This window comes from Rheinheimera sp. 4Y26 (genome assembly GCF_025245835.1).
Lineage (GTDB): Bacteria > Pseudomonadota > Gammaproteobacteria > Enterobacterales > Alteromonadaceae > Pararheinheimera.
Genome location: NZ_JAOBWS010000004.1, coordinates 57,672 through 114,742 on the forward strand (window position 1 = coordinate 57,672; position 57,071 = coordinate 114,742).

At 47.9% G+C, this 57,071-nt stretch carries 56 protein-coding genes and 1 tRNA gene (2 of these 57 cut by a window edge); 28 read left to right on the plus strand and 29 right to left on the minus strand.

Translation table 11 applies throughout. The annotated features are described in order from the left end of the window. Window positions 1-157: the start of a methyl-accepting chemotaxis protein gene (locus tag N3Z11_RS07020; RefSeq protein WP_260656453.1), read on the minus strand. The gene continues 2,174 nt to the left of window position 1, outside the view; 157 of the gene's 2,331 nt are visible here — the first part of the coding sequence; its start codon is at window positions 155-157; the stop codon falls past the left edge of the window. Window positions 158-566: 409 nt separating this feature from the next. On the opposite strand from N3Z11_RS07020, the gene N3Z11_RS07025 reads away from it, so the two are divergent. The 3 genes from N3Z11_RS07025 to N3Z11_RS07035 all read left to right on the plus strand — a co-directional run bounded on the left by N3Z11_RS07025 (window position 567) and on the right by N3Z11_RS07035 (window position 3,038). Further along, window positions 567-1,430, plus strand: coding sequence for an MBL fold metallo-hydrolase (locus N3Z11_RS07025; RefSeq protein ID WP_260656454.1), 864 nt, complete (start codon window positions 567-569; stop codon window positions 1,428-1,430). 135 nt (window positions 1,431-1,565) lie between these two features. Then, the gene (locus tag N3Z11_RS07030) at window positions 1,566-2,162 is read left to right on the plus strand and encodes a hypothetical protein (RefSeq protein WP_260656455.1); all 597 of its coding nucleotides are present in this window, start codon (window positions 1,566-1,568) and stop codon (window positions 2,160-2,162) included. A gap of 357 nt (window positions 2,163-2,519) precedes the next feature. Continuing rightward, window positions 2,520-3,038 carry a M23 family metallopeptidase gene (locus N3Z11_RS07035; protein ID WP_260656456.1) on the plus strand — a complete coding sequence of 173 codons (519 nt, stop codon included), beginning with the start codon at window positions 2,520-2,522 and terminating at the stop codon, window positions 3,036-3,038. A 67-nt stretch (window positions 3,039-3,105) separates the two neighbouring features. Here N3Z11_RS07035 and N3Z11_RS07040 read toward each other — a convergent pair whose 3' ends face one another. The 4 genes from N3Z11_RS07040 to N3Z11_RS07055 all read right to left on the minus strand — a co-directional run bounded on the left by N3Z11_RS07040 (window position 3,106) and on the right by N3Z11_RS07055 (window position 7,966). Next, window positions 3,106-3,909 carry a DUF1338 domain-containing protein gene (locus N3Z11_RS07040; RefSeq protein ID WP_260656457.1) on the minus strand — a complete coding sequence of 268 codons (804 nt, stop codon included), beginning with the start codon at window positions 3,907-3,909 and terminating at the stop codon, window positions 3,106-3,108. Window positions 3,910-4,068: 159 nt separating this feature from the next. Beyond that, window positions 4,069-5,571: a succinylglutamate-semialdehyde dehydrogenase gene (astD, locus tag N3Z11_RS07045; RefSeq protein ID WP_260656458.1), complete on the minus strand. Its 1,503-nt coding sequence runs from the start codon at window positions 5,569-5,571 to the stop codon at window positions 4,069-4,071. Next, window positions 5,568-6,614 (minus strand): arginine N-succinyltransferase, encoded by a 1,047-nt coding sequence (gene astA, locus N3Z11_RS07050; RefSeq protein WP_260656459.1) that lies wholly within the window; start codon window positions 6,612-6,614, stop codon window positions 5,568-5,570. The genes astD and astA overlap by 4 nt, the downstream gene beginning before the upstream one ends. Window positions 6,615-6,748: 134 nt before the next feature. Beyond that, window positions 6,749-7,966: an aspartate aminotransferase family protein gene (locus tag N3Z11_RS07055; RefSeq protein WP_260656460.1), complete on the minus strand. Its 1,218-nt coding sequence runs from the start codon at window positions 7,964-7,966 to the stop codon at window positions 6,749-6,751. A 147-nt stretch (window positions 7,967-8,113) separates the two neighbouring features. Between N3Z11_RS07055 and N3Z11_RS07060 the strand changes: the two genes are divergently transcribed. The 3 genes from N3Z11_RS07060 (at window position 8,114) to N3Z11_RS07070 (ending at window position 11,380) form a co-directional block, all read left to right on the plus strand. Next, window positions 8,114-8,542: an Lrp/AsnC family transcriptional regulator gene (locus tag N3Z11_RS07060; RefSeq protein WP_260656461.1), complete on the plus strand. Its 429-nt coding sequence runs from the start codon at window positions 8,114-8,116 to the stop codon at window positions 8,540-8,542. 141 nt (window positions 8,543-8,683) lie between these two features. Next, window positions 8,684-10,378: an NAD-dependent malic enzyme gene (locus tag N3Z11_RS07065; protein WP_260656462.1), complete on the plus strand. Its 1,695-nt coding sequence runs from the start codon at window positions 8,684-8,686 to the stop codon at window positions 10,376-10,378. Window positions 10,379-10,753: 375 nt separating this feature from the next. Then, on the plus strand, window positions 10,754-11,380 hold the full coding sequence (locus N3Z11_RS07070; RefSeq protein WP_260656463.1) for a hypothetical protein: 627 nt from the start codon (window positions 10,754-10,756) through the stop codon (window positions 11,378-11,380). Window positions 11,381-11,510: 130 nt separating this feature from the next. Here the strand turns inward: N3Z11_RS07070 and N3Z11_RS07075 are convergent, their stop codons facing one another. Both N3Z11_RS07075 and N3Z11_RS07080 read right to left on the minus strand, forming a co-directional pair. Then, complete coding sequence (locus tag N3Z11_RS07075) at window positions 11,511-12,134, minus strand: hypothetical protein (RefSeq protein ID WP_260656464.1); 624 nt, start codon at window positions 12,132-12,134, stop codon at window positions 11,511-11,513. A 24-nt stretch (window positions 12,135-12,158) separates the two neighbouring features. Continuing rightward, window positions 12,159-14,543, minus strand: a complete 2,385-nt coding sequence (locus tag N3Z11_RS07080; protein WP_260656465.1) for a collagenase — start codon at window positions 14,541-14,543, stop codon at window positions 12,159-12,161. Between the two features lie 312 nt (window positions 14,544-14,855). Here N3Z11_RS07080 and N3Z11_RS07085 point away from each other — a divergent pair, with 312 nt between their 5' ends. Beyond that, the gene (locus N3Z11_RS07085) at window positions 14,856-15,347 is read left to right on the plus strand and encodes a DUF1543 domain-containing protein (RefSeq protein WP_260656466.1); all 492 of its coding nucleotides are present in this window, start codon (window positions 14,856-14,858) and stop codon (window positions 15,345-15,347) included. 347 nt (window positions 15,348-15,694) lie between these two features. Beyond that, window positions 15,695-16,201, plus strand: a complete 507-nt coding sequence (locus N3Z11_RS07090) for a hypothetical protein (protein ID WP_260656467.1) — start codon at window positions 15,695-15,697, stop codon at window positions 16,199-16,201. Between the two features lie 80 nt (window positions 16,202-16,281). Here N3Z11_RS07090 and N3Z11_RS07095 read toward each other — a convergent pair whose 3' ends face one another. From N3Z11_RS07095 to gyrA, 10 genes are all read right to left on the minus strand, one after another. Continuing rightward, window positions 16,282-17,991 (minus strand): potassium/proton antiporter, encoded by a 1,710-nt coding sequence (locus N3Z11_RS07095; RefSeq protein ID WP_260656642.1) that lies wholly within the window; start codon window positions 17,989-17,991, stop codon window positions 16,282-16,284. Between the two features lie 20 nt (window positions 17,992-18,011). After that, window positions 18,012-18,716, minus strand: a complete 705-nt coding sequence (gene pyrF / locus N3Z11_RS07100; protein WP_260656468.1) for an orotidine-5'-phosphate decarboxylase — start codon at window positions 18,714-18,716, stop codon at window positions 18,012-18,014. 18 nt (window positions 18,717-18,734) lie between these two features. Continuing rightward, window positions 18,735-19,865, minus strand: a complete 1,131-nt coding sequence (locus N3Z11_RS07105) for an N-acetylglucosaminyl transferase (protein WP_260656469.1) — start codon at window positions 19,863-19,865, stop codon at window positions 18,735-18,737. A 5-nt stretch (window positions 19,866-19,870) separates the two neighbouring features. After that, window positions 19,871-20,113 (minus strand): lipopolysaccharide assembly protein LapA domain-containing protein, encoded by a 243-nt coding sequence (locus N3Z11_RS07110; RefSeq protein WP_260656470.1) that lies wholly within the window; start codon window positions 20,111-20,113, stop codon window positions 19,871-19,873. A 49-nt stretch (window positions 20,114-20,162) separates the two neighbouring features. Beyond that, complete coding sequence (ihfB, locus tag N3Z11_RS07115; protein WP_260656471.1) at window positions 20,163-20,447, minus strand: integration host factor subunit beta; 285 nt, start codon at window positions 20,445-20,447, stop codon at window positions 20,163-20,165. Window positions 20,448-20,520: 73 nt separating this feature from the next. Next, window positions 20,521-22,197: a 30S ribosomal protein S1 gene (rpsA, locus tag N3Z11_RS07120; protein WP_260656472.1), complete on the minus strand. Its 1,677-nt coding sequence runs from the start codon at window positions 22,195-22,197 to the stop codon at window positions 20,521-20,523. Between the two features lie 102 nt (window positions 22,198-22,299). Then, a complete protein-coding gene (cmk, locus tag N3Z11_RS07125; protein WP_260656473.1) occupies window positions 22,300-22,983 on the minus strand; it encodes a (d)CMP kinase in 684 nt (227 codons plus the stop codon). A 115-nt stretch (window positions 22,984-23,098) separates the two neighbouring features. Continuing rightward, window positions 23,099-24,388, minus strand: a complete 1,290-nt coding sequence (gene aroA, locus N3Z11_RS07130) for a 3-phosphoshikimate 1-carboxyvinyltransferase (RefSeq protein ID WP_260656474.1) — start codon at window positions 24,386-24,388, stop codon at window positions 23,099-23,101. After that, the gene (gene serC / locus N3Z11_RS07135; protein WP_409566858.1) at window positions 24,388-25,470 is read right to left on the minus strand and encodes a 3-phosphoserine/phosphohydroxythreonine transaminase; all 1,083 of its coding nucleotides are present in this window, start codon (window positions 25,468-25,470) and stop codon (window positions 24,388-24,390) included. The genes aroA and serC overlap by 1 nt, the downstream gene beginning before the upstream one ends. 233 nt (window positions 25,471-25,703) lie before the next feature. Continuing rightward, window positions 25,704-28,331: a DNA topoisomerase (ATP-hydrolyzing) subunit A gene (gyrA, locus tag N3Z11_RS07140; protein ID WP_260656476.1), complete on the minus strand. Its 2,628-nt coding sequence runs from the start codon at window positions 28,329-28,331 to the stop codon at window positions 25,704-25,706. 216 nt (window positions 28,332-28,547) lie between these two features. Here gyrA and ubiG point away from each other — a divergent pair, with 216 nt between their 5' ends. The 5 genes from ubiG (at window position 28,548) to yfaE (ending at window position 34,145) form a co-directional block, all read left to right on the plus strand. After that, the gene (ubiG, locus tag N3Z11_RS07145; RefSeq protein WP_260656643.1) at window positions 28,548-29,258 is read left to right on the plus strand and encodes a bifunctional 2-polyprenyl-6-hydroxyphenol methylase/3-demethylubiquinol 3-O-methyltransferase UbiG; all 711 of its coding nucleotides are present in this window, start codon (window positions 28,548-28,550) and stop codon (window positions 29,256-29,258) included. Window positions 29,259-29,269: 11 nt separating this feature from the next. Further along, window positions 29,270-29,944: an HAD family hydrolase gene (locus tag N3Z11_RS07150; RefSeq protein WP_260656477.1), complete on the plus strand. Its 675-nt coding sequence runs from the start codon at window positions 29,270-29,272 to the stop codon at window positions 29,942-29,944. A gap of 451 nt (window positions 29,945-30,395) precedes the next feature. Next, on the plus strand, window positions 30,396-32,681 hold the full coding sequence (nrdA, locus tag N3Z11_RS07155; RefSeq protein WP_260656478.1) for a class 1a ribonucleoside-diphosphate reductase subunit alpha: 2,286 nt from the start codon (window positions 30,396-30,398) through the stop codon (window positions 32,679-32,681). Window positions 32,682-32,751: 70 nt separating this feature from the next. Beyond that, entirely contained in the window at window positions 32,752-33,882 is a 1,131-nt protein-coding gene (nrdB, locus tag N3Z11_RS07160) for a class Ia ribonucleoside-diphosphate reductase subunit beta (RefSeq protein WP_260656479.1), read from the plus strand. A 5-nt stretch (window positions 33,883-33,887) separates the two neighbouring features. Then, window positions 33,888-34,145, plus strand: a complete 258-nt coding sequence (gene yfaE / locus N3Z11_RS07165) for a class I ribonucleotide reductase maintenance protein YfaE (RefSeq protein WP_260656480.1) — start codon at window positions 33,888-33,890, stop codon at window positions 34,143-34,145. A 113-nt stretch (window positions 34,146-34,258) separates the two neighbouring features. Here the strand turns inward: yfaE and N3Z11_RS07170 are convergent, their stop codons facing one another. Then, window positions 34,259-34,831 (minus strand): YceI family protein, encoded by a 573-nt coding sequence (locus tag N3Z11_RS07170; RefSeq protein ID WP_260656481.1) that lies wholly within the window; start codon window positions 34,829-34,831, stop codon window positions 34,259-34,261. Between the two features lie 19 nt (window positions 34,832-34,850). Then, window positions 34,851-35,423 carry a cytochrome b gene (locus N3Z11_RS07175; protein WP_260656482.1) on the minus strand — a complete coding sequence of 191 codons (573 nt, stop codon included), beginning with the start codon at window positions 35,421-35,423 and terminating at the stop codon, window positions 34,851-34,853. A 421-nt stretch (window positions 35,424-35,844) separates the two neighbouring features. Here N3Z11_RS07175 and N3Z11_RS18045 point away from each other — a divergent pair, with 421 nt between their 5' ends. Genes N3Z11_RS18045 through N3Z11_RS07220 form a run of 9 tightly spaced genes read left to right on the plus strand, consistent with a single transcriptional unit; the run spans window position 35,845 to window position 45,146 of the window. Continuing rightward, the gene (locus N3Z11_RS18045) at window positions 35,845-37,005 is read left to right on the plus strand and encodes a methyl-accepting chemotaxis protein (protein WP_313771342.1); all 1,161 of its coding nucleotides are present in this window, start codon (window positions 35,845-35,847) and stop codon (window positions 37,003-37,005) included. Between the two features lie 12 nt (window positions 37,006-37,017). Then, window positions 37,018-37,383 (plus strand): response regulator, encoded by a 366-nt coding sequence (locus N3Z11_RS07185; RefSeq protein ID WP_260656483.1) that lies wholly within the window; start codon window positions 37,018-37,020, stop codon window positions 37,381-37,383. A gap of 25 nt (window positions 37,384-37,408) precedes the next feature. Next, the gene (locus N3Z11_RS07190) at window positions 37,409-37,714 is read left to right on the plus strand and encodes an STAS domain-containing protein (protein ID WP_260656484.1); all 306 of its coding nucleotides are present in this window, start codon (window positions 37,409-37,411) and stop codon (window positions 37,712-37,714) included. Between the two features lie 12 nt (window positions 37,715-37,726). Next, window positions 37,727-39,838, plus strand: coding sequence for a chemotaxis protein CheA (locus tag N3Z11_RS07195; protein ID WP_260656485.1), 2,112 nt, complete (start codon window positions 37,727-37,729; stop codon window positions 39,836-39,838). Window positions 39,839-39,852: 14 nt separating this feature from the next. After that, complete coding sequence (locus tag N3Z11_RS07200) at window positions 39,853-40,353, plus strand: chemotaxis protein CheW (protein WP_260656486.1); 501 nt, start codon at window positions 39,853-39,855, stop codon at window positions 40,351-40,353. Between the two features lie 15 nt (window positions 40,354-40,368). Beyond that, window positions 40,369-42,009 carry a methyl-accepting chemotaxis protein gene (locus N3Z11_RS07205; RefSeq protein ID WP_260656487.1) on the plus strand — a complete coding sequence of 547 codons (1,641 nt, stop codon included), beginning with the start codon at window positions 40,369-40,371 and terminating at the stop codon, window positions 42,007-42,009. After that, a complete protein-coding gene (locus N3Z11_RS07210; protein ID WP_260656488.1) occupies window positions 41,984-42,874 on the plus strand; it encodes a CheR family methyltransferase in 891 nt (296 codons plus the stop codon). Before N3Z11_RS07205 ends, N3Z11_RS07210 begins: the two co-directional genes overlap by 26 nt. Continuing rightward, on the plus strand, window positions 42,871-43,935 hold the full coding sequence (locus tag N3Z11_RS07215; protein WP_260656489.1) for a chemotaxis response regulator protein-glutamate methylesterase: 1,065 nt from the start codon (window positions 42,871-42,873) through the stop codon (window positions 43,933-43,935). The genes N3Z11_RS07210 and N3Z11_RS07215 overlap by 4 nt, the downstream gene beginning before the upstream one ends. 8 nt (window positions 43,936-43,943) lie before the next feature. Then, the gene (locus tag N3Z11_RS07220) at window positions 43,944-45,146 is read left to right on the plus strand and encodes an EAL domain-containing protein (RefSeq protein ID WP_260656490.1); all 1,203 of its coding nucleotides are present in this window, start codon (window positions 43,944-43,946) and stop codon (window positions 45,144-45,146) included. A 111-nt stretch (window positions 45,147-45,257) separates the two neighbouring features. Here N3Z11_RS07220 and N3Z11_RS07225 read toward each other — a convergent pair whose 3' ends face one another. The 5 genes from N3Z11_RS07225 to N3Z11_RS07245 form a co-directional block, all read right to left on the minus strand. Beyond that, a complete protein-coding gene (locus N3Z11_RS07225; RefSeq protein WP_260656491.1) occupies window positions 45,258-45,755 on the minus strand; it encodes a chemotaxis protein CheD in 498 nt (165 codons plus the stop codon). A 102-nt stretch (window positions 45,756-45,857) separates the two neighbouring features. Next, entirely contained in the window at window positions 45,858-46,226 is a 369-nt protein-coding gene (locus N3Z11_RS07230) for a response regulator (RefSeq protein WP_260656492.1), read from the minus strand. Between the two features lie 122 nt (window positions 46,227-46,348). Beyond that, a complete protein-coding gene (locus N3Z11_RS07235) occupies window positions 46,349-47,266 on the minus strand; it encodes a rhodanese-related sulfurtransferase (RefSeq protein ID WP_260656493.1) in 918 nt (305 codons plus the stop codon). A gap of 109 nt (window positions 47,267-47,375) precedes the next feature. Continuing rightward, the gene (locus tag N3Z11_RS07240) at window positions 47,376-47,912 is read right to left on the minus strand and encodes a YaeQ family protein (RefSeq protein ID WP_260656494.1); all 537 of its coding nucleotides are present in this window, start codon (window positions 47,910-47,912) and stop codon (window positions 47,376-47,378) included. A gap of 43 nt (window positions 47,913-47,955) precedes the next feature. Next, complete coding sequence (locus N3Z11_RS07245; protein WP_260656495.1) at window positions 47,956-48,594, minus strand: LysE family translocator; 639 nt, start codon at window positions 48,592-48,594, stop codon at window positions 47,956-47,958. 231 nt (window positions 48,595-48,825) lie between these two features. Between N3Z11_RS07245 and N3Z11_RS07250 the strand changes: the two genes are divergently transcribed. Beyond that, entirely contained in the window at window positions 48,826-51,234 is a 2,409-nt protein-coding gene (locus N3Z11_RS07250) for a TonB-dependent receptor domain-containing protein (RefSeq protein WP_260656496.1), read from the plus strand. Between the two features lie 161 nt (window positions 51,235-51,395). Here the strand turns inward: N3Z11_RS07250 and N3Z11_RS07255 are convergent. Next, a tRNA-Ser gene (locus N3Z11_RS07255) sits at window positions 51,396-51,486 on the minus strand. Between the two features lie 223 nt (window positions 51,487-51,709). On the opposite strand from N3Z11_RS07255, the gene N3Z11_RS07260 reads away from it, so the two are divergent. The 5 genes from N3Z11_RS07260 (at window position 51,710) to N3Z11_RS07280 (ending at window position 53,761) form a co-directional block, all read left to right on the plus strand. Then, window positions 51,710-52,375, plus strand: a complete 666-nt coding sequence (locus N3Z11_RS07260) for a Bax inhibitor-1/YccA family protein (RefSeq protein WP_260656497.1) — start codon at window positions 51,710-51,712, stop codon at window positions 52,373-52,375. A gap of 82 nt (window positions 52,376-52,457) precedes the next feature. Next, window positions 52,458-52,820, plus strand: coding sequence for a sulfurtransferase complex subunit TusD (gene tusD / locus N3Z11_RS07265; protein ID WP_260656498.1), 363 nt, complete (start codon window positions 52,458-52,460; stop codon window positions 52,818-52,820). Then, a complete protein-coding gene (locus tag N3Z11_RS07270; RefSeq protein WP_260656499.1) occupies window positions 52,820-53,176 on the plus strand; it encodes a DsrE family protein in 357 nt (118 codons plus the stop codon). The genes tusD and N3Z11_RS07270 overlap by 1 nt, the downstream gene beginning before the upstream one ends. 1 nt (window position 53,177) lies before the next feature. Further along, the gene (locus tag N3Z11_RS07275) at window positions 53,178-53,432 is read left to right on the plus strand and encodes a DsrH/TusB family sulfur relay protein (RefSeq protein WP_260656500.1); all 255 of its coding nucleotides are present in this window, start codon (window positions 53,178-53,180) and stop codon (window positions 53,430-53,432) included. A 2-nt stretch (window positions 53,433-53,434) separates the two neighbouring features. Then, window positions 53,435-53,761 (plus strand): TusE/DsrC/DsvC family sulfur relay protein, encoded by a 327-nt coding sequence (locus N3Z11_RS07280; protein WP_260656645.1) that lies wholly within the window; start codon window positions 53,435-53,437, stop codon window positions 53,759-53,761. 82 nt (window positions 53,762-53,843) lie between these two features. On the opposite strand, the gene N3Z11_RS07285 is transcribed toward N3Z11_RS07280, so the two are convergent. The 4 genes from N3Z11_RS07285 to N3Z11_RS07300 all read right to left on the minus strand — a co-directional run. Further along, on the minus strand, window positions 53,844-54,029 hold the full coding sequence (locus tag N3Z11_RS07285) for a hypothetical protein (protein ID WP_260656501.1): 186 nt from the start codon (window positions 54,027-54,029) through the stop codon (window positions 53,844-53,846). Between the two features lie 106 nt (window positions 54,030-54,135). After that, window positions 54,136-55,428: a serine--tRNA ligase gene (gene serS, locus N3Z11_RS07290; protein WP_260656502.1), complete on the minus strand. Its 1,293-nt coding sequence runs from the start codon at window positions 55,426-55,428 to the stop codon at window positions 54,136-54,138. Between the two features lie 6 nt (window positions 55,429-55,434). Beyond that, entirely contained in the window at window positions 55,435-55,821 is a 387-nt protein-coding gene (gene crcB / locus N3Z11_RS07295; RefSeq protein ID WP_260656503.1) for a fluoride efflux transporter CrcB, read from the minus strand. Then, a protein-coding gene (locus N3Z11_RS07300; RefSeq protein WP_260656504.1) for a replication-associated recombination protein A crosses the window boundary here: on the minus strand, window positions 55,814-57,071 show its 3' portion. 86 nt of this gene lie beyond the right edge of the window; 1,258 of the gene's 1,344 nt are visible here — the last part of the coding sequence; the start codon falls outside the window, past its right edge — the gene reads right to left on this strand; its stop codon occupies window positions 55,814-55,816. Before N3Z11_RS07300 ends, crcB begins: the two co-directional genes overlap by 8 nt.

Here is a 57,071-nt window from a genome sequence, read left to right on the forward strand (position 1 = left end):
GGCCTCGTGCCACAGCGGTAAACTGTTCGCTGACACTGCCGGTCAGCGCCTGCTGCGCTTTATGCTGCGACAATGCCGTGGTGGCCAACACCGCCAGTACCACCGCTGACACTGTGGCCGCAGCCATCACTGACATAAACTTTATTGCAATCTTCATACAACCCCGGATTAACTATCGCAACAGATGCGGGGCAGCTTAAGAGCTTGGTATGACAACTTTATGACAAAAGCCATTTGGATGGCTGTGAGTTTTAAAGATTGGCGTGCTAAAGCGCGGTCAGGGAAGGTTTGCCGCGAGCGGCAGCCTTGGGACTTTATCTTGAGGCGTAGGGATAGTTTTATATTGGGGCTGTGCTGTACAACCTGGCTGTTGTCAGACAGGGGGCTCAGCAATAGCGATTGTTATGCAATATGGGTATATCCTTAGCTCTTTTTGTTATAAATTAACTTTGTTATAGTTGCGCCAGCATCAGCACAGCCGCAGGCGCGGCAAACAACATCTGGCTGCAGACATTATCAAAACGCCGCGCTATCAAATCAGACAGCGCCGGCACAGGAGAGCGACAATGGCGTTGAGCGTAAAAGAGTTTTTTGACAATGATTCAAACACTTATAGTTATGTTGTTTGGTGTGATCAGCGTCTGCAAGCCGCTATTATCGACCCTGTGCTGAATTTTGATGCTGCTTCCGGCCGCACCAGTGTTCAGGCGGCCGATGCGCTCATCGCATTGGTGAAGGAGCTGGGACTGACGCTTTGTTATGTGCTGGAAACCCATGTGCATGCCGACCATTTATCGGCAGCACCTTATATCCGTCAGCAACTCGGCGGACAAACCGGCATTGGCAGCCGCATTGATAAAGTGCAGCAGGTATTTGCCGGTATTTTTCATACTGAAGAAGGCTTTAAAACTGACGGCAGTCAGTTTGATTTATTACTGGACGACGGTGCTGTATTGCCGCTTGGCGAGTTGCAGATCCGGGTGATCCATACCCCCGGCCATACACCAGCCTGCGTTTGTTATCAGATAGCGGATGCGGTTTTTGTTGGTGATACCTTATTTATGCCGGATTATGGCAGTGCCCGTTGTGATTTCCCGGGCGGCGACGCTGCGACTTTGTTCCGGTCAGTACAAAAATTATTTGCTTTACCGGATGATACCCGGATGTTTTTATGTCACGACTATAAAGCCACCGGGCGCAATGAATTTAGTTTTCAAACCACAGTAGGCGCGCAAAAACAGCAGAATATTCATTTGCGCCAGGGTGTCAGTCAGCAGGAATTTGTGGCACTTCGCACAGCGCGCGATGCCACCCTCAGCATGCCAAAACTGTTGTTGCCCTCGGTGCAGGTGAATATGAGAGCAGGGCAGTTACCTCCTGCTGAAGACAATGGTGTGGTGTATTTAAAACTGCCGCTGAATTTATTCTGAGTACAAAAGCGAAGTAAATCAACACGACAGTCGGATACCGAACTCAAGACAGTCATATCAAGACGGTATTCGCAAAACAGTATTAGTAGGGCAAAATCAGCAAGACAAAATCACAGCAGTAAAGAAGGTGTAAGGATGCGCAACAATCATCGTCAGCAGCTGCCACTGCTGGTGTGCAGTGATATTTTTGGCCTCACGCCGGCGTTACAGGCAATGTTTCGCCTCTGGCGCGGGCCTTTGTTGTGGTTATCGCCTTACCAGCAAAGCCATCAGTTTCAACATGACGAGCAGGCTTACCGCTATTTTCTGCAGCAAGGCGGGCTGGACAGCTACCGACAGAAGTTACAACAACTATTACAGAGCCATGCACAAAGCTCCTCAGCGCCCTTGCTGGCGGTTGGTTTTAGTGCAGGTGCTGCCGCGCTCTGGTGTGAGGCCGCTGATATTGAGCCAGGCCTGATTAAGCAGGCGTTTTGTTTTTATGGTGGGCAAATCCGTTTTTACCCAGAGCTGCAACCCAAGTGCCCAACGTCGATGATGTGGGCTAAAGAAAGCCATTTTGATGTGAAGGCGCTGGCACAAACTGTCGCCGCTACTGCCAATGTCAGCAGCAGCTTTTGCCAATATGGTCATGGTTTTATTAATCCAGCTTCAGCGCAGTATCACAAACAAGGCGCGGCTTTTTATCAGCGCTGGTTGCTGCAGCAGTTAACTTTGGCCTGCAATAGCTAAAGCTGCGCATTAAAGGCAGGCCTTTGTTGTTATCTTTCAAATGTCGCTTTTGTCGGAGCGGGCATTTTTTCGGCAAATAGCCACAAAGCAAAGCCGTGGGACTTGTCGGCGTTAAAATTACAGGTAACACTGGTTATCAGATTGTTTTCACTTAGTATTCAGGCTGCTTTGAAAGGTGTTGTGTTGATGCAGACAGAGTTACAGTTCCCGCAGCGTGGCGTTTTTGTAAGGCATTTTGCCCGCTATAAAAAGTCTAAAAACAACATCTGTACTGGCAGATGGTCCGGATGGCCCGCATGGCTAAGAGGGGCAAGAGGGCCAAGAGCGTCAAGTTGGCCTGGATGGATGAGCGCAGCAATGCTCGTGCTGCTCAGCGCCTGTAGTAGTGCACCAGCGCCGGTAGCCAAAGCGTCGCTGCCAGCAGAACCCTCTTTTCGAACTGCACCGGGGCCGGCGCCTTTTGTACACCCGGTGCCGGGCGCCCGTATCAGCTCTGCTTTTGCCAAATATATCGTCAAAAGTCGCAACAGACGCCATCACGGTGTTGATTTTGCCGCACCTAAAGGTACGCCTGTATATGCGGCAAGCTCAGGTGTGGTGCTCAACGCCGATATGGGCAGTATGAGTGATGCTTTTGGTATGGCGGTGCTGATTGAGCATGGTGATAAATTACAAAGCTTGTCGGCGCATTTATCCAGAATTGATGTTGAAATTGGCGACTTTGTGATGGCCGGTCAGCAAATTGGGCTGGTGGGCGCAACAGGCCGAGCCACAGGGCCACATTTACATTTTGAACTCTGGCGCAACGGCCATCCGCAGGACCCACTGCAGTATTTGCCGGCGGAGGCGCAGCGCCAGCGAATTAGTGCACCCTAATGTCGCTATTCAAATACAACAAAAAAAGCGCCCAAAGGCGCTTTTTTACTTTTAATCTAAAACACTGTTAACGGGCGTTAGTGCTTTCAAAAATCTTGTCGGCAGAAGCTGCCACAAAACCTGAGTATAAGCTACCGTCTGAAGTCGGGAAACGACGGGCAAATTCATAAAAACAGCTTGGGATCATGGCGTTGCCGTCAGTAAATTCCACCAGCGCTTCATCGGCCAGCGTTGATGATTGTTTTAACAATACATCTTTGCTGCCTTTAATTTCGCCACCTGAGGTATTCAGCGCAAAACCGGCGTTCTTCAGCGCCTGATTCACAGAATCCAAAGTTTCAAAGTTTTGTAACGCGTTCACCGACACTGTGAAGTGGTTGGCACGGAAGCCCCACACACTCATCCAGGCAGCGTATTCGCTTTCGGCCAGCAGAGTTTTGTAAGTGGTCTGATCAATAGCCCAGTGGCGGCCTGAATACAGGAAGTTATCTGCGGTTACAGCGGCCGGATCCATTTGAGCGACCAAGTCTTTGACGATTTTCTGTAACTGTTCCGAGCATTTTTCCAATAACAACTCAGAGATAAACACTTTCGGCTGGTTAGCGTCCGGGTGTTCATAGTGTTTGGCGTACAGTTTCTTCGACTCGAAGTGGTATTCACCTTTTTCAACATAACCCAGCGCCAGAAAGTGCGCTGCCAGTTTGTCCAGACCAATTTGTGGCAGGTTAAAGGTGCGCAGCGCGATATGATCGTTAATCACGTCGTTTTGCTGTGAAGAGCCGAGCAGAGCATGAATTTTCTGCGCTGAAGGCGTGACCGTCAGATAGTTTTCCCACAGTTTGGCAAATAATTCATTCACATTGGTATGCATGATAAATCCTATATTAAACAGCAATATGGCTACAATTTTTAAAAAGCGGGGCAGTGTAGCTGCCCCGCCTGGGTTTTGCTTTGATCCAGTTAAACTTTTGCGGTGGTTACTGGTTCAGTTGTTTGTTAAATCGCGTCGTTTACTCAATATAGTAATTTACTAAATACTGAGTCCGGGGCTTAAACTCGCTGGTAAAGTCACTGCCTGCGCTTCCACCGACGACACCGGATAAGCACAATAATCTGCCGCATAATAAGCCGATGCTCTGTGATTGCCGCTGGCACCTATACCCCCAAAAGGGGCTGCGCTGGAGGCGCCGGTAATAGGTTTGTTCCAGTTAACAATACCGGCACGGATGCGGGCAAAAAAGTGCTGATAATCGGCTTCATTGTCGGCCAGTAAACCGGCAGACAAACCAAAGGAGGTGTTATTGGCCTCAGCTATGGCAGCGTCGAAGTTGTCATAACGGTACACTTTAAGAAGTGGGCCAAAATGTTCTTCATCCGGCAATGCTTTGGCTTTAGTCACATCAATAATGCCCGGGCTTACAAAAGCAGCACCAGCCGGTAATTGTTTCAGTTCCAGCAAAGACACGCCACCAAGCGCCTGAATATCGGCCTGGGCTTTGACCATACCTGCTGCTGCTTTGGCGCTAATCATGGCGCCATAAAACGGCTGATTGTCAGCAAAAGGATCGGCGACCTGAATATTGGCGGCAGCGTTTAACAGTTTGGCCAGAATGGCATCACCATTGGCTGAGCGTTCAATAAACAAACGACGGGCACAGGTACAACGCTGACCGCTGCTGATAAAAGCTGACTGAATAATGTCATGCACTGCAGCGTCGATATTGGCCACATCTTTGACAATGAGCGGGTTATTGCCGCCCATTTCCAGCGCCAGAATTTTGCCCGGCTGACCGGCGTATTGCTGATGCAAATAATGACCTGTGCCTGAGCTGCCGGTAAAAAATAAACCGTCAATGCCAGGATGGCCTGCCAGCGCTTTGCCTGTGGCTACTTCACCTTGCACCAGGTTAATCACACCGGCTGGTAAACCGGCTTGTTGCCACAGTTGCACTGTGTATTCAGCGACTTTTGGTGTCAGCTCCGAAGGTTTAAACACCACAGTGTTACCGGCAATCAGTGCCGGCACTATATGGCCGTTCGGTAAGTGGCCAGGGAAGTTGTAAGGGCCAAATACCGCCACCACACCATGGGGTTTATGGCGGATAAAAGCACGGGCGCCAGGCATGGGGTTTTCTACTGTGCCGGTGCGCTCGTGGTAGGCTTTAATCGAAATGGCAATTTTGCCGGTCATGGCAGCCACTTCAGTGCGGCTTTCCCATAAGGCTTTACCGGTTTCGGTGGCAATCACGCGGGCCATTTGTTCGGTATTGGCTTTAAGCTGATCAGCAAAAGCTTCCACCACCGTAAGGCGTGCTTCCAGGCTTAACTGTGACCAGCGGTAAAATGCGTCGCGCGCGCTTTGAATAGCAGCATCAACCTGAGCGGCATCTGCACTCTGGCCTTGCCAAATCACGCTGTTATTGGCCGGATTGACTGAGCTGAATAAAGCGCCGGCACCTTGTTGCCACTCACCATTGATAAACTGTACAGCTGTATTCAACGCTGTTGCTTGAGATTGGGTAGGCTGGTTCATTTGGCACCTTTTTCCAGATTTAAATAACGAACAAAATCACCGTTTTGCACTTTCAGTACATCGGCCACTTCGCTGCTCACCAGCAGTACATTCTGCTCGGTGCAAAGTTTTACATCGTCACTGAAGGTGGCACGGAAATTTGCGCTTGAGGTGTTGCAAAGTGCCAGCACCACACCGCCATGGCGTTTTTCGGCATTTTCTTCAATCCGTACTTCAATTTTATGGCTTTGCCGTACCGATTTAATTTGCTTCAGCTGCGCTTCCACTGTCGGGCCAGCGTCAAATAAATCGACATAACCACGGTGGATAAAACCTTCATTTTCCAAAAGTTTTAACGCAGGTTTAGTGTTTTCATGCACTTCACCTATCACCTTTTGCGCCGATTCGGGCAGTAAGCTGACATAAATAGGATGGCGCGGCATTAAATCGGCAATAAAACCTTTATTACCAATACCAATTAAATGGTCGGCTGTTGGGAAGTCGATGCTGAAAAAATAGGTTTGTAACCATTGCCAGAACGGTGGCAGCGCGTTGTCGTCGGCTACTCCGCGCATTTCAGCAATCACCAGCTTGGCAAAACGTTTTGGCTGCTCGGCCATAAACAAAAAACGCACCTTAGATAAAAAGCGGCCATTCAGACCTGCGCGGTAAGGCTCACGCAAAAACAATGTACAAATTTCAGATACACCTGTGTAGTCGTTACACATGGTCAGAACTTCCACCGGATTAAACACATTCAGCTCGTTCGAGTGGTGGATGACGGTACTTTTATGAAAATGGTACAGCGGATTGGTTAAACCGACAGAAGCTTCAATACCTGAGGTGCCGAGAATTTCACCTGTGGTGGTGTCTTCCAGCACAAACAAATAACCCTGATTGCCGGGTTTATCGGTGTCGATGGCAAAACTATGTTCTGAGTGAGCGATTTTTTGTTTGAGTTTCTGCTCATTCACCGGCAGCGATGTAAAGCCAGCGCCTGATTCAATGGCAATTTGCATCAGTGCCGGGTAGTCCGATTGTTGGATCGGGCGGATCAATAACATCTTATGTTGTCCTCAACAGAGCCTGTGTTGCTCATTACAAAGATTTAAAGATAAAAATAAGGGCCGGCGGCTATACAATAAAGCCAAGGCATCAAACCCTGGCTTTAAACCCGATATCTCTGGCCCTTTTCGGATCAACCGGCGTTTTTCGCAGCAACCAGTTTGGCAATGGCCGCTTCAAATTTGGCCATACCTGCTTTGATGTCCGCTTCCGGAATAATTAACGAAGGCGCAAAACGCACCACGTTATAACCGGCCATCAGCACCAATAAGCCTTCTTCGGCAGCAGCCAGCATAAAGTCACGTGATTTGCCGGCGTAATCCGCATTTAATGCTGCACCCACCAATAAACCTTTACCGCGGATGTCGCTGAACACATGGTATTTTTCGTTGATGGCGTGCAGCGCATCTTTAAACAGTTTTTCGCGTGTTTTTACGCCGTTTAAAACTTCCGGAGTGTTCACTGTGTCAAAAGCCGCTAAACCAACAGCACAAGCCAGCGGGTTACCGCCATAAGTACTGCCGTGGGTACCAACTACCAAGTGTTTGGCAATTTCAGTGGTTGTCAGCATAGCGCCAATCGGGAAACCGCCGCCAAGGGCTTTGGCTGTGGTTAATACATCCGGCGTCACGCCTAAACCCATATAGGCATACAGCTCGCCGGTACGGCCCACACCAGATTGCACTTCATCAAATACCAACAGCGCATTGTGCTGGTTACAGAGCTCACGCACACCTTTGATAAATTCAACGGTCGGGCTGATGATACCGCCTTCACCTTGCAGCGGCTCTAATACCACGGCACAGGTTTTGTCTGAAATCAGCGCTTTAAGGCTGTCGAGGTTGTTGTATTCAGCATGATCAATATCAGCCGGCTTTGGACCAAAACCATCTGAATAAGCAGGTTGGCCACCTACAGATACGGTAAACAGCGTGCGGCCGTGGAAACCCTGTTTAAAAGCGATGATCTGGGTTTTTTCCGGGCCATAATTATTCAGTGCAACACGACGCACCAGCTTTAACGCTGCTTCGTTGGCTTCTGCACCGGAGTTGGCAAAATACACTTTTTCAGCAAAAGTGTTATCAACCAGACGTTTAGCCAGCAATAAGGCTGGTTCGTTGGTCATAGTGTTTGATAAGTGCCACAGTTTATTGGCTTGTTCGGTTAAGGCTTTCACTAACGCCGGGTGGCAGTGACCTAAACAGTTCACGGCGATACCACCGGCAAAATCGATAAATTCGCGGCCTTGCTGATCCCAGAGTTTAGAACCTTCACCACGCACCGGAATAATAGGTGACGGCGCATAGTTAGGAACCATTACTTCATCAAATAAACTTCTTGTGACCTGCATTTTTAACCTCTGGATTCAGTTGTAAACCGGTTGTGCCGGTATTCTTTGGGGTATCCCTTATTATATTGAGCAGAACCACCAAAATGCAGTAGCATTATTGACATATTTCATGTTTATTTAGTCAATTTAACGGCGGTGGTAATCAAAATGCTAAGCAAAGAAGACGAGCGGTTACTTTCTATTCTGCGTACCAACGCCAGAACCAGCGTGTCGGATTTAGCCAGATTGTTAAATTTGTCGCGTTCTACAGTGCAAACCCGCATTGCCAGACTGGAACAAACCGGCGTCATTAAAGGTTATGTGGTGGAATATGGTGACAAGTTTGTCAGCACTTTAGTGTCGGCTCATGTGTCTATTAAGGTAAAACAAAAACTCACCACTAAAACCAATGTGGAATTAAAACAAATTCCACAAATTTCAGAACTTTATGCCATCAGTGGTGAATACGATCTCATTGCTGTGGTGCAGGCACAAAGCACAGAGCAGCTGAGTCATTTATTAGATGATATTGGTAACCTGGATGGGGTAGAGCGCACCAATTCTGCGGTGGTACTGGAAACCAAATTTAAGCGTTAGACGTAATAAAACAACAATGTGAAGCAATTGTAGCGCTTTCAGGCAAAAGTCCGACCAGTTCAGTGAAATTTTACTACGAGGCGCTACAACAGGTAAACTCTCTACAATTTTCCGCCAGATGGCCACCAGATCAGGATTTTTATGCGTCAGTCAGAGCAAAATACCCCTTTGTATATTCATTACGCCGGACCGGCATTATTAGAAACACCTTTATTAAATAAAGGCAGTGCTTTTAGCCGTGAAGAGCGTGCTGCTTTTAACCTGACAGGTTTATTGCCACCGCGCTACGAAACTATCGAAGAGCAGGCGGCCCGCGCTTATATGCAATATTCATCTTTTGAAGAGCCGATTAATAAACATATTTATCTGCGCGTGGTGCAGGACAACAACGAAACGCTGTTTCACCGGTTATTGCAAAACCATTTAGAAGAAATGTTGCCCATTATCTATACGCCAACAGTGGGTGATGCCTGTGAGCGTTTTTCTGATATTTACCGCAGCGCCCGTGGTTTGTTTATTTCGTACAGCGACCGCGATCAACTCGATGATGTGCTCAGAAGCGCCACCAAGAAAAAAGTCAAAGTGATAGTGGTTACTGACGGCGAGCGGGTGCTGGGCCTTGGTGATCAGGGCATCGGTGGTATGGGCATTTCGATTGGTAAGTTGTCGCTGTACACAGCCTGTGGTGGCATCAGCCCGGCTTATACCTTACCAGTGTGCCTCGATGTAGGCACCAACAACGAAAAACTGCTGAACGACCCTTATTACATGGGCAACCGTCACCGCCGTATTACAGGTGACGAATACTATGAATTTGTTGATAAATTTATTAAAGCAGTGAAACGCCGCTGGCCCGAGGCTATGGTGCAGTTTGAAGATTTTGCTCAGCCCAATGCCATGCCGCTGTTAAAACGCTACCGCGACCAGATTTGCTGTTTTAACGATGATATTCAGGGCACCGCTGCTGTGACTGTGGGGACTCTACTGGCCGCCTGCCGCTCAAAAGGTCAGAAATTATCCAGCCAGAAAGTGGTCTTTGTCGGCGCAGGCTCTGCAGGTTGTGGTATTGCCGAGCAAGTCATCAGCCAAATGGTGTCTGAAGGCTTAACAGATCCCCAGGCGCGCAGTCAGGTCTATATGGTGGACCGTTTTGGTTTACTCACTGAAGGCATGAGCGATTTACGTGATTTTCAGCAAGCACTGGTGCAACAAAAAGACGCCATCGCTGATTGGTCTTTTAGTGGTGACTATGCCTCGTTGCGCGACGTGATGAACTGCGCCAAACCCGATATCTTGATTGGGGTGTCCGGTGTGGCAGGTTTGTTTACCGAAGCTGTGGTCAAAGCAATGAAAAAGCACTGTGAGCTGCCGATCATTATGCCACTCAGTAACCCTATTAAGCAGATTGAAGCCAGGCCGGAAAAAATTATTGAATGGACAGACGGTAAGGTGATTATCGCGACCGGTAGCCCGTTTAAACCTATTGAATATCAAGGCAAAATTTACCCGATAGCCCAGTGCAATAACAGCTACATCTTCCCTGGTATTGGTCTTGGTGTATTGGCGGTTAAAGCCAAACGCATCAGCGATGAAATGCTCAGAACGGCCAGTGAAACCCTGGCGGCAGCATCACCACTTGCCAACACTGGCGAGGGCGGTTTATTGCCACCACTGACCCAACTTGCTGAACTTTCTAAAAAAATTGCTTTTGAAGTAGCCAAGATTGCGATGCAGCAAGGTCATGCGCTGGAGTTGGATGATGAAAGTTTGCAGAAGAAAATAGACGCCAATTTCTGGAAACCAGAGTACCGCCAGTATAAAAGGGTCAGTAGTTAAGCAGTTATTGGCGATAAGCCGCTGCTTGGCAAAAGCTAAAACAAACTCATCATAGCCGGGTTCAGCCCGGCTCTTTTTTTTGTCAATCTGAACCAGCTGTCATATCGCTGTTTTTTTTTATTAGTGCAGCAGCGGAGCGATTCTCTTTACAAAATAAAGGCTTGTACACAGTACCTTCTAAATAAGGCTTTCTAACTAACGTCTTTTAAACAAAGCTTTTTCACCTGATTTTGACCTTGTTTCATTTGCTGATCGCAATGTGGTTGTGCGGTTTTATCAGTTTATAAAGAAAAAAAACAAACTTTTTCGCTGCGCTCTTCGACTATGTCGTTATGCAAACTTTTTGCAGATTTTTAGCCCAATGCGGAGCCTGTTATGAACAATTTACCCAAACATCTGAAATTTTTTGGTCCTTTGTTGGTTTTGACCATGCTGCAGCTAAGCGCCTGTAGTAACGCCACTGCTACTGCTGTGGCGGACCAATCAGGAATGGACAGTGCCGGAGCGAAGCCACAAAACTCAGGCCGCAGCGGCTATCAGTTGCAGGTTCTCAAAAACTGCAAAGTGTTGTCGGAGCGGGCTCTGAATGCACAGGAGCTGAAGTTATATCAGGAGCTGCAACTTGCCGAGCAGCGTATGAAACAGCTGGAAGCACCACTCAAACAAATGGAAGCGGAACTGGCAACACAAAGCAAAGCGCTTGAGCATGTGAGCCGCCAGATTGAACAGCAGGCCGGGCAGCGTCAGGGACCGGATCCAACACTTCTGCAGGCGCAGGCTGAATTTAGTAACAAAATCAGCGCTGTGGTAGACAGTCATCAGGCTGATATCGACGCACTGAGCTCACAAGGTCAGTACATTGCAACAGTGGCCACAGAATTTGAACAGCTGGTGATAAAACCCTTAGACAAAGGCAGTTATGACCAAATCAGGTTATACCCACAAAACGGTCAGGCGCCGGAGGATTGTCAGCAGGGTATGTTTTTTTCGGCCTCACGCTGATAAAAAACCACCTCCTCTGGAGGTGGTTTTGTTAAAACGAGGGTTCAATCGTCAAAGGTTTTATAACTCAACAGCTAAGTCGCAAAGCCTGCTCTGCAGCAGACTTTACGCACGGCTTAGCTGCAGCTTATCAAGCGACAACTGACGCGCCGGTACGTTTTTTACCTGATACCCGGCGCAGACTCAGCCATAACAGCGGGCAAAGCATTAACAGTGCTGATGGTGGTGCAGGGACTGCCGTTGGATCTGTCACCTGTATATTGATGCCGGCCCAGTTTGGGACCAGCATATTGCCACTTTGACCGAGCAGGCCAAGGTAGCTGTTATCAAGTTCCAGCACAAAATTGCCGGCTTTTTTCACGGTAAATTTAAAGGCGGCTAACACAAATCCTTGTTGCTGCTGCGCCATTAAAAGGTCCAAATCGGCCGCCCAGTCGGCATACTCTTCCAGCGATAACTTGCCGTTGATTAAATCGTGGGCGGAATAAGCATATGAGCCAAAACCATCGTCAAAGCCAGTGCCAAAAGTCCAGCTTTCTAACCAAAGCTGCGCCGGTTGATACTGCAGCGCCAGGAAAAAGCCTGTCAGGGTTTCAGTGGCGTTTTCAACACTAAGCCAGGCGGTTACTGTATCGCCGGTTTGATATTGCTGCTGATCGGTTTCAATACGGATCAGCGCAGCGTTGGACGAGGTGCTCAGAAACAGCAAACAAGCCGTGATGAGCTGACAAAATGTGGTTTTTAATACATTCATTTTTTAAGTTCCTGTTCTAAGTTCTTACACTGCAATAGCGCAGCGAGGTAAATCACAAAGTTTGCTCATGGCCGGCATATCACGCTGGTCCACAACCTTGTCGAGGTTAAAATCAAGATCGATGGTTAAATTGGTTTTACTGCGTAACCGCTGGTTAAACAGTTCAATATCGCGTTTATCAACGGCGCCGTTTTTATCCAGATCGGCAGGGCGGAACGAAACGCTCTGACAAATGCCCTGACCCGCAACAACACAGTCCAGCCATTGATGAAACTCAAGGTCAAAATTGCTGCCCCAGGTTTTCAGAATGTCCTGATAGGGCGTGTAAGGCGGTAGTTCAGGTAAATCAACTTTTTGCTGGCCACAGGTCCAGACCCAGTTACCTGAGCCCCAGGCGCTGTCGTCATATAACCAGCTCCAGTTATTGGCGATAGCGTCAGGTTTGTAACGCCAGCCCCATTCAAAGCTGCAGGCTTCGGTGGAAATCGCGTATTTGGCGGCGCGTAAAGTAGGCAGCAGCGGCTGGTCGATATCAGCGCGATGTTTTTCAAACATAAAACGTACTGCAAGGTAACCCCAGTGGTAAGTGCGGGCTGTATTGCTGTTGGCGTAAGTGGTTTGGAACAACTCACTGAGCTGATAGGTTTTATTCGGTGCAACAGCCAGAGCTTTGGCATTATTGGCCGGCTGCGACAGATATTCAGCTAAGCCTTCACCCCACCAGACTGAATTTTGGGGTTGGTCGCTAAAGCTGCCCCATTGGTTAAAACGACCGTCCAGATAATGGATGTACTCGTGCTCTAAGTTCCACACTACAAAAGAAGGCGCCAGCCAGGTGGCCTGATAGGCAATAAAGCGCGCCTGGTTAGCCGGATCTGACGGAGTTCCTTCCAGATACATTCCACCGTTGTTGGTGTCGATGCCAAAAAACTGACCGGCATAGTTCTGATAATCGCTGGAGGATTTAAAAATCACCATCTCAAGCGCAGTGTTGTTGTCGTTAGCCACCGGGCTGCTGGCATTGGTGTTAAAGGTTTGGTGGAACAGGTTTTCCTCAGCGGCCAGTTTGGTACAGATACCGGCCAGATTTTCATTGCTGATTTGCCCCTGGTACCTGAGTTTAAGGGTAGGGCCACAAGCGTGGCTGCCGGATAACACTGTGGACTCAAGATCAAACTGACAGGCATTGCCGTACATACTGCAATTGGCACTGTCGTAGGCTTTTACCATCCCTTGTGCATTCACCCAGGCTTGCGAGCCGGTGCCGCCATAGCTGTAGGTTGACAGCACATGCTGCAGCGCCGGACGCACTGTGTCGGCAACAGCACCACCCAGTTTGAGCATACGGCCAAGCTCAGACACCGCATCATTAAACTGATACTCGCGGGTATGACCCACCAGCCATAAGCCATCGTTTAATACAAAATCACGAAGCCTGGTGACAATTTGCGGATGGGCAGCCAGAGTTTGGTCGAGCTCAGCGCCGCCGATATTCACCGCATTAAAATAATGGGTCAGAATTTGGGTCATACCGTTTTCTTCATAGGCCACACCCCAGTCATTACTGCGGCTGACACTCTGCGCATAACCCTGCAGCGCTTCGCTGATCCTCGGCAAAAACTGCAAGGCTTCAGTGCCTGAACTTCGCACTAAAATCAGCATTTCGTAACGCAGGAAATAATTACGTGAACTGGTGCCGTTAAACTCGACAAAATGGTCGCCGGCAAAATACTGGCTCAGGGCTTGTTGCAGGGCAGCTTTATAATTGCTGGCAAAGCTTCGGCCGGTGGAGGATTCAGCCCAGTGCATGGCCCTTAAATAAGTCACCAGTTTTTCCAGTACCACAGCACCTGAAGCGTCCGAGCCATCAAAGCCCTGCAGTTGCTCGTTAATTGCATTGGCAATCGTCAAAATTTTGCTATCTGAAAAATGTGCGGTGCCTACCAGACCAACATCATAAAGTTTGTATAAACAACCGGTTAAACTGGCATTACTAACAGCGGCAACCAAATCGTTGCCATATAAATTCAGCAGATCGGCAGGGCTGCTACAACTGATGACTGCTGTTGTAGCATTGTCGTTTTGGGCAATTTTGTGTTGCGCTGTACTTGGCAGGTTTTGCCGGAAAAACTCCTGATCGGCCGCAGGACGCCAACGATTGCTAAGCTCAAGACCATGTTTTTCCGCGTAAATTTTGGCCTGAACTTTTTCAAATTCAGCTGGCGACATTAAACGGGGTGGTGCAACTGTGTTGCTTTGTGTGTGCTGCTGTTTTGCAGCAAGTTCAGACAGATGCTGGCGCTGTAAATCGACGCTGATTTGGCCTGGGTGTGTTAATTGCACCTGCTCCTGCGCCATAACCAAACAGCTGCTGAGTAAAAGCGGCAGCAGCTTCAGATGGGTTTTCATAAAGGCATGTTCCTTCCGGTGAGTGATCGTTATAATTGTGTTACCTGCGCAGGTGGGAATAAGTTAACACAATATATATTGTATACAATATATTCAACTTGGTTTATTTAGTTTTACCAGGTTGGTGTTTTTACTTCATTTGGTTATAAAAGCACCTGAAATAGGCAAATTAGTGCGATTACGGAAACAAAATTGCAAAACCAGCAACTCCCGGCTGTTGCTGTCATGTGTTCCGGTTGCTGTCTGCACAGCAGCAAAATGGGCACAGGCGGCGCACGGTAATACAATGCGGTAGCAAAAAAGGAAGAAAAAGTGCTTTATATTGTGATGTTAGGTGGCCGTCACGCGGCGGCAAAAATTGAAGTGCATGATGTTGTTTTTGCCTGTGGTGATAATTTGCAACAGATTTATCCACAATTGCGTGAGCAGTGGTTTGGCAGTGCCGAAGGTTTACATATAGATTCCTGGATGGCGGTAGACGGTGTTGGACAATACAAAGTGAGCTTCAGCCAACAAGCGCCAGCAGCAGGCGAACTCAGATTATTTTTTATTAATCTGGGCGGTTATCAGCCCGGACAGTTTGGTGAAGAACATCGCTATTTACTGGTGGTTGCCAAAGACAAAAGCAGCGCCAAACAAGAAGGCAAAACCATGCTGGCGGTACATTGGGAAAAGCCACATACGGACAATCTGTGGGATTTAGATGATTGTATTGCAATCGACAATATTGCCGGGCGTTATATCAAACTGACAGTGGAACCACACCTGGGTATCCAACAGCAAAACGATTATATTTTGCTGTGACAGAATAAAATCAGCCAATTGCAACGCGATATTTAAAACCAAGCAGCAACGCAGTTGGCCGCTGTGGCGGAGCATTCCTGAAAGACGAGGTGACTGATAATGCGTATGACGCATTTAAATATTAAAATACTGAATTTAACATAATATACATTATGGGATATTATTGATTTGCATACTGACCTACAAAACCTGCAGTTCCATACTCTTTTTAGGGTTTATTGGTGTAATACCTATTTTATATGCATGGCTTATACATTTTCTAAATAGAGCCATCGTTTTTATCAAAAATTACTTGTTACGTAACTGATGTTCTATACTTGGGCAAAATCGAAAAACTTGAGTTTTATATGGCACTTAGTAACGCAGAACGACAGCGTAATTATCGCAAAAGACGTAATGTCGAATTGGTAAATGCAAAAACATTACGTGATGAGCATGTCGGACTTGTGGCGGAACTTGAGAAGTTACGTAACGAAAATAATGTGTTAAAACAAGAGATCAAGACGCTTAATAAAAAAATTGCCGGGATGGAGCTTGATAGCAACAATACTATAGCTGCAACCACAGTTGCTTATGATGAACGTTTAGCTGTACTTCGGATCCCGCTGCAATATCACAAAGTGTATGCAACATCACAGCCGGATGCTGAATTTACCAGAATAACGCCCCAGCTTTGGGTACGATCCAAAGGTGTTCCTAATTATAAGTTTGCCTACCGATTGGTGCTGCTCCAAATAGGCAACAGATATTTGTTAGAGTTAAGGCCGCCGCTGGATAAAAAATCTGAAGAAAAACTACAGTCGTTTATCACCTGGCGGGAAATGGAGGATTATATCAAGGAGCGTGGGCTTTAGCTGTTAGCTCTGAACTTCGAAGTGCCACACCCAGATGCTATCTGGCAGCCCCTGCTCTGCCGGGTCCGCTGAAACAAAGTTCAGGCTGCTTTGATACCAACCTGCAAAATTTCGTCTTTGTCATTCAGTTGCCGTACTGTGAGTATCAGTTGGTCCAGTTGCAGGCTGTCGCCGACCACCACACGGCGATGGAAGCGATCTGTGATGTATTCTGATAATGACTGTTGTGGGTTTAACTCGCCAAAGTCTATGGTGTAAAACGCAGCAAGTTCTGCCAACAGGATCTGGCCATTTAAGACAAATTCACCAAAGAAGTCTTGCCTGTTTAGGGACGCTGTGGCGGCATAACTGGATAAAACATCGCTTAAATAAGCTGTATCGGCGGCTTTGGCCAGTACCATCAGAGTATCATTTGCTTTAAACAAGGCACAGTTTGTGCTTTGTATCCATTCGCCCTGACGAATGATGCCAAGAAACTGAACTGTGTCCGGCACCGGCAATTGCTGCCATTCGGTTTCAATCACAGAGGAGTCTGCGCCTACTTTATAAGCAATTAGCTGCAGTATATCGTTGCTCGGAACTGCCTCCAACGGCATCACATGATCGGGTTTTGGTGACTTTGGCACCTGCAGTTTTAACCAGCGCGCCACGGGCGCTATGGACCAGCCCTGGATCAACAAAGAAACGATCACCACAAAAAATGCCACGTTAAAATATAAATCGTGGTTTGGTACACCGGCCAGCCATGGGATCAGTGCAAGAATAATAGGCACTGCCCCTCTTAAGCCAACCCAGCTGATAAATATCTGATCATGTGCCGGAAATCTGAATGGCACCAGACTCAAAATTACGGCAAGCGGCCTTGCCAGAAAAATCATCACTAAAGCCAGCAACAAAGCCGGAACTGCGTATTGCAGCAGTTTTGCCGGTGCCACCAGTAAACCCAGCATCAGAAACATCACTATCTGACTGAGCCAGGCCAGACCATCGTGCATACGCAAAATAGATTGCAACTGAGCCAGCCGCGCACTGCCAATCAACACGCCGGCCAGATACACAGCCAGAAATCCGCTGCCACCGAACTGGTTGGTAACCGCAAATAGAAAAAGTGCATAAGAAACAGCAAATAACGGAAAAAAGGCAGCACCAAGCGCTAAACGCCGGCAAAGCCAGATAAAGGATTTGCCACCAAGATAACCCGCTAGAGCACCAACAACTGCCTGCTGCAAAAACGTCATCGCCAATTGCCAATCCAGACTGGCGTTACCTGCAACTACACTCACCAGAGTAAATGTCAGCATTACGGCCATGGGGTCATTACTACCAGACTCAATTTCAAGAGTGGAAGCCACCCGCTCTTTTATATTGAGCCCGGCCGACTGAAAGATGGAAAACACCGCTGCTGCATCGGTGGAACTCAGGATAGCCCCCAGTAACAATCCTTCTAATAAACTGAGGTTGAATAACCAGGTTGCAGCTACACCAAGTACGGCACAAGTGATTAATACACCCACACTAGCTAATGTTGCTGCCGGTGCTAAGACCACTTTGAATCTGTCCGGTGGTGTGCGCATCCCACCGTCAAACAGAATAATCACCAAGGCCACTGAGCCAATCAGCAAGGCCGTATCAGGAGATGAAAAACGGATGCCAAGCAGGCCATCTTCGCCTGCCAGCATGCCAATAACCAGGAAGATTAATAATAACGGCGCACCGAAGCGCGCCGAAATTAAAGTAGCGATAATACTAAGCGAAAACAGCGCGCCGGCAATCAGAATACTGAGGTTCACTGCATCCAATAGCACATCCTTTATTGCGGGAGTTGAATTTCCTGATAAATGGTTTGCAATGCGGCCAGTGGATCTGATGCTTTGGTAATGGGGCGCCCTATCACCATGTAATCAACGCCTGCAGCCAGCGCTTCTTTGGGACTCATCACCCGTTTTTGATCGTCAGCCGTGGCAAATGATGGTCTGATCCCCGGCGTCACCAAACAAAAATCCTGACCAAACTGTCGTTTTAGCATTTGAGCTTCCTGGGCTGAACACACCACACCATCAAGGCCAGTTTGTTTTGTTAAGCCTGCCAGATGCTCCACCTGTTCGGCCACACTGCGATTGATGCCGAGCTCAGTTAAATCTGTTTGTTCCATTGAAGTTAGCACAGTTACGGCAATTAACAGTGGCCGTTCAGCGCCATATCGCTGCAGCGCTTCACGGGCTGCAGCCATCATACGAGTGCCGCCGCTGGCATGCACATTCACCATCCATACGCCGAGATCGGCGGCGGCTTGTACGGCCTTGGCAACTGTGTTTGGAATATCGTGGAACTTTAAGTCCAGAAAGACTTCAAAACCGCGCTGATGTAATGTCTGAACAAAATCCGGACCAAAATGTGTGAACATTTCTTTGCCCACTTTTAACCGGCATAAAGATGGATCCAGCCGGCTGACCAGGTCCAGCGCTGCAGCTTTTTGTTCAAAATCAAGGGCCACAACTATCGGGCTTTGTGCCATGTATAATTTCCTCTTTTACTAACGGCCATCAATGCCGCTTAAAGGTTCAACAGTTTCCCATTGCTGGCATGATGGACATAACCAATAAGCTTGCCGCGTTTTAAAACCACAATTGCGGCAGCTAAACAAAATTTTAGTTTCCAGATAAGCGTTAACCATTTGTTCAATAGAATGCAGTGCAGCCCGATGCTCCGGCTCAGTGATTTGGCGAAGTTGCAGTAACCGCTGGAATAAACGGATGCTGGGTTGTTGCTGCAGCTTTTCCAATAGCAGTTGCTCCCCTGCTGCCGGCGAGCCGGTTTGCACCAACCAGTCGGCCAAATAGATAGTGGCAGTAATGTTTTTATGCTGATGCGCAAGCTGACTAAGAAGCTGATACCAATCTTGTGCCGGTAACTGGCATTGAATCAAGCCCGGCAACACTTCTGCCGACCATTGTGGTTTTTGTGTCAACACAGCCCTAAAAGCCACTGCGGCTTCGTCAAGTTGCTGCTGTTGTAACAACAATTGCGCCAGCTGCATTTTTGGCCGGATTGACTGCGGGTACTGTTGAGTTAACAGCCTCAAGGCAAAAGCATCCAGCGGTTTTTTAGTATCCTGACAACGCATATTGCTAATGGCAATACGGAGTGACTTCGAATCGGTTTTATCCACTTCATGGGCAAAAGATGCTGCTTTATGCCAGTCATGGGTTGCAATGAACAGGCTAAACAGTTGTTTTAGTGCTTTTTCACGTAGCGCATCAGTACTGACCAGTGCTGTTAATAACAGCTCTGCCCTGTCATACAAACCGGCGGAATAATAGTCGTTTGCCAGTTCCAGTTGAATTTGTTGTGCCTGATGTTTTGGCAACTTTAATTGATGTAGTTTTTCGTGAATGCGGATAGCTTTATCCCAGTCGCCCCTGCGGCGGAACAAATTCGCCAGCGCCAGATAAGTATCAATAGTTGCAGCTTCAATATCCAGCAGCTGCAATAATTGTTCTATCGCTTTATCTTCTTGATCGGTGAGAAGGAAATTAAGGCCGGACGACAGGTTTTTTGCAACACTTGCTTTGCCTTTTAACTCTTCACGGCGAAGACTGTTTCTGCCATAAAACCAACCGTAAGCGGCGGCAACAGGCAGTAACAGGAAAAGCAATTCAAGCATAGGGGTCAGGTCTTGCTGATAGCTTTAGAAAACCAGCGTTTGGTTTTGAGTTTTATCAGAATAGACAAAGATAAGCTTAAGCCTATGGCAAAGCCGAGTAACAGAAACAGCAGGGCAATATCCACAACCCGCAACTCAGCTTTGGCAATAAAATAGTTGAGTTCAGCTGCTTGCTGATTAATGGAACCAAAAAACAGGCCAACCACTACCAGAGCAACAAAACATAAAATGTAAATCAGTTTTCTCAAACCCAACTCCGTTTGTACTCAGCTTGCGCTGGTACCAAAACTTCCCTGATCAGGTGTTTTCTTTGACGCGGTCGCGTAACTCTTTACCTGGTTTAAAATGCGGAACATATTTACCGTCAAGTTCAACCTTGTCACCCGTTTTTGGGTTACGGCCAACACGTGGCGCGCGGTAATGCAGAGAAAAACTACCAAAACCACGGATTTCAATACGTTCATTTGCAGCTAAAGAACCGGCCATTTGTTCCAGAATTTCTTTGACTGAGGATTCAACATCTTTGACTTGGACGTGAGGAAAATCACTTGCGAGCTTTTCAATCAATTCAGATTTGGTCATAGACCCTCCGCTACAATGTGGTCTGGAGAATTCGGCTGGGGCTTACACCCCAACCGATTTACTTCAGCATTAATTAGTCAGCTTTCTGAGCTGCTTTGAATGCTTCAGCCATTGCATTGCCACCAAAGTCAGCATCATCTTGCTTCTTGATAGAATCCATAGCTTCTTTTTCTTCAGCTTCGAACTTGGCTTTGATTGACAGGCTGATTACGCGGTTTTTGCGATCAACACCCATCAGACGAGCTTCAACTTCTTCACCTACTTTCAGTACTGTTGATGCATCTTCGATACGCTCACGAGCGATGTCTGATACACGAACATAACCTTCAACGCCGCCTTCCAGCATTACTGTAGCGCCTTTAGCGTCAACAGCAGTTACGTTGCCTTTAACGATAGCACCTTTTTTGTTATCAGCAAGGTAGCCGTTGAACGGATCTTCGTCTAATTGCTTGATGCCTAAAGAGATACGCTCGCGCTCTGGGTCAACTTGCAGTACAACGGCAGAAACTTCGTCACCTTTCTTGAATTCGCGAACTGCGTCTTCACCGGTAGAGTTCCAGCTGATGTCTGATAAGTGAACCAGACCGTCGATACCACCGTCCAGACCGATAAAGATACCGAAGTCAGTGATTGACTTGATCTTGCCAGAAACGCGGTCACCCTTGTTGAAGCCCTTAGCGAACTCTTCCCATGGGTTAGCTTTACACTGTTTCAGACCTAAAGAAATACGACGACGTTCTTCGTCGATTTCCAGAACCATCACTTCCACTGAGTCACCTAAGTTAACAACTTTAGATGGGTGGATGTTTTTGTTGGTCCAGTCCATTTCTGAAACGTGTACTAAGCCTTCAACGCCTTCTTCGATTTCAACGAAGCAGCCGTAGTCAGTCAGGTTAGTTACACGACCAGTGATCTTCGCACCTTCTGGGTAACGAGATGCGATAGCTGCCCACGGATCTTCGCCCATCTGTTTCAGGCCCAGAGAAACACGCTGCTTCTCACGGTCGAATTTCAGAACTTTTACCGGGATCTCGTCGCCAACATTGACGATTTCGCTTGGGTGCTTCACGCGTTTCCAAGCCATGTCAGTGATGTGCAGTAAGCCGTCTACGCCACCTAAGTCAACGAATGCACCGTAGTCAGTCAGGTTCTTAACGATACCCTTAACTTCCATGCCTTCTTCCAGGTTTTGTAACAGCGTATCGCGCTCAGCACTGCTTTCAGATTCGATCACAGCACGACGTGAAACAACAACGTTGTTGCGCTTCTGGTCTAATTTGATAACTTTGAACTCAAGTTCTTTGTGTTCTAAGTGCAGAGTGTCGCGTACCGGACGTACATCGACTAATGAACCAGGCAGGAATGCACGGATACCGTCAACTTCGACAGTGAAACCGCCTTTAACTTTGCCAGTGATAACACCGATAACGGTAACTTTGTCTTCACAGGCTTTTTCCAGGCGTACCCAGGATTCGTGACGTTTGGCTTTCTCGCGAGACAGCAGAGTCTCACCGAAACCATCTTCAACTGCATCCAGAGCTACGTCGATGATATCACCAACGTTCACTTCAACTTCGCCAGCCAGGTTTTTGAATTGTTCAACCGGGATCGCAGCTTCAGATTTCAGACCGGCATCAACCAGTACTACGTCTTTATGGATAGCTACGATAGTGCCCTTAACGATTGAACCTGGGCGAGTTTCGATAGTCTTGAGGCTTTCCTCAAATAATTGTGCAAAATTTTCAGTCATTTTTCACTGTTTCAGTTAGTTGCACCACTTTGCATCCAAATAAAGTGGGGTTGCTTAATTTACCGTTAACATTCCTTGTCAGCGGCTGTCCAAAGTGAAGGCTCAGGCCTGGTTCAATTGCTTCTTTACAAAGCTCAGAACCTCTTCCAACACTTGATCAATGGTTTTGCTGGTCGAATCCAGTAAGTAGGCGTCGTCTGCCGGTTTTAACGGCGCGACTGCGCGATTCATATCGCGCTCATCTCTTGCCTGAATTTCGCTCAAAAGGTCGCCGATGTTAACATCAAGACCCTTTTGTTTCAACTCTAAATAACGCCGGTTGGCGCGCTCTTGAGGGGCGGCCGTCAGGAATATTTTCACTTCTGCACCAGGGAACACTACGGTGCCCATATCACGGCCATCGGCCACTAAACCCGGAGCTTCGCGAAAGGCGCGCTGACGGCGCAATAATGCTTCCCGCACCCTCGGTAAAGAGGCAATTTTAGACGCGACTGAGCCTACTTGCTCGGTGCGGATGGTATTGGTGACGTTTTCGCCTTCCAGCGTAATGCGTACGTTACATTGTTCGTCACAGTTAAACTGCACATCCAGATGAGCTGCCAGCGGTTGCAGTGCTTCTTCATCTTCAGGTGCAATATTGTGGTGAATGGCGGCAAGCGCTAAAACCCGGTAAATAGCGCCGCTGTCAAGCAAGTGCCAACCCAGCTTTTGCGCCACTAAACGGCAAATTGTGCCTTTGCCTGAACCACCAGGACCATCGATGGTAATTACCGGCGCATGCTGCATAGTGCCTCCATAAAATTCGCCACTTTTACTAAAGTGGCGGCATTATACAGACAATCGTGACAAAAAGCGCGGTTTTCCCAATAAATTACAAGGTGTTACCGCGTAACTTTTTGGGTTACGCGTTTTGTGAAGTTAATGCTGCAAACACTTCAAAATATTGAGGAAAGGTTTTGCGGGTACAGTCCGGATCTTCAATGGTTATGCCCGTTTTGGCAAAGGCCAGTAGCGAAAAACACATGGCCATCCGATGATCGTTATAGGTGGCAATACTGGCATGCTGAATTTCTGCTGGTGGCTCAATCCGGATATAATCCTGACCTTCTTCCACTATAGCGCCCACTTTGCGAAGTTCAGTTGCCATAGCCGCTAAACGGTCGGTTTCTTTAACCCGCCAGTTATATACATTGCTGATAAGCGTTGGCCCTTTGGCAAATAACGCCGTGGTGGCTATGGTCATGGCCGCATCCGGAATGGCGTTATAATCGCGGGAAATGCCGTTAAGCTGGTTTCGCGTAACCGAAATATAGTCAAAACCCCACTCAACTGTTGCCCCCATGGCTTCCAGTGCGTCGGCAAAATGAATATCCCCCTGCACGGCGTTTTTGCCAATGCCGGTGACTTTTACTGTACCACCGGCGATAGCGGCTGCTGCCAGGAAATAACTGGCAGATGATGCATCGCCCTCAACCAGAAAATCACCAGGTGACTGATATTGCTGCTTCCCGTACACAATAAAACGCTGGTAGTTGTCATTGTGCACTTCAACGCCAAAACGGCTCATCAGCGCCAGCGTAATATCAATATAAGGTTTGGATACCAGATCACCTTCAATCTCAATGACGGAGTCGCCCTGCAGTAACGGCGCCACCATCAAAACGGCTGTTAAAAACTGACTGGACACGCTGCCGTCAATTTTTACCGGGCCAGCCTTAAGTGCTTTGCCACGAATATGCAAAGGCGGATAATCTTTATTGCCCAGATATTCAATGTCACAGTGCCATTGTGCCAAAGCATCCACCAGATGGCCGATAGGACGCTCATACATCCGGGGTTCGCCTGTTAAAGTGACATCCACATCGGAAGCGGCTAATGCCGCTGTTAAAGGCCGCATGGCGGTGCCGGCATTGCCCAGATATAACTCATGTGGCGTATGCACAGAAAACAAAGCACCAAGCCCCTGCACCACACATTCAGTTTTCGTGTCAGACAGTTGGTAACTGACACCTAACTGCTTCAGAGCATTAAGCATATGTTCCACATCTTCACTGTGCAGTAAGTTGCTGATGCGGGTTTCGCCTTTGGCTAAAGCAGCCAGTAATAACACCCGGTTAGAAATGCTTTTTGAACCTGGTAAATGCACAGTGCCCTGAGCTTTGGTCACATGGGATAAAATTAAACTTTTCATCAGCCGTGTACCCGCTCAAACTCTTGCATAAAGGTGACCAGGGTTTGCACACCGGCAAGCGGCATAGCGTTATAAATGCTGGCGCGCATACCGCCCACCATCCGGTGGCCTTTCAGTGCCAATAAACCTGCGTTTTCAGCTTCGGAGACAAACAAATCATTCAGTCGCTCATCGGCCAGTAAAAACGGCACGTTCATCCAGGAGCGGTATTGTGGTGCTACGTCGTTGCGGTAAAAATCGCTCTGGTCAATATAACCATATAAGGTGTCGGCTTTTTTCTGGTTTAATTTCCCCATTGCCTCTACACCGCCCTGGCGTTTTAACCACTCAAACACCAGTCCGGCCAGATACCAGGCATAGGTTGGCGGGGTGTTAAACATAGAGTCGTTTTCCGCCGCTAAACGGTAATCCAGAATGGCCGGAATATTGCTGCCGGCTTTGGGTAATAAATCTTCACGCACTATGGCGACCGTCAGACCGGATGGGCCAATGTTTTTCTGCGCGCCGGCGTAAATCACGCCATAACGGCTGACATCCAGTGGTCTTGATAAAATGGTGGATGATAAATCGGCCACTAATGGCACTTCTGTCTGTGGTACGCCGGTAAACTCCAGGCCATCGACGGTTTCATTCGGGCAAAAATGCACAAAGCTGGCGTTCGGGTCGATCTGCCAGTCTTTTTCCGCTGTTAAAGTGCGGATGCCATCCACTTTGTGCTGAATCTGTTGTGTTTTTACAGCGCCAAATTTCAGTGCTTCTTCGGCGGCAGCCTTAGACCAGGCACCCGATACTATATAATCGGCCGTTTTACCAGCTTGCATTAAATTCAGTGGCACTGCAGCAAACTGACCCCGGCCACCCCCATGCATAAACAGCACTTTGTAATGCACGGGAATGTGCATTAAATCACGTAAATCCTGCTCCGCTTTGGCGGCCACCGCCATAAAGTCTTTGCCCCTATGGCTCATCTCCATAATGGAGCAGCCACGTCCATGCCAGTTAATAAACTCTTCCTGCGCCTGCAACATAACTTCAGTTGGCAACATAGCCGGGCCTGCGCAAAAATTATAAGTTGTCATGATGTCCTCTTTGAATGTACTGAAAATAAAAACGGGCCTGGCGTGGACCTGGCGCTATTGCCAATGCTTTTTTATGGCAGCACTGCAATAGTTAGTTGCCATCTGGATGGCTTCTTTTTTGAATAAACACTCTACCGCAAATTAGCAGAGCGGCAAACCAAAAATCTGCCTGTTGCAGCTGTTATTTTTTGGCTAAAAAAAACGAGCGCCGAAGCGCCCGTTTTTTAAGCTATTGCTTATTCTTCTGAATCGTCAGGTTCAACTTCAATGTCGACCTTATTTTGCTGATCCAGCACAGCCACTTCGGCTTCTGCTGCGGCCAGCTCTTCCTGATCCTGAATTTCGTCGATGCGCTGTACGCCCACCACTTTTTCGCCTTCCTGCGTGCGGATCAGAATAACACCGGCGGTATTACGGCCCACCTGCGACACTTCCTTGACGCGGGTGCGCACTAAAGTACCTTTGTTGGAAATCAGCATAATTTCGTCCAGCGCGTTTACCTGCACCGCACCCACCACTAAGCCGTTTCGCTCAGACACCTTAATTGACACTACACCCTGGGTGGCGCGGCTCTTCTCTGGATATTCAGCCAGTGAAGTACGTTTACCATAACCGTTTTCTGTCACTGTTAAGATAGCGCCGTCTGACTTAGGTACTATTAATGACACCACAGAGCCGTTTTCACGCAGTTTAATACCACGTACACCTGTAGCGCCACGACCCATAGGCCGCACCTGATCTTCTTTAAAGCGTACTACTTTACCGTCGTCCGAGAACAACATGATCTGGCTGCTGCCGTCGGTGATATCCACGCCAATCAGCTGATCGCCTTCATTCAGGTTCACGGCAATAATACCGTTGCTGCGTGGGCGCGAATATTCGGTCAGCGCTGTTTTCTTCACTGTGCCGTTGGCGGTCGCCATAAACACATATTTGCCTTCTTCATATTCACGCACCGGCAGAATAGCGGTGATCCGCTCGTTCTCTTCCAGCGGCAGCAGGTTGACGATAGGTTTACCGCGCGCCTGACGTGAAGCCAGTGGTAATTGATACACTTTCATCCAGTACAGACGGCCACGGTTAGAGAAACACAAAATGGTGTCGTGAGTGCTGGCGATTAACAGCTGGTCGACAAAATCTTCGTCTTTCACTGTAGTGGCGGCTTTACCACGGCCCCCACGGCGCTGCGCTTCGTAATCAGACAATGGCTGATACTTGGCATAACCCAGGTGCGACAGAGTGACCACCACGTCTTCTTCCGCGATCAGGTCTTCCATATTGATATCCAGTGCATTGTCCTGGATCTCAGTACGGCGGGCATCACCATACATGGCTTTGGCCGCTTCTAATTCTTCACAAATGACTTCCATCAAACGCTGCGGGCTCGCCAGAATGTGTAATAACTCAGCGATTAAATCCAGCAGCTCTTTGTATTCGCCAAGGATTTTCTCGTGTTCCAGGCCAGTCAGTTTATGCAGACGTAAATCAAGAATGGCCTGAGCCTGTTGTTCGGTCAGATAATAATAACCGTCACGAATACCAAAATGCTCTTCCAGCCACTCAGGACGGGCGGCGCCTTCACCTGAGCGCTCCAGCATTTCTTTGACGTTACCCAGCAACCAGCCACGCGCCACTAAACCCGCTTTAGCTTCCGCCGGGCTTGGTGAGTTTTTAATGAGTTCAATAATTTCGTCGATATTGGTCAGCGCAATGGCTAAACCTTCCAAAATATGGGCGCGGTCACGGGCTTTACGCAGATCGTACACAGTACGGCGGGTCACCACTTCGCGGCGGTGCAGCACAAAACATTCAAGGATTTCTTTTAATCCCAGCAGTTTTGGCTGACCCTGATCGAGCGCGACCATATTGATACCAAATACAGTTTGCATCTGCGTCTGGGTATACAACTGGTTCAGCATGACATCAGAAGATTCACCGCGTTTAAGTTCGATGACAATACGCATACCGTCTTTGTCAGACTCATCGCGCAAAGCTGAAATACCTTCAATGCGTTTTTCTTTGACCAGCTCGGCGATTTTTTCAATCAGACGGGCTTTGTTCACCTGATATGGAATTTCATCCACGATAATGGTCTCACGACCGGTTTTATCGTCGGTTTCGATATGGGTTTTGGCACGGATATACACCTTGCCACGACCGGTACGGTACGCTTCTTCAATACCACGGCGACCGTTGATAATTGCAGCTGTTGGGAAATCCGGACCTGGCAGATGTTCCATCAGCTCAGGAATGGTGATATCCGGATTGGCAATCAGCGCTAAACAAGCATCAATCACTTCACTGAGGTTGTGCGGCGGAATATTGGTGGCCATACCCACGGCAATACCGCTTGAACCATTGACCAGCAAGTTTGGAATTTTGGTCGGTAATACTGCCGGAATTTGTTCGGTGCCGTCGTAGTTCGGCACAAAATCGACCGTTTCTTTGTCTAAATCAGCCAGCAGTTCGGTGGTGATTTTGGCCATCCGTACTTCGGTATAACGCATGGCTGCTGCGGAGTCACCGTCAACCGAACCGAAGTTACCCTGGCCGTCCACCAGCATATAACGCAGTGAAAATGGCTGCGCCATCCGGACTATAGTGTCATATACTGCAGTGTCGCCGTGCGGGTGGTATTTACCAATCACGTCACCGACCACACGGGCAGATTTTTTATAAGCCCGGTTCCACTCGTTGCCGAGCTCTTTCATCGCGAACAAAACCCGGCGATGCACTGGCTTTAAACCGTCCCGAACATCGGGTAAGGCCCGGCCAACTATTACGCTCATGGCGTAATCGAGATAAGAATTTTTTAATTCTTCTTCAATATTAATGGGAACGATTTCTTTGGCCAGATTTGTCATAATAAAGCTTTTTTCCCTTAAAATCAGACAGATGACTCGCGTTTAGTTCTATTATCCGCGCGGCGAGAACCCGGGATTCTAACACAATAGTGCCGCCTTGCCATGGTTAAGACAAGATCCAATCACAAAGCGAAGCAGTTCTGTGCATTGTATGTTGATGGCAACTCCTTATAATGACGACAAAATTTTTTCAGCAAGAGAAAGCGCTTTATGTCCATGTCATCCACGAGCAATGTTGACGCCAGTGAAATTGCCAAGTTTAACGATATCGCTTCACGCTGGTGGGACCCAACCGGCGAATTTAAGCCATTGCACCAGCTCAACCCCACCCGGTTAAGTTATATCAGCGATCAGGTGCAGGGTTTATTTGGCAAAAAAGCGGTTGATGTGGGTTGTGGCGGCGGTATTCTGGCGGAGTCTATGGCCAAGGCCGGTGCCGTGGTGACAGGTATTGATATGGCAGCTGAAGCTTTAACAGTGGCAAAATTGCATGCGCTGGAAACTGGTACTCAAGTCAGTTATCAACAAAGCACCGCTGAGGATTTTGCCAAAGCCAATCCAGAGGCGTTTGAGCTGGTAACCTGTATGGAAATGCTGGAGCATGTGCCAGAGCCTGCTTCTGTGGTACAGGCTTGTGCTGATTTAGCAGCTCCAGGCGCCACTTTGGTGTTCTCTACCTTAAATAAAAACTGGAAAGCTTATCTGTTAGCCATAGTGGCTGCGGAAAAGCTGTTAAAGCTGGTACCCGATGGAACCCATGATTTTAATAAGTTTATCCGCCCTTCACAGCTGATGCGCTGGATAGAAAATGCCGGACTTGAGCTGGTCGACGCCACAGGCTTGCATTACAACCCGCTGCAACAAAGTTTTCGCACCGGCCCAGGTGTTGATGTGAATTATTTTGTTGTTGCCCGTAAACCTGTGTAGCAGAGGCCGTGATGAGTCTGACTGAATTACGGTTGCCGCATGGGTTGTTATTTGATTTAGACGGCACTTTGGTTGATACCGCCGATGATCTGGGCGCGGCATTAAACTATGTGCTGGCGCTGCATCGCATGCCACTCTGTCGTCCTGAGCAATACAGGCCAGTTGCTTCCCATGGTGCTAAAGGTTTGTTAGAGCTTGGTTTTGGCGAGGCGCTTGGTAACTTCGACTTCTTTGAACTGCGCAGCCTGTTATTGCAGTATTACGCTGCGCATATTTGCGACCACAGCCAGTTATTTGCCGGTGGCGCTGCATTAATTCAGGCGCTGAATAAACAGCAAATCCCCTGGGGAATTGTCACTAACAAACCTTATAAACTGGCCGCCAGTATGCTGCGTCAACTGCCCGGGCTTGCCGGTTGTGGCATTTTACTCGGCGGTGACAGTCTGGGGGTGCGTAAACCGGATCCAACGCCGCTGCTGATTGCTGCTCATCAGCTCAAAGTGCCGGCGAGACAATGCTGGTATGTGGGTGATGCCGAGCGTGATATCGAAGCTGGCCGTCGTGCCGGTATGACAACTGTGCTGGCCGGTTTTGGTTATATCGGCGCTTCGGATCAGCCAGAGTTATGGCAGGCCAACCTTCGTATTGAGCAGCTCAGTGAGCTAATCAACTACCTGCCTGATTAACAGTTATCTTCATTTTTATTGCATTCAAATAACAACACAGCTGTGCCCTGAAAAGCACAGCTGTTTGCTTTTTAAACAGCGCTGTTTTAAAAAATAGCCGGTCAAATTATTTAGTGAAAATGAAAAAAAACACTTGCTTCTAACGGGGTGTTTTCAGTTACGCGGCTCTCAAGTGAGTGGTTACTAACATAATAAAAATGTGGTTAATTTTCGGCGGCGTCAAGGGGTTGCAATTGGCTTTGATCCACTCTATCTTGTGATTCGTTTAAGGAAAAACCCTATATCTAGTGCAGCAACAAATGCTGACTTCACTAGAAGCGCAGACCTGCAATCCGCGTCTTTAAAGCAGCGTATTCGCGCTGACGGCAAGACTGCTTTTTTGGGTTTTTCTATAAAGATAATGCCAAGTGCACACAACTTATAACAACAATTGAAACGGAACTCTTCAGCAATGAATCAACCACTCTTTGTTACCAAACGTGATGGCGGACGGGAACCTCTGGATCTGGATAAAATCCACCGGGTGATCACCTGGGCTGCTGAAGGTTTACAAAACGTCTCCGTCTCTCAGGTTGAATTGCGCTCGCATATTCAGTTCTACGACGGCATTAAAACCGAAGATATTCACGAAACCATTATTAAAGCGGCTGCTGATCTGATTTCCAAAGAAACTCCAGATTATCAGTATATGGCTGCACGCCTCGCAGTATTTCATCTGCGCAAAAAAGCTTATGGCCAGTTTGAACCACCAAAGCTGTATGACCATGTTGTGAAGATGGTGGAAGATAAAAGATACGATGCGCATATTCTGGCTGACTACAGCAAAGAAGAAATTGAGCAAATCGACAGCTTTATCGACCACAGCCGCGATATGAATTTCAGCTACGCAGCCGTAAAGCAGCTGGAAGGTAAATATCTGGTGCAAAACCGCGTCACCGGCGAAATTTACGAAAGCGCCCAGTTTTTATACATTCTGGTGGCGGCCTGCTTATTTGCCAATTATCCAAAAAGCACGCGTCTTGATTACATCCGCCGTTTTTATGATGCCGTTTCTTTATTTAAAATTTCGTTGCCAACGCCCATTATGTCTGGCGTGCGCACCCCAACCCGTCAGTTCAGCTCTTGTGTGCTGATTGAATGTGGTGACAGCCTGGATTCGATTAACGCCACTTCCAGCGCCATTGTGAAGTACGTGTCACAACGTGCCGGTATTGGTATTAATGCTGGCCGTATCCGTGCGCTGGGTAGCCCAATCCGCAACGGCGAAGCTTTCCATACCGGTTGTATTCCATTTTACAAACACTTCCAGACTGCCGTAAAAAGCTGCTCTCAGGGCGGTGTGCGTGGTGGTGCTGCCACTTTGTTTTATCCGCTCTGGCATTTAGAAGTTGAATCACTGCTGGTGCTGAAAAACAACCGTGGTGTGGAAGAAAACCGCGTGCGGCATTTAGATTACGGCGTGCAGTTTAACCGCCTGATGTATAGCCGTTTGATTAAAGATGACTACATCACCCTGTTCAGCCCATCTGATGTGCCTGGGTTATATGATGCTTTCTTCCAGGACCAGGATTTGTTTGAGCAGCTGTATGTCAAATACGAAGCAGACAGCAATATCCGCAAAAAACGCATTAAAGCGCTGGAACTCTTTACGCTGTTTATGCAGGAACGCGCCAGCACTGGCCGTATTTATCTGCAAAACGTTGACCACTGCAACACGCACAGCCCGTTTGATCCTGCTGTGGCGCCGGTACGTCAGAGTAACCTTTGCCTTGAAATTGCATTGCCAACCAAACCATTAAACGATGTCAACGATCCAAATGGTGAAATTGCGCTTTGTACCCTGTCGGCCTTTAACTTAGGTGCTATTGATAACCTCGACGAGCTCGAAGAGCTGGCGGAACTGGCAGTGCGCGCACTGGATAGTCTGCTGGGTTATCAGGACTACCCTATTCCGGCGGCGTTTTCAGCCTCAATGGGCCGTCGCACTTTAGGTGTTGGCGTGATTAACTACGCTTATTACCTGGCGAAAAACGGTGTGAAATACTCTGACGGTTCGGCCAATGCATTAACGCACCGCACTTTTGAAGCCATTCAGTATTATCTGATGAAAGCGTCCAACAAACTGGCGCAGGAATTTGGCCCTTGCCCGCTGTTCCATGAAACCACCTATGCCAAAGGTGTGATGCCAATTGACAGCTACAAAAAAGATTTGGACAAAGTGTGCAACGAAGCGCTGCACTATGACTGGGAGCAACTGCGTCAGGATATCGTTAAACACGGTATGCGCAACTCCACCTTGTCTGCGTTGATGCCATCTGAAACTTCGTCGCAAATTTCCAATGCCACCAATGGTATTGAACCACCCCGTGGTCATGTCAGCGTGAAGGCAAGTAAAGACGGTATCCTGAAACAAGTGGTGCCTGATTATGACAAACTCAAAGACAGTTACGAGCTGCTCTGGGATATGCCAAGCAATGATGGTTATATTGCACTGGTTGCCATTATGCAGAAGTTTATCGACCAGACCATTTCTGCCAATACCAACTACGATCCGGCCAAATTTGATGGTGGTCGCGTTCCTATGAAGTTGTTATTAAAAGATATTCTGACAGCTTATAAACTTGGTGTAAAAACGCTGTATTACCATAACACCCGTGATGGTGCATCTGACGTGCAGGAAGATATCAAAGCTGAAGCGGCTGATGACGGCTGCGCCGGCGGTGCCTGTAAAATCTAGTCAATCCGGGGCTCAATGAGCCCCGTATTCTTGCTCAAGTGCAAAACCTATAACAAGAGAATGAACACAAATGGCGTATACCACTTTTAATCGTACCAATAACGATCAAATGAAAGAACCGATGTTTTTTGGGACTTCCGTCAATGTGTCGCGCTACGATCAGCAAAAGTACGTCATTTTCGAAAAGCTGATCGAAAAACAACTGAGTTTTTTCTGGCGCCCGGAAGAAGTAGATGTCAGTAAAGACCGCATCGACTTTCAGGGGTTGCCTGATCATGAAAAACACATTTTTGTCAGCAACCTGAAATATCAGACGCTGCTGGATTCAGTGCAGGGCCGCTCACCCAATGTGGCTTTGTTGCCTATTGTGTCTTTGCCTGAGCTGGAAACCTGGATTGAAACCTGGGCTTTTAGTGAAACTATTCACAGCCGCAGCTATACCCATATCGTACGTAATATCACCAACGAACCGCATAAAATTTTTGATGATATTCTGCTCAATGAAAAAATCATTGAGCGTGCTGACGACGTTACCCGCTATTACGATGATTTAATCAACTCGGTGAATCTGTATCACCTCTGTGGTGAAGGCACACATACCGTGAACGGTGTCAGCCACAGCATCAGCCTGCGCGATTTAAAGAAAAAACTCTATCTGTGCCTGATGTCGGTGAATGTGCTGGAAGCCATTCGCTTTTACGTCAGTTTTGCCTGTAGTTTTGCGTTTGCCGAGCGCGAGCTGATGGAAGGCAATGCCAAAATCATTAAGCTGATTGCCCGTGACGAAGCACTGCATCTGACCGGTACCCAGCATATGCTGAATATTATGGCGGCCGGTGAAGATGACCCTGTGATGGGAGAAATTGCCAGAGAATGTGAGCAGGAAGCTTATGCCATTTTCCGCAAAGCAGCAGAGCAGGAAAAAGAATGGGCCGAGTTTTTATTTAAAGACGGTTCTATGATTGGTCTGAATAAAGACATTTTGTGTCAGTACGTGGAATATATTACTAATGTGCGGATGCAAACCCTCGGCATGAAACCCATTTTTGCCACCACCCAAAACCCGATCCCCTGGATCAACGCCTGGCTGGTGTCAGACAACGTACAGGTAGCGCCGCAGGAATCCGAAATCAGCTCTTATCTGGTGGGTCAGATTGACAACGAAGTCGATGGCGCTGACTTTGGCGACTTCGATCTGTAAAGCGGATGTCTATTATCGGGTTGCCAGACGGCAGTCGCCTGACTTTTGATGGCAGCTGCCCCAACCTGCTCGAAACTTTAGAGCAGCACAAATACCAGCTGAACTACCATTGTCGTGCCGGTTTTTGTGGTGCTTGCCGCTGTAAACTCATCGAAGGGCAAATCAGCTATCTGCAGGAGCCTTTGGCTTTTGTGCGTAAAGGTGAATTTTTGCCCTGCTGCAGTGTGCCTGTTGGTGACATTAAAATTGAGATCCCAGGCTAAAGGCTTTTTTCCAACTGGTTTTGACAGACAATAAAAAAGGCAAATCATTGATTTGCCTTTTTTTGGTTTAACTTCAGTTTCAGTAGTACTGATGTAAGAAGTTCTAACAAAACTTACTGACGAATACCTTCTACCACTAAATCCAGCTGCACAGTTTCTGAGGCTGGCCCTAAGATATTTTTAATGCCGTAGTCTGATAAATTGATGCTGGTTTTACCTTCAAAACCTGCACGGTAACCGCCCCACGGATCTTTACCTTCGCCGGTTTTAGCTGCCGCAATGGTAATTTCTTTGGTCACGCCATTCAGCGTAAAGTTACCGACCACATCAAAATTGGCTCCGTCTTTTGGCACCATTTTGGTGCTGACAAAACTGGCTTTAGGTTGTTTGTCCACATTCAGAAAATCGGCGCTGCGTAAGTGTTTGTCACGCTCGGCATGGTTGGAATCAACACTTTTGGTGTCAATTTCCAGCGAAATTTTTGACGCAGCCAGATTTTTATCGTCATAACTGAAGTTACCGCTGAAGGTATTAAAGCGGCCATGTAACCAGCTGTAACCTAAATGGCTGACTTTAAACTGGATAAAGGCATGTGCGCCCTGAGTATCAATCACATAGTCGGCGGCCTGAACGGCAGGCATACTCAACAGGGTGCTTATTGCGGCTGCGATCACTAACTTTTTCATAAAATCTCCTTACAGGTTGCTAATTTTTATGCCACCACATGCGTTTTAGCGTGGCGTCTTTGTCAACAAAATGATGTTTAACTGCGCCGGCAGCATGCATAGCCACCAGAGCCATCAATACGTAGGCAAACCATTTGTGCAAAGCACCGGCAATATCGGCCTGCTCTGCAAATAACTCACCCAAAGCCGGCAACTCAAACCAGCTGAACACTTCAATGCCCCGCCCGTCTGCGGTTGAAATAAGATACCCGGTCAGCACAATGCTAAACAGCAGCAGATACAACAGCATATGTACTATGGCCGCCACTTGTTGCAGCTTCATGTTTTGGCTGGCTAGAGCTTCGGGTTTACCAGTTTTAAATCGCCAGAACAGCCGCAACAGCAGCAGAGCAAAGAGCAGAATGCCAATACTTTTGTGCCAGTAAGGTGCTGTTTTGTACCAGCTGCTGTAATAGGTCAAATCAACCATCCAAAAGCCCAGGGCAAATAACGCAACAACCATCAACGCCATCAGCCAGTGCAAACTGACACTCAGATTGTTGTAGTGCAAAGTTTTTGGTTTCGTCGCGTTATTCTGTTGTTCTGTTTGCATAAATCCTCCCGCAAATAAATTTACTTGCGATAACACTAAATAAAAACCATAAAAAAACGCAGTATTCTATCGATTAATTAGAATGTTTGGCCGGAATATTCCATTCGCTTTACTGAAAAACTGTTTTGTCAGACATCAGTATGATGTTGCCGGCATTTTCGACCTTTGTCCCTGATGTAAAAACACCCAATTTGTAAGCAGAAAAAAGCCAGGATGTTTCAGATTGCAGACGACTTTAAGCTTGTTCAGCATTCTTGATAAATGTCTGGTAAATAAAAGAAAAATTGTTTTTTAGATTTTAATTAAGTTTGTCAATCAAGCTTGACGCCCTCGCAATTTGCGTCAAGTATTAATCTACATCCGTAACAGCAGGTACGCTGGTACCGCATTGATTTAATTCATAACCTTGGACTTCTGATCTGTGATTACACCATCTTTTGCAAAATATCTGACGCTTGTGCTGCAGGCATTATTACTTGTTGTCGTTGGTTTGAGTGGTCTTTCACTTGGGCTGTCAATATTGTTTGCGTTGCTGCTGCTGGCAAGTGCCGCTGTGATTTATTGGCAATGGGCAGATACAACGCCGGAGATGACGCCGTCAACTACACAGGCGCTGCAACCGGACACAAGTTATCAGCATTTTTCGGCAAACTTGTTGTCGCTGGTACATCAGCTGATGCCACTTTGGAATAAACAGTCCACTCTGGTGAAAGAGCAAACCGAAGAGGCGGTGCTGAATTTAAATCAAAGATTTCAGCAACTTTTTGACTTATTAAATGACCCGCAACAGGCACAGTCTGGCCGGCAAAATCAGGACCTGATCCTGATGATTGAACAATCGGAAAGCAAACTGCTGGAAATGACACGCCAGCTCAATGAAGCCCAGCGCAACCGGCAAATGATGCTGGAAGAAATTCAACAGCTGACCAAGGTGACCGAAGCGCTGCAAAGCATGACGGCTGAAGTCGGAGACATTGCCGCCCAAACCAACTTATTGGCGTTAAATGCGGCAATTGAAGCAGCACGAGCCGGTGAAAGTGGCCGGGGTTTTGCTGTGGTTGCCACCGAAGTGCGCGCCCTGTCCAACCGCTCCGGCGAAGCGGGCCGGCGTATTCGCGAGCGGGTGGCTGATGTGACCAAGGCGCTGACCAAAGTGGTGCAGGACTCAGAAAGTCTGGTGGAAACCGAGCAGCAGGCTATCAGTCAGACTGAACAAACTATTCATGGGGTGATCACCGACTACGAACAAGCTGTGCGTGTCATCACCGACAATAACGACAGGCTTGAGCAACAGTCACGCCATGTTCAGCAGCAACTGTCTGATGTCATTGTTAATTTGCAGTTCCAGGACAGAGTCAGTCAGATCCTGAGCCATGTTATGTCGGATATGGACAAGCTGCGACAAAAGTGTACAGAAATGCTCAGTGATATACAGCAAGATAACCAGCCACAGCTGATTTCCACCGAGCAATGGTTAACAGAGCTGGAAAAAACCTACACCACGCTTGAGCAAGCCAGTGTGCATCGCGGCGGACAGAATAATAAAAATAAACAGCAGGACGATGAAATTACTTTCTTTTAATTGGGGATTTGTATGAAAACCATTTTAATAGTGGATGACTCCATCAGTATTCGTCAGGTGGTCGGCTTGACCTTAAGAGCAAATGGTTATGAGGTGATTGAAGCCTGTGACGGCAAAGATGCGTTGGCTAAACTGACTGGCCAGAAAATTAATCTAATCATTTCCGACGTGAATATGCCCAATATGGACGGCATTACGATGCTCAAGGAAATTAAACAACTCCCCGCTTACCGTTTTACCCCGGTGATTATGCTCACGACAGAAGGCTCAGAGCAGAAAAAAGAAGAAGGCAAAGCCGCTGGTGCCAAAGCCTGGGTAGTGAAACCGTTTAAACCGGAACAAATGTTACTTGCCGTCCAAAAATTGATCCTCGCCTGATAATTGCGCACAGAAGGACCTATGCATGCCGGTACAACTGAGTCATAAAGCTGATTTTCTGGTGGCAGAATTGCCTGCCGAACTCACCATATTTAACGTGCGTGAGGTGCATCAGGCACTGACCCCTTTCTGGCAAAGCGACAGCCTGAAACTGATTCTCGATGTGGCCAACCTCGAAGAGCTGGATTCGGCCGGTGTGCAGTTACTGCTGTGGTTGCTGTCAAAAATAGCCGCCCCCGCCCAGTGTATTGTCTCGGGTAGCGACAATGAAGTGTTTTCAAGGGTCAGTACTTTGTATGGCCTGCACTGGCCACAACATTTTGAACAATAAAGGAAGGCTCTGATGGATCTGACGCAGGCAAGATTATTGTTCATTGAAGAAGCCAACAGTCTATTGGCGGTGATGGAAAGCTGTTTGCTGGAAATCGAAAGTGGTGATGCCGAAGTTGCCGAGCATATTGATGCCATTTTCCGTGCCGCTCACACCATCAAAGGCTCGGCCGGCATGTTTGGTTTTGACCCTGTGGTGGTTTTTACCCACAACGTTGAAAGTGTGCTGGACAAAGTCCGCAGCAATGAGCTGGAAATGGACGCGGCGCTGATTAATCTGATGCTGGATTGTCAGGATCATATGGCAGCGATGATCCGACAGCTTGAAGATGAAACCGTCAGTATCGATTTGCAGCAAGGTGCTGCACTGATTGAGCAACTGCATCAGTATATTCAGCCACAAACCGAAAAGGCCGAGCCGGTCAAAGCCATGATTCATAATAGTCCGGCCTACTGGCAACTTGATATTCAATACGGTGACGATGTATTTCGTGACGGTATGGACCCTCTGTCGCAGCTGAACTTTCTGCAAACATTGGGCAGCATTGAAAACGTCACAGCGCTTTGGGCTTTTCCCGACAACTTTGACCCCGAATCCTGTTATCTGCACCTGAAGCTTGATTTTGCCTCAGAAGCCAGTAAACAACAGATTGAAGATGTATTTGAGTTTGTGCAGGACAGCAGCACAGTTGTGATCACGGCACCGCAGCAAATAGAGCAGTCGCTGCAGAATATTCCTCCTTCCGATGAAAAACTCGGCACCTTGCTGGTGAGTGTTGGCGCAGTTACCGAACGTGAATTGCAAAGTGCGTTGCAGGTGCAACAACAACTTCAGCAGCAAAGCCAGAAAGTACAGGCGCTGGGAGAAGTGTTGGTTGGTCAGGGCGCGGTATCGGCCGATGCTGTGGCGATGGCGCTGGATAAACAAAAAGCCACTGAGCACAAAAGACCGCCTGATTTTCAGTTTTTAAAAGTAGAAGCACGAAAGCTGGATGAACTGATCAACCTGGTTGGTGAGCTGGTGACAGCAGGCGCCAGTATCGACAGTCTGTTGCAGCAAATTGAACACGAGCCGCTGCAGGAAGCTTTTGGTGTGTTAACCGGCCTGCTTGAGCAAATTCGCGATGGTGCATTGGGCCTTCGCATGGTGCAGGTTGGCGAGTCTTTCAGTAGATTGCGCCGCATAGTAAGGGATGTTTCCAAAGAACTTGGCAAAGAAATCGAACTGGTTGTGTCCGGAGCCGACACTGAACTGGATAAAACCATGGTGGAAAAACTGTCGGATCCGCTGATGCATATAGTGCGAAACGCTGTTGATCATGGGATCGAAAGCAAAGAAATGCGGCTTTATAAAGGCAAGCCGGCCCAGGGCCAGTTAAAGCTGTCGGCCTGCCATGAGTCAGGCTCAGTCGTCATTGAAATCAGCGACGATGGTGCCGGGCTCAATATCGAAAGGATCCGGCAAAAAGCTATCGAAAAAGGCATTATTTCCGCCGACAGAGAGCTTGGCAAAGAAGAAATATTTAAGCTGATTTTTGCGCCTGGTTTTTCCACCGCCTCAGCGGTCACTAACTTGTCCGGCCGCGGCGTGGGCATGGATGTGGTGAAACGGAATATTGAAGAGTTGCGGGGGCAAATTCAGATTGATTCCATTCCTGACAAAGGCACCACTTTTAAAATCCGTCTGCCACTCACCCTTGCCATTATCGACGGATTCCTGGTGCGCATTGGCGACACCCATCTGGTGCTGCCGCTCAATATGGTACAGGAATGTATCGAGTTTGCAGATCTGCACGAAAACGAGCGCAACTATCTGGACCTGCGCGGTGAAGTCTTGCCTTTTATCAAACTTAAGCAGCTGTTTAACCTGAAATCCGACGCCAAAGCCAAAGAAAATATCGTGGTGGTGCAATATGGCAATCACAAAGCCGGTCTGGTGGTGGACCAACTGCAGGGTGAGTTGCAGGCCGTGATCAAGCCACTGAGCAGTATGTTTAAATCACTCAAAGGGATCGGGGGCTACACTATTCTCGGTTCCGGTAATGTTGGTTTTATTCTGGATATTCCGCAACTGGTGCAGTTTGCCAGTACTGCTGAGAATACCGCCTGTCATCCCATGTCTTAGCCCGGAGAGCACCAATGGATGAAAGTTTCGCTAAGGATCCACTGAGTCACCAGCATTTTCTGACCTTTGTGCTCAGGGATGAATGTTTTGGCATCAGTATCAGTGCGGTGAAAGAAATTATTGAATACGACAATGTCACCCCTATTCCGCTGATGCCCGAGTTTGTCAAAGGTGTGCTGAATCTGCGCGGTGAAGTGGTGCCTGTGATTGATTTGTCGGTGCGTTTTAATAAAGCGCCAACCGAAATTCAGAAACGCACCTGTATTGTCATTCTGGAAATCCCGTTTGAAGAACAAACCGTCACTATTGGCGCTGTGGTCGACAGTGTCAGTGAAGTGATGGAAATAAATATGGAAACGATAGAACCGGCCCCTACTTTTGGCGCCCGCATTCGTGCCCAGTTTATCCTTGGTGTTGTCAATACCGGAGACCAGTTTGTCATCTTGCTGCGCGGTGAGCGGGTGTTATCGGTCGAAGAAATGACTGCAGTAATTGAAAACGTTGTCGAAAAATAACCAACAGAGGTTTCCATGTTTAAAAAAATGAAAGTAGCAACCCGGATGGCTACCCTGGCCTCTTCGATGATTATCTTAATTCTGATTGTTGGGGTGCTTGGTATTTTTACTGCCCGTGATTCCAATACTGCCATGTCCAGTGTTTATAACGACCGTGTGGTACCACTGAAAGACTTAAAACTGATTGCAGATATGTATGCGGTTAATATTGTCGATACCGCACATAAAGTGCGTAACAAAGGCATGGATTGGGCACAGGGACTGGCCAATATCGAACAGGCCGACAAAATTATTCACGACACCTGGGCTGCTTATCTGGCCACTGAGATGGTTGCAGAAGAAACAGCTGTTGTGAACGAGATTAAAGATTTGCTGAAAGTGGCGGACAGCTCCACTGTGGAGCTGAAAGATATTTTGCGCAAACAAGACGCTGCAGCTTTGGATAGCTTTGTGCTCAGTAAATTGTATCCAAGTATAGAACCAGTGTCTGACCGCTTTGCCAAGCTGGTTGATGTGCAGTTAAAAGTGGCCGGTAGCGCCTACAACGATTCAACTGCCGCCTATGAACGCTCGTTTATTATTAATCTGGCTTGTATTGTGTTTAGTCTGGTACTGAGTATTGTGCTGGGTATTTTAATTACCCGCAGTCTGGTCACCCAACTGGGTGGTGAGCCGGCTTATGCTGAAGACATTATCAGTAAAGTGGCGGCCGGTGATTTGTCGGTTGAAGTGGAGCTCAAAGCTGGTGACAGCAGTAGTATGCTGGCGGCTATTGCCTCTATGGTGAAAAACCTGAGTAATATTATTCAGGAAGTGCGCTCTGCCGCTGACACTCTGTCGTCAGCTTCTGAACAAATGAATGCAACGGCCCAGTCGCTGAGTCAGTCGTCATCTGAGCAGGCGGCCAGTGTGGAAGAAACCAGTGCATCAATGGAAGAGATGTCGGCATCCATCGCCCAGAATACGGAAAACTCAAAAATTACCGAAGGTATTGCCAGCAAAAGTGCACAGGATGCGATTGATGGTGGCAAGGCGGTTCGGGAAACTGTGCTGGCGATGCGGCAAATTGCCCAGAAAATCAGCATTATTGACGATATTGCTTATCAGACCAACTTGCTGGCACTGAACGCCGCTATTGAAGCGGGCCGCGCCGGTGAGCATGGCCGTGGTTTTGCTGTGGTTGCGGCTGAAGTGCGTAAGCTGGCTGGTCGTAGTCAGACCGCAGCCAAAGAAATTGGCGAAATGGCCGGCAGTTCCGTCAGCATGGCCGAACAGGCAGGTACCTTACTGGAACAGATTGTGCCTTCTATTCAGCGCACTTCAGAGCTGGTGCAGGAAATTGCCGCCGCAAGTTCAGAACAATCTTCAGGTGCTCATGAAATTAACAGTGCCATTAGTCAGATAAGCCAGGCAACCCAGCAAAATGCGGCGGCCAGTGAAGAGTTATCCTCCACTTCTGAAGAGCTGACCACTCAGGCGATGCAATTGCAGCAGATGATGGAGTTCTTTACGCTGCAACAGCATAACGTGAGCCGCAGCCAGCATCCGGTGCATAACAGAGCGCAGCAAAGACCGGTGAAAGCAGCGCCTGTCTCAGCTCGTTCCGCTAAGCGCCATAACGAGGCCTCTGATGATTTTGAATACGAAAAATTCTGAGGTTATCCGCAAATCACAACAAGGCCCTGAACTCAGCGAAGCTGAGTTCAACGGCTTTCGAGACTGGTTATATCATCATACCGGCATTCATTTAAGTCCGATTAAAAAAGGCATGATCACCGGGCGTCTGCAAAAACGTTTGTATGCATTAAAACTCGGCAATTACAGCCAGTACCTGAAGCTGTTAAAAGATCCGGAACAATCGGCTGAAAAACAGTTGGCGCTGAACCTGCTCACCACCAATGAAACTTATTTTTTCCGTGAAGATAAACACTTTAGTTTCTTGCAGAATTTTGTGCGGCAACAAGGCTCGCGGCAAAATTTTCAGGTATGGAGTGCTGCGTCTTCATCCGGCGAAGAAGCATATAGTATTGCCATGCTGCTGGCCGACACCTTGGGGCTGCAATGCAACTGGCAAATTCTCGGCACCGATATTAATACAGCTGTGTTAAACACAGCCCGGCGGGCGGTATACCCAATTGCTGACACTGCAAAAATTCCCCCGGCATATTTGCAGCGGTATTGCCAAAAAGGTGTGGGCAAAGACCATGGCTGGTTCAGAATTGGTCAGGAACTACGGCAAAGGGTCAGTTTTGAGCAGGCTAACCTGTTTAAGCTGCCGCCCGGGCTCGCCAAATTTGATGTTATTTTTCTGCGTAACGTGCTGATTTATTTTGAATTAGAAGATAAAAAAATCATTGTCAAAAACATTTTGCGTCAGCTCAAACCTGGTGGTTTGTTACTGGTTGGCCACTCAGAAAGTATTCATGGCTACGATGATGCCTTAGAACAGTTACAGGCCAGTTGTTATCGTTATCAGCCAAAACATCTGCTCAACGCCAGCTTTGAGGCCAATACCCTATGAGTAAACGTCGCATCAAAGTACTGATTGTGGATGACTCCGCGCTGGTAAGGCAGGTGTTAACCCAGTTGCTGGACGGTATCGCCGATATTGAAGTCATTGCCGCGGCGCCGGATCCCATTTTTGCCATGGCAAAAATGAATAAAGAATGGCCTGATGTGATCACGCTGGATGTTGAAATGCCGCGCATGGACGGCATCACCTTCTTAAAACAAATTATGAGCACCAGGCCAACGCCTGTGTTGATTTGTTCTTCGTTAACTGAAAAAGGCGCCGCTACCACCCTGCAGGCGCTGCAGGCCGGTGCTGCCGGTATTTTCACTAAACCCCAACTCGGCGTGAAAGATTTTCTGCACGCCAGCAAACAACAATTTGCTGATGCGATTCGCGAAGCCGCCAAAGCCAATTTAAAAAACCTGCATGCGCTGCCAACGGCAAAACAGCACATCGCGATAACACCAGAGAATCCGCCTTTGGCCGCTATGGCCAAAACCACCGAAAAAGTAATTGCTATTGGTACTTCAACCGGCGGTACTCTGGCGCTTGAGTTTGTGTTGTCACAACTGAATCCAGTCAGTGAAGGCATAGTGATAGTGCAGCATATGCCGGAAAAATTTACCGCTGCTTTTGCTGAGCGGCTAAACAGCATTTGTGATATCGAAGTGCGCGAAGCCCGGCATGGTGATCGCATCAGACCTGGCCTTGCGTTGATTGCACCAGGTGGTCAACATTTAAGTATTACCAGAAATGGCGCTTATTATCAGGCCGTGGTGAAACCTGGTCCTGCGGTGAACCGGCACTGCCCTTCGGTCGATGTATTATTTCGCTCTGTGGCCAAAGTGGCCGGCGCCAATGCCATCGGTATTATTATGACTGGTATGGGCGATGATGGCGCCCGCGGTTTATTGGAGATGCAACAGGCCGGCGCCCGAACCTATGCCCAGGATGAAGCCAGTTGTGTGGTGTTTGGCATGCCCAAAGAAGCCATTAAACGTGGTGCAGCTGATCAGATCGTTCCGCTGTCACAGGTGCCCGGCATCATCATGAAATACAGTAGTAGCTGAGGAAAAGGATGAACACATTTTCAATATTGGTGGTTGAGGATAGCCCGAGTCAGCGTGAATATATGCGACAACTGTGCAGTGCTGCCGGCGTGCTTGATATCAGCGAAGCAGCCAATGGCCATATTGCGCTTGAGATGCTGCAAAAATGCGATAGACAATTTGACCTGATTATTTGTGATCTTGAAATGCCGGATATGGACGGTATTGAACTTTTACATCAGCTGGCATCGATGGACCTGGATTCGGCCATTGCTATTGTCAGCAGCAGAGAAGCAAATCTGATTGCCTCAGTGGAACTGATGGCCAAAGCCGACGGTTTAAATGTGATTGGCAGTATGGCCAAGCCTGTGATGCTGGCGGATTTACAGCGCTTACTACAGAATTCCGTGATTCCATGTAAAAAAGCAGTATCGCAGCAAAAGCATGCGCCGCTTGAGTTTGAACAACTGCAGCGTGCATTACTTGAACATCAGTTTGAGCTGCATTATCAGCCCAAACTCAATATGAGAACGCTGGAGCTGGCGGGGGTTGAAGCGCTGGTCAGGCTACGCCATCCAGAGCGCGGTCTGGTGTATCCAAACGATTTTATTCAGAGTTGTGAGCGTTATAACCTGATTGATGCATTGAGTTACGAAGTGCTGGTGATGGCGATAGCGCAACTGCAACTGTGGCAGCAACAGGGGTTTTCCAGCAAAATTTCGGTCAATCTGTCGGCAACATCCTTTGACAATAAGCAGTTTTTGCAGCAGGTAACCCAATTGCTCGCCAATTCAGGTATTACCCCGTCCAATCTGATTTTTGAAGTAACGGAAACGGCAGTGATCCGCAACATGGGTCAGGCGCTGGCCTTTTTAACCCGGCTGAGGTTACTGGGGTTTGGTTTGTCGATTGATGATTACGGCACGGGGTATTCGTCGGTAAAACAGCTGTCGCAAATTCCTTTTACCGAGCTGAAAATTGACCGCAGTTTAATTGATGGCATTCACAACAAAGCGCATTTACAGGTGATTTTTGAAAGTACCTTGCTGATGTGTGACAAGCTTGGCATTAATCTGGTAGCCGAAGGTGTGGAAACGGCCGCCGACTGGCGTTATCTGCAGCAGGCAAACTGTATGATGGCGCAGGGTTATTATCTGGCTAAACCAATGTCGGACAGCGATTTTATTTTCTGGGTGACTCAGGGTTGTAAAGCGGCCGGTGAATTGGCCTGATGCCTGTTTCATGCTTCAAGTCTGAGTGTCGGCTGGCACTGGTTTAACTGTAAGTACAGCCGGGTTCTTTTCAGGCGCTGATGTTTACGCCGTCACTTTGTGGCGCCCTCTTTAAGGAGAATCCAGCGCCACATACTTTAACCAGACCTGCCCGCTCCAGACATCGAACATCAGCTTACGGTAACCCACACCACCGGTATGCTCGGCTTTCAGCTCAAGCTGGTACTGTTCTAACAGCTGTTTTGCTGCAGCGACGTTTTTTCCGCCGATCTGATGATGGGCGCTTGCTGCTGGTTTTGGCATAGTACCACCGCCAAACAGCTTAAACTCAAAATCTTTGCTGTGAAGGCCTTGTTTGCGTATTTCTGAGAGCATCAACTCAAAGCCGGTATTGGCATAACGGCTATCCTGGCTGTTATCGGCGGCAATACTGGCATCGGGCAATAAAAAATGGCTTAAGCCCCCTACTTTATATTTGTTATGCCAGCAACTGACGGAAACACAGGAGCCGAGCAAAGTACTGATCCGGACATTGCCTTTGGCAAAATACATCTCACCAGGCTGCAAAAAGATTTCAACACTGCCCTGGGGCAATCCTGGTTTTACCATCAGTTTGCTCCTGAGGGCCAGAAACAGCCAGGCCTGATTTCACCGGCGAATACAAAGCGGAGAATTTGCCAGCGACACTTTGTTATCAACATAACAGCAGCTTCAGCACAAAATTTTACCAACGGCCTGCAGCAGCTGTGGCGCAGAAAAAGGTTTGACAATCCAGGCTTTGGCGCCAAGCAACTGCGCCTGCAGTTTTGGTCCTTCTGCCGCTTCGCGTGTTAATAACATGATGGGGGTAAAACGGTAGTTGTTTAGTGTTTTGATTTGCCTGATCAAGGCCAGACCATCCAGTTCTGGCATGTAGACATCTGTGATGATCAAATCAATTTTGCGTCCATCCAGTAGTTGCAGCGCCGTATTGCCGTCATCGGCTTCCAGTACCTGATAACCGGCTTCGGTCAGCAGCTGGCCGGCAATTAAACGTAAGGCGGCGGAGTCGTCCACCAGTAACACGGTTTTTTCTGCCATCCGAAGCTCCCCATTGCGGTTAGCGAAGCGCTAACCGCGTTCCAGAATCATGTTGTGGACTTAGTCTGGGTTAAGTTATGGGCTGGTGTAGCGTTAAAAGTCCAGCGTTAGAAAGTGTAGCGTTAAAAGTCAACCTTGCCGTCGCGGATGTGCTGCTCACCCCGTTGTTTAGCAAGTTCAATCTGCTTTTGCCGTTCGGTAAAAGATGCACGCTGCTCGTCGGTAATTTTGTCGTGACAATGCGGGCAGCTTAAGCCTTTGACATAAAGTGGAGATAACAGCTCTTGTTGTGATAGAGGCATACGGCAGGCATAACATTGATCGTAACTGCCTTGCTCTAAACCGTGTTTTACCGCAACGCGCTGATCAAACACAAAACACTCACCTTGCCATAAACTTTCCGGCTCTGGCACTTCTTCCAGATATTTCAGAATGCCGCCGTCGAGGTGGTAAACCTCGTCAAAACCCTGCTCTTTTAAAAAGGCCGTTGATTTTTCACAACGAATACCGCCAGTGCAGAACATGGCCACTTTTTTGTGTTTGGTTTTATCCAGATTTTCCGCAGCCCACTGCGGGAACTCTCGAAAACTGGTGGTGTTGGGGTTGATGGCGTTTTTAAAGGTGCCAATGGCCACTTCATAGTCGTTACGGGTGTCAATGACGATAGTGTCCGGGTCGCTTATAAGCTGATTCCAGGCTTCACCCTTCACATAAGTGCCGACAATATGCGCCGGATTAATACCTTCCACACCCATAGTGACAATTTCTTTTTTTAGTTTGACCTTGGTGCGGTAAAACGCTGGTTCATCGGCAAAAGATTCTTTATAAGACATGCCGTCAAAACGGCCATCGGCCTGCAGAAAACTGTAGACCGCATCAATGCCTTCACGGGTACCACAAATGGTGCCGTTAATGCCTTCTTCGGCTAATAATAAGGTGCCTTTGACTTTATTCAGCACCAGATGCTGATAGAGTTTGTCGCGAAGTGCAACATAATCAGACAGGTTCACAAATTTATATAAAGCAGCTACTACGTACATCTTTCACCTTTTTTGCCAGGTCCGGATCGCAAATCCGGCGCAATAAAAACCGGCGCGCATTATATGTCATCCGGAGTGCCGGGTAAATCAAAGCTCGCTTTAGTGATTGTTAGTGCAGCAGAGGATTGAGAATGGGGGCAACCTGCAATTCAAGTTGTTGCTGACCGTCGGTGATGATCAGTTGCTCCTGTTCACGCCAGACTGACAACTGCATGTGACCGCGGAGCATCTTACAAAAATCCTCCAGCTGCGCCGCCTCCAGGCAAAACAGCGCTACATTGGGCATACCGCGGATCAAGGCTTTGGCTTTGTTATGTTCGCTGGCGTCAGTCACCAGCAACACTTGGTTCGCCTGATGGCTGGCGCGTTGTAACTGTTTATCGCTGGGTAAATCAACCTGACACCAAAGCAAAAAATGTTGTTGCTGATCCTGCAGGTACAAATCCGGTTGCCGGCTTGATGGTGGTTGTTTTGCCAGCACAGGGTGTAGTTCGTACAGGCTTAAATAAGTGAGGATCCGTTTGGCAAAATGACTGGCGTCTTCATCCGGAAAAGGCGCCAGATAGCAGGTTTCTTTCAGATACTGATGTGATTGCTCCGAGCTGTAATTCAGATCCAGCCGGATCACCTTGCTCTGCATTCGCATAAGTCCCCCTTTGCTGTTTTGTCGGCAAAAGGCGCTATAAAGTTTAAAGAGTCTTTAATGCGCTATACAACAGATGCATGGCTAATGCCAACAGAACTATTCCCATCAAACGGTCAAACCAATAACCCTGATTTAGCAAAAAACTTCTTATTTTCTGCCGGGTTAATATAAAAGATAGCAAACTAAACCAAAGGGCGGTGGCAACAGCCATATAAACACCGTAAATAATTTTGAAACTCATCGGTGTTTCCGGCGAAATAATCACGGCAAATAACGCCAGAAAAAACAAGGTTGCTTTAGGATTCAGACCATTGGTCAGCAAGCCGGTACGAAACGACTGCCATAATCCTATGGCTGCGACTGGGTCAGCCTGATCAGGTCCGGATGCGACACCCGGACCACTTCTAAGTGCCTGAATGCCGATATAAGCAAGGTATGCTGCCGCGCAGAGGGAAAACAGTTGAAACAACCAGGGAGTCGTTTGTAACAATAAACCTATGCCAAGTAACGAATAAGCTACATGTAACAAAATGCCAAGACCAATACCAATACTGGCGGACAATGCGACTTTCACACCATAACGCACGGCATAACGTAAAATAATGGCAAAATCCGGCCCCGGACTTGCCACTGCAACAAAATGTACCGAAGCAACTAATAAAAACTCTGGCCAAAACGACATCACAGCCCAATCCCAACTGGCAATAAAAGCAACATTCTAATGCAGTCGGCTCTGGTAACAACAGTGCTTTGTGCTGTTGCACTCTGTTAAACGATAAAAAGCGCTTTTTGGTCGCGTCAGTGATCAGTCGGATAGATCAGGCCTTGTTTTTTGGCGCAGGCTTGCCGTAAAATGTTATAACATCACAATGTATGATCGAATATTTATCTGAAAACAAAGACGGGATCTCTTATGAATACTGTTCTACGCCTTGTTCCGGCGGTTCGTTATTTTAAGCCTGCTGCGCTGGCTTTATGCGTTGCCCTGTCCTGCCAGGCACAGGCTCAGACCAGCACAGTGACTGGTATTGTAATGAATGCCCAGGGACAACCGGTTGCCAATGCCAAAGTTCATGTGCATGGACGGCAACAATATGTCTATACCAATGATAAAGGTGAATTTCAGATCCAAAGCCCGGCCGATGCCAGGCTTCATATTGCGGCCAAAGGTTATGGTGATGAATTTGTTACTGTTAATCAGCAGCCGCTTGCTGTCACACTCAACAGCGGTGGCCTTGAGCGGATGACAGTGTCAGCCTCAGGTTTACATCATTATGATTTGGATATGGCACATCCGGTGTCTGTGATGTCAGGCGAAGATTTAAGCCGCCATACTGAAGCGACCATAGGTGAAACCTTAAAAACCTTGCCCGGTGTGCATAGCAATTATTATGGCCCTGTGGCGGCAAGTCCGGTGATCCGTGGTCTGGACGGCCCGCGTGTTAAGCTATTGAGCAACGGTATGGACACAGGTGATGTGTCCCGTGTTGGCCCGGATCATGCCATCAGTGCCGATGCTATTACCACAGAACAAATTGAAGTATTAAGAGGCCCTGCCACTTTGCTTTACGGTAGTGGCGCTATTGGTGGTGTGGTGAATATTGTCGATAACAGAGTGCCGCGCCAGTTACGCAGCCCACAAACCGTTGTGGATGCCAGATTTAATAACGTTGCCGACGAAAAAACCTATGCCTTGGCCCATGATGGTGCCATTGAACAATTTGCCTGGCATTTTGATGGTTTTGACCGCAGCAGCAACAACTATGAAGTTCCAGAGTTTGTCAATGATGAAGGTGAAAAACTAAAAGTTCTGGAAAACAGCGCTTTAGATAATCAGGCGTTGAATCTTGGCGCCAGCTGGGTGGGCAGTCAGGGTCTTTTTGGCGTTTCGATTGGTCATATCGACAGTCAATATGGCATTCCTGGACACCATGCGCATGACGAAGAGCACGAGCATGAAGATGAAGCGGCAGATGAACACGGCGCTGAATCAGGTGTTTATGCTGATCTGAAACAAGACAGACTTAGTTACACCGGCGAGTTATATAACCCGTTTAAGGGGATTGAAACCCTGAGTCTGAGCGGCGCATATACCGACTATCAACATATTGAAATGGACGCTGGCCTGCCAGGCACCACTTTTAAAAACAAATCTTTTGAAAACCGCTTCAGCGCCGAGCACAGTGACCTGCTGGGTTGGCACGGTCTGGTCGGTGTACATTACCAGCACAATGACTATAAAGCCTTTGGTGTCGAAGCATTTACTCCGGATGCCAAAACCAGCAGTCTGGCGCTTTTTGTACTGGAAGAGCGTACTTTTGGCGAGTTTTCCGCTCAGCTTGGTGCACGTTTAGAGCGCAGCAAACACGACGCCGGTGCATTAATGTTGGAACACTCCCATGAGGAAGAGCATGGCGAAGAAGAACACGAAGAAGATAGCGGCAATAGTTTTGCCAAATTTAATGCTTTGAGTGTTTCGGCAGGTCTGGTGTGGAACTTCCAGTCAGGTTATCAATGGGCTTTGAGTGTCAGTCGTTCACAGCGTGCGCCAAGTGCGGCTGAAATTTACGCCAACGGTGCCCATATTGCCACCCGCAGTTATGAACTGGGACTGGCTTATCAGCTGGATGACGACGGTGAAATTGGCTTTTATAATGGTAAAATGCAACGTGAAACCGCCAATAACATTGACCTTGGGTTTCGCAAAGTGGATGGTGACTTCACCTTCAGCTACAACTTCTTTTACAACCAGATTGATGACTACCTGTATCTCGCCAACACTGGCTTAGGTATGGACGATTTGGCTGCTCATGACGAGCTTGACCATGAAGAGCATGCCGGCGAAGCGCATGATGAACATAACCATGGTGATTTTGACGTTTATCAATATCAACAACAAGATGTGCGGATGTACGGCGCCGAGTTTGCTATGAGCTATCAACTTGATAGTGCACAGCAGTTGTCGTTATTTGCCGATACGGTGCGTGCAGAGCTGAAATCAGGTGGTGATTTACCGCGCATTCCGCCATTAAAAGCCGGTGTTGAATATCAGTATCAGGCGCAACAATGGAGCACTGTGCTGGGTGCCACCTACTATGCACGCCAGGATAAAGTGTCGGCTTATGAAACCGAAACCGCAGGCTACACCAGCTTTGATGCCAGCCTGAATTATTATTTTGATGTGCAGTCTGGTGATGTCACGGCCTTTTTAAAGGGTACAAACCTAAGCAATAAACTTGGTTATGTGCACAGCTCCTTTATCAAAGCCGACACCCCATTACCGGGCCGGGCTATTACGCTTGGAATCACTGCAAAGTTCTGAGTGGGACAAGCCTAAGAAGGCAAGCGGAACAAAGCCGGTATTCTTAAAAACCGGCTTTTTTAGCACTGTACCAAGCAATGCTGTACCAGACAGTTTGCCTTACCTGCAGCTAAACAGCAGAAAAACAAAAAGCCCGCTATGCGGGCTTTTTGTTATTTATATGGCGGAGAGAAAGAGATTCGAACTCTTGAAGGGCTATTAACCCTCGCCGGTTTTCAAGACCGGTGCATTAAACCACTCTGCCATCTCTCCAATGGCGCGTATCTTAATAAGTTGTGCCGCGAAAAGAAAGCATTTTTTTGCCATTTAACACATTGAATTGCATTATAAAGATCTGTTTGCACAAAAGCTGTGCTATCCGTGTGCAGGATTTAAACAACGCTGGGAATTTTAGCCAGAGCCTCAGGTCAAAGTTACTGACTTGTCGATTTGAAGCTTGTATAGTCGCAGAGTATTTACAACCACAGGAGTGATTATGTCTTATCAAAACCAACAGCTGATGACAGGCGCAGAAAGCCTCAGCATCAACAAAGTTCTTCGCAACACCTATATGCTGCTTGCCATGACCTTAACTTTTAGCGCTGTCACTGCGGCCATTGCCATGGCACTGGATTTTGGCTCTATGCTGGGTTTAGGTTTAAGTATTCTGGCGTTAGTGCTGGTGTTTGTAGTCATTAAAACAGCGGACAGTGCAGCTGGTTTATTCTGGGTATTTGCTTTTACCGGTGTGATGGGTGCTTCTATTGGCCCTATGCTGAATCGTTATGCAGGTATGCCAAATGGACCGGAAATAATTATGCAGGCTTTTGCCGCAACTGCGCTGATTTTCTTTAGTCTGTCGGCTTACACCCTGACCAGCAAAAAAGATTTCTCATTTATCGGTAACTTTTTATTTGTTGGTTTGATCATGGCCCTGGTGGCTGGTCTTGCCAATATTTTCTTTCAGGTTCCTGCTTTGCAGTTAGCCATCAGCGCTGTGATTGTGCTGCTGATGTCTGGTTTTATCCTGTTTGATACCAGTCGTATTGTGCAGGGCGGCGAAACCAACTATATCCGCGCTACCGTCAGCCTGTACCTGAACATCTTTAACCTGTTCACCGCACTGCTGCAGCTGCTTGGCTTTTTAAACAGTGATGAGTAATTCACAGACTGTGGTTGCACAGTGACTGATTTTCATTAAAATGCCCCGCTTGTCGGGGTATTTTTTTATTGCAGGTGTGCAGATGGCCAGTTTTGCCCTTTATGTGCAATCACCAGTTTATGGCTGCCAGACGCTCGTGTCCGTGCTTCGTTTTGCGCAAGCGGCCTGCGCTTTACAACATCAGATTGACCATATTTTCTTTTATCAGGATGCAGTGCTGGCGGTGGCCAGTGATACCGACTTACCTGCAGATGAACCTGATAATGCAGCCAGACTGTTAAGCTTTTGCCAGAAGCAGCAAATACCGCTGCTGTACTGTGTCACCGCTGCTGAAAAACGTGGCATTGCCACCGACAGCCGCCCTGCCCGTGCTGGTTTTACTGCAGCCGGTTTGGCTGAATTTGCGATGCGTTTGGATACAGTTGATCGTGTGGTGCAATTTTAATGAAAAAAATAGCGCTGATATTAACCCAAAGTGCATTTTCTCAAAGCAGTAGCCGCGAAGCACAAGATTTAGCGATGGCACTTGCTGCGGTTGAGCATCAGGTCACGCTGATTTACCTTGGCGCTGCCATCACACAATTATTGCCGCTGACAGCAACACAAAGCTTAGGTGTAAAAGATTTCACAGCCGCCCAGAAGTTATTTGCTTTATATGATATTGAGCAAGTGGTGGTAGCCACAGACGCTATGTTGTTGTATCAACTGACAGCAGATGAGCTGCGAATTGACGTCACTGAATTGAGCACAGCGGACATTTCGGCCTTGCTGTTGCAACAAGACCATATTCTGAGGTGCTGAGATGTTGTTGTATCAAATAACCACCCCTGAACCCAACGTGGTGTTTAGCCTGGCAGGCGCACAAGACGCGGTGTTATTGCGCCAGGATGCAGTCTATTTGCTTAAGCAACAACGCAACTGGCCCACGACTCAGCTATTTGTGCTGGAGCAAGACTTACAGCAACGTGGGGTGCCACTCAGTGCCGGTTTTCAGTCATTAAACGACGAGCAATGGGTACAACTGACTTTAACCGCTCATCAGGTGATTTTGTGCTGACAATGCAATTAGATGGACAGCAGGTGCCGCTGGATAAACACGGTTATCTGGCCGACTTGTCGCTCTGGAGTGAAGCTTTGGCCGCTGCATTTGCCAAAGCGGAGAACATCGAGCTGACGCCGGCACACTGGGAAGTGATCTGGTTTGTGCGGGATTTTTATCAGGAATATCAGACATCCCCCGCCATCCGGTTATTGGTGAAAGCCATGGCAGAAAAACTCGGCCCTGATAAAGGCAACAGTAAATATTTGTTTTTATTATTCCCTGAGGGCCCTGCCAAACAAGCCACCCGTATTGCAGGTTTGCCCAAACCTGCCCGCTGTCTGTAACACAATAAATAAAAAACGGCAGCTTTAATAAAGCTGCCGTTGCGCTGTCCCATATTAACCTGGTTAGCACCAGCCGTTGCTGTTAACGGCTATTGCTGTAATAAGTCCAGAAAGCCTCAAAGCTAATAAAACCAACCACTGCTATCACTGCAAAAACGATGATCCAATAAATAGCTCTGAGCGCAACTTTCAGCGCGCTGGTGCGTTTTTTGATACTGACTTTTTTGACCGCAGCTTGTTGCCGGACATGTTGGGTGGTGCTTGTCATTTTTTTACCCTGTTACCGCAGAATTCAACAGTGTGTTTTGATGATGCTTCAGAGTTAAAACATATAACTTGTGGTGTTTGGTTTGCGCCAAACACCACAAAGTTTGTTAAGCGCGGATCTCGGTTTTACCGCCCATATAAGGCTGCAATACCGCCGGAATACGGATAGAGCCGTCAGCTTGCTGATAGTTTTCTAAAATAGCCACTAAAGTGCGGCCTACGGCCAGACCTGAGCCATTTAAGGTATGCAGTAATTCTGGCTTTTTACCTTCTTCCGGACGGAAACGGGCTTGCATGCGACGCGCCTGGAAATCGCCCATATTGGAGCAAGACGAAATTTCGCGGAAGGTATTTTGGGCTGGCAGCCATACTTCTAAATCGTAAGTTTTGCTGGAGCCAAAACCCATATCGCCGGTGCACAGCAACATCACCCGATAAGGTAAGCCTAATAACTGCAACACTTTTTCGGCATGACCTGTCAGCTCTTCTAAAGCTGCCATTGAATGTTCCGGGTGCGTCAGCTGCACCAGCTCTACTTTGTCAAACTGGTGCTGGCGGATAAGACCCCGGGTGTCGCGGCCATAAGAGCCGGCTTCACTACGAAAACACGGAGTATGCGCCGTATATTTTTGTGGCAGTTCAGCTAAATCGAAAATACGGTCACGTGCCAGATTGGTCACCGGCACTTCAGCTGTTGGAATAAGGCTCATACCGACGCCTTCTTCAGTGGCTGGCTGGGTGTGGAATAAGTCCGCGCCAAATTTTGGCAGCTGACCCGTGCCATACAAAGAGTCTTTGTTCACCAGATAAGGCACGTACAGCTCGGTGTAACCATGCTGCTCTGTGTGTAAATCCAGCATAAACTGCGCTAAAGCACGGTGCAGGCGGGCGATCTGGCCTTTCATTACTACAAAACGTGAACCGGCAATTTTAACCGCGTTTTCAAAATCCAGACCACCGGCCAGCGCTTCGCCTAAAGCCACATGATCTTTTGGCTCAAAATCAAAACTTGGAATGTCGCCAAAACGACGCACTTCCAGATTACCGGTTTCATCTTTGCCAACAGGCACTGCTAAGTCCGGCAGGTTTGGAATGGACAACGCAATTTGATCAAGCTCAGCCAGTACTGCATCCAGTTTGATTTTGGCGGCGTCAAGCTCTGCACCTAAACCTTCAACTTCTGCCAGTAAAGGTGCGATATCTTCACCCCGGGCTTTGGCCTGGCCGATGTTTTTCGATTTGCTGTTACGCTGATTTTGCAGCTCCTGCGTGGCCACTTGTAATTCACGGCGCTGCTCTTCCAAAGCGCTGATTTGTGCCACATCCAGCACAAAACCACGGGTAGCCAACCGCTCGGCGGTTTGCGTTAATTCACTGCGTAAGTATTTGCTATCTAACATAAATTTTTACTTCATCGAGCCCAGCTTTAATCCAAGCCAGGCGAGGGTTAAACACAACACCAGGTTCAGCACGACATTGGCGATTGCTTTGAGCCAGTCGCCCTGCTGTAACAGCAACACAGTGTCCATTGAAAATGTTGAAAAAGTAGTAAAAGCGCCCAGCACACCAATGCCGATAAAAATCCGCCACGGATTTGGCGCTATTTGCTCGGTGACCAACAGGCCATACAACAGGCCTATGACAAAAGACCCGAGAATATTAACCAGCAAAGTGCCAAAAGGAAATGCTCTGCCAAAAAGATGTAGTGTCCATTCGTTTAACGCAAATCTTAAACAGGCGCCAATAGCACCGCCAATGGCAATCATACCGTAGGTGAAAATGGCATTAGTCACGGCATTTCCCCTGCAAACGCGCTTGTTCATCCAGCATTTGCAGATACTTTATTTTTTCCTGCAGCTGTTTTTCCAGGCCTCTGTCACTTGGCTGATAAAATTGCTGACCGGCAAGCTCGGCTGGCAAATAACGCTCGCCGGCGGCATAAGCACCAGCCTCGTTGTGGGCATAACGATAACCTTCGCCGTGGCCCATTTCTTTTAATAATTTAGTGGGCGCGTTACGCAGATGCAGCGGCACTTCATAAGCGGGTTGTTGTTGTACCAAAGTGCGCATCTGGTTAAAAGCGCTATACACCGCATTACTTTTTGGCGCTAACGCCAAATACACTGCAGCTTGAGCTATGGCTCTTTCGCCCTCTGCCGGTCCAACCCTGCTGTAGGTATCCCAGGCATCCAGCGCTATGGTGAGCGCCCTTGGATCGGCATTACCGATATCTTCGGAAGCAATGGCCAATAACCTTCTGGCTACATACAAAGGGTCTCCGCCCCCTTCCAGAATACGGCAGTACCAGTACAAAGCACCGTCAGCGCTGGAGCCCCGCACCGATTTATGAAAAGCCGAAATCAGGTCATAAAACATATCACCCTGATTATCAAAGCCCGGCAATTGCCTTGGCACCAGCTGTTTTAACAGAACTGCAGTTATCTGGTTTGACCCTTCGCTTTGCACAGCTTCACTGGCAAGTTCTAACAAATTCAGTAACTTGCGGGCATCACCATCGGCCAACGTCAGCAAAAATTGGGCGGCTTCTTCATCCAGCACGAGTTTTAACGCGCCAAGGCCAAGCTCGGTATCTGTTAAAGCACGTTCTAGTACTTTATTGAGCTCAGGCGCTTCAATTTTTTTTAAAATACAAACGCGGGCACGCGATAACAAAGCGTTATTCAGCGAAAAAGACGGGTTTTCGGTGGTGGCGCCAATAAAAATAATGGTGCCATCTTCAATATGAGGTAAAAAAGCGTCTTGTTGGCTTTTATTAAAACGATGTACTTCATCAACAAATAACAAGGTTCTTTGCTGATGGCTGTATAACCGAGCTTTTGCGGCGGCTATTTCGTCACGGATCTCTTTGACACCGGCAGTGACAGCAGAAATTTTCGCAAGACAGGCGTCGGCGTGTGCGGCAATCAGTTCGGCCAGCGTGGTTTTACCGGTGCCTGGAGGCCCCCATAAAATCAGCGACGTGACTTTACCACTTTCGATTGCACGTTTCAGCGGTGTACCAGGCCCCAGCAAATGCTGCTGG

What these genes read in the sequence shown, in the direction of transcription:
- N3Z11_RS07200 (WP_260656486.1), top strand. Translation starts at nt 39,853, where the DNA reads ATGGATGAAAGTTTCGCTAAGGATCCACTGAGTCACCAGCATTTTCTG.
- N3Z11_RS07285 (WP_260656501.1), bottom strand. Translation starts at nt 54,029, where the DNA reads ATGACAAGCACCACCCAACATGTCCGGCAACAAGCTGCGGTCAAAAAA.
- N3Z11_RS07220 (WP_260656490.1), top strand. Translation starts at nt 43,944, where the DNA reads ATGAACACATTTTCAATATTGGTGGTTGAGGATAGCCCGAGTCAGCGT.
- ubiG (WP_260656643.1), top strand. Translation starts at nt 28,548, where the DNA reads ATGTCATCCACGAGCAATGTTGACGCCAGTGAAATTGCCAAGTTTAAC.
- N3Z11_RS07065 (WP_260656462.1), top strand. Translation starts at nt 8,684, where the DNA reads ATGCGTCAGTCAGAGCAAAATACCCCTTTGTATATTCATTACGCCGGA.
- N3Z11_RS07210 (WP_260656488.1), top strand. Translation starts at nt 41,984, where the DNA reads ATGATTTTGAATACGAAAAATTCTGAGGTTATCCGCAAATCACAACAA.
- N3Z11_RS07030 (WP_260656455.1), top strand. Translation starts at nt 1,566, where the DNA reads ATGCGCAACAATCATCGTCAGCAGCTGCCACTGCTGGTGTGCAGTGAT.
- N3Z11_RS07185 (WP_260656483.1), top strand. Translation starts at nt 37,018, where the DNA reads ATGAAAACCATTTTAATAGTGGATGACTCCATCAGTATTCGTCAGGTG.
- N3Z11_RS07260 (WP_260656497.1), top strand. Translation starts at nt 51,710, where the DNA reads ATGTCTTATCAAAACCAACAGCTGATGACAGGCGCAGAAAGCCTCAGC.
- N3Z11_RS07230 (WP_260656492.1), bottom strand. Translation starts at nt 46,226, where the DNA reads ATGGCAGAAAAAACCGTGTTACTGGTGGACGACTCCGCCGCCTTACGT.
- tusD (WP_260656498.1), top strand. Translation starts at nt 52,458, where the DNA reads ATGGCCAGTTTTGCCCTTTATGTGCAATCACCAGTTTATGGCTGCCAG.
- N3Z11_RS07225 (WP_260656491.1), bottom strand. Translation starts at nt 45,755, where the DNA reads ATGGTAAAACCAGGATTGCCCCAGGGCAGTGTTGAAATCTTTTTGCAG.
- N3Z11_RS07190 (WP_260656484.1), top strand. Translation starts at nt 37,409, where the DNA reads ATGCCGGTACAACTGAGTCATAAAGCTGATTTTCTGGTGGCAGAATTG.
- N3Z11_RS07060 (WP_260656461.1), top strand. Translation starts at nt 8,114, where the DNA reads ATGCTAAGCAAAGAAGACGAGCGGTTACTTTCTATTCTGCGTACCAAC.
- N3Z11_RS07070 (WP_260656463.1), top strand. Translation starts at nt 10,754, where the DNA reads ATGAACAATTTACCCAAACATCTGAAATTTTTTGGTCCTTTGTTGGTT.
- N3Z11_RS07215 (WP_260656489.1), top strand. Translation starts at nt 42,871, where the DNA reads ATGAGTAAACGTCGCATCAAAGTACTGATTGTGGATGACTCCGCGCTG.
- N3Z11_RS07275 (WP_260656500.1), top strand. Translation starts at nt 53,178, where the DNA reads ATGTTGTTGTATCAAATAACCACCCCTGAACCCAACGTGGTGTTTAGC.
- rpsA (WP_260656472.1), bottom strand. Translation starts at nt 22,197, where the DNA reads ATGACTGAAAATTTTGCACAATTATTTGAGGAAAGCCTCAAGACTATC.
- aroA (WP_260656474.1), bottom strand. Translation starts at nt 24,388, where the DNA reads ATGAAAAGTTTAATTTTATCCCATGTGACCAAAGCTCAGGGCACTGTG.
- gyrA (WP_260656476.1), bottom strand. Translation starts at nt 28,331, where the DNA reads ATGACAAATCTGGCCAAAGAAATCGTTCCCATTAATATTGAAGAAGAA.
- N3Z11_RS07170 (WP_260656481.1), bottom strand. Translation starts at nt 34,831, where the DNA reads ATGAAAAAGTTAGTGATCGCAGCCGCAATAAGCACCCTGTTGAGTATG.
- astA (WP_260656459.1), bottom strand. Translation starts at nt 6,614, where the DNA reads ATGTTATTGATCCGCCCGATCCAACAATCGGACTACCCGGCACTGATG.
- N3Z11_RS07270 (WP_260656499.1), top strand. Translation starts at nt 52,820, where the DNA reads ATGAAAAAAATAGCGCTGATATTAACCCAAAGTGCATTTTCTCAAAGC.
- nrdA (WP_260656478.1), top strand. Translation starts at nt 30,396, where the DNA reads ATGAATCAACCACTCTTTGTTACCAAACGTGATGGCGGACGGGAACCT.
- N3Z11_RS07235 (WP_260656493.1), bottom strand. Translation starts at nt 47,266, where the DNA reads ATGTACGTAGTAGCTGCTTTATATAAATTTGTGAACCTGTCTGATTAT.
- cmk (WP_260656473.1), bottom strand. Translation starts at nt 22,983, where the DNA reads ATGCAGCATGCGCCGGTAATTACCATCGATGGTCCTGGTGGTTCAGGC.
- N3Z11_RS07025 (WP_260656454.1), top strand. Translation starts at nt 567, where the DNA reads ATGGCGTTGAGCGTAAAAGAGTTTTTTGACAATGATTCAAACACTTAT.
- N3Z11_RS07205 (WP_260656487.1), top strand. Translation starts at nt 40,369, where the DNA reads ATGTTTAAAAAAATGAAAGTAGCAACCCGGATGGCTACCCTGGCCTCT.
- N3Z11_RS07040 (WP_260656457.1), bottom strand. Translation starts at nt 3,909, where the DNA reads ATGCATACCAATGTGAATGAATTATTTGCCAAACTGTGGGAAAACTAT.
- N3Z11_RS07175 (WP_260656482.1), bottom strand. Translation starts at nt 35,423, where the DNA reads ATGCAAACAGAACAACAGAATAACGCGACGAAACCAAAAACTTTGCAC.
- N3Z11_RS07150 (WP_260656477.1), top strand. Translation starts at nt 29,270, where the DNA reads ATGAGTCTGACTGAATTACGGTTGCCGCATGGGTTGTTATTTGATTTA.
- N3Z11_RS07075 (WP_260656464.1), bottom strand. Translation starts at nt 12,134, where the DNA reads ATGAATGTATTAAAAACCACATTTTGTCAGCTCATCACGGCTTGTTTG.
- nrdB (WP_260656479.1), top strand. Translation starts at nt 32,752, where the DNA reads ATGGCGTATACCACTTTTAATCGTACCAATAACGATCAAATGAAAGAA.
- serS (WP_260656502.1), bottom strand. Translation starts at nt 55,428, where the DNA reads ATGTTAGATAGCAAATACTTACGCAGTGAATTAACGCAAACCGCCGAG.
- N3Z11_RS07250 (WP_260656496.1), top strand. Translation starts at nt 48,826, where the DNA reads ATGAATACTGTTCTACGCCTTGTTCCGGCGGTTCGTTATTTTAAGCCT.
- astD (WP_260656458.1), bottom strand. Translation starts at nt 5,571, where the DNA reads ATGAACCAGCCTACCCAATCTCAAGCAACAGCGTTGAATACAGCTGTA.
- N3Z11_RS07195 (WP_260656485.1), top strand. Translation starts at nt 37,727, where the DNA reads ATGGATCTGACGCAGGCAAGATTATTGTTCATTGAAGAAGCCAACAGT.
- ihfB (WP_260656471.1), bottom strand. Translation starts at nt 20,447, where the DNA reads ATGACCAAATCTGAATTGATTGAAAAGCTCGCAAGTGATTTTCCTCAC.
- N3Z11_RS07245 (WP_260656495.1), bottom strand. Translation starts at nt 48,594, where the DNA reads ATGTCGTTTTGGCCAGAGTTTTTATTAGTTGCTTCGGTACATTTTGTT.
- N3Z11_RS07080 (WP_260656465.1), bottom strand. Translation starts at nt 14,543, where the DNA reads ATGAAAACCCATCTGAAGCTGCTGCCGCTTTTACTCAGCAGCTGTTTG.
- N3Z11_RS07105 (WP_260656469.1), bottom strand. Translation starts at nt 19,865, where the DNA reads ATGCTTGAATTGCTTTTCCTGTTACTGCCTGTTGCCGCCGCTTACGGT.
- N3Z11_RS07035 (WP_260656456.1), top strand. Translation starts at nt 2,520, where the DNA reads ATGCTCGTGCTGCTCAGCGCCTGTAGTAGTGCACCAGCGCCGGTAGCC.
- N3Z11_RS07055 (WP_260656460.1), bottom strand. Translation starts at nt 7,966, where the DNA reads ATGCAGGTCACAAGAAGTTTATTTGATGAAGTAATGGTTCCTAACTAT.
- pyrF (WP_260656468.1), bottom strand. Translation starts at nt 18,716, where the DNA reads ATGGCACAAAGCCCGATAGTTGTGGCCCTTGATTTTGAACAAAAAGCT.
- N3Z11_RS07280 (WP_260656645.1), top strand. Translation starts at nt 53,435, where the DNA reads ATGCAATTAGATGGACAGCAGGTGCCGCTGGATAAACACGGTTATCTG.
- N3Z11_RS07240 (WP_260656494.1), bottom strand. Translation starts at nt 47,912, where the DNA reads ATGCGAATGCAGAGCAAGGTGATCCGGCTGGATCTGAATTACAGCTCG.
- N3Z11_RS07090 (WP_260656467.1), top strand. Translation starts at nt 15,695, where the DNA reads ATGGCACTTAGTAACGCAGAACGACAGCGTAATTATCGCAAAAGACGT.
- yfaE (WP_260656480.1), top strand. Translation starts at nt 33,888, where the DNA reads ATGTCTATTATCGGGTTGCCAGACGGCAGTCGCCTGACTTTTGATGGC.